Consider the following 40,378-nt stretch of genomic DNA (forward strand, 5'->3'; position numbering starts at 1 on the left):
CTTCCCTCCCTCGTCCGCCCCCTTCCCTCTCCCTCTTCTCCCTCCCTCTTCTCCCTCTGCGAACCGGAGTTGTACTCGTGATCGTCATCACCACCCCGACCGGCGGCATCGGCCGACAGGTCCTCGACAACGTCCTGGACTCCCTCGACGCCCGCGGGGGCGGGACCGCGGTCCGCGTGATCGCCCGGGACCCCGGCCGCCTCACCGCCCGGGCCCGCGAGCGGGCGGAGGTCCTCCAGGGCTCGCACGCCGACGCCGACGTCCTCGGAGCCGCCTGCGAGGGTGCCGACCAGGTGTTCTGGCTGGTCCCGCCGGATCCCCGCGCCGAAAGTGTGGACGCCCACTTCCGCGCCTTCTCGCTGCCGCTGTGCGAGGCCGTCGCGCGGCAGGGCGTCGCACGCGTCGTCGCCGTCTCCACCCTGGGCCGCGGCGTCGCCGAGAACGCCGGCCAGGTCTCCGCCTCGCTCGCCATGGACGACCGGATCGCCGCCACCGGCGTGCACTACCGGGCGCTGTGTCCGCCCTTCCTGATGGAGAACCTGCTCGGCCAGGCGAAGGCCCTGCGCTCCACGGGGGAGCTTCGCATGGCCTACCCCGCGGACCGCGTGCTGCGGACCTGCGCCACCGCCGACATCGCCGTGACGGCGGCCCGGCTGTTGCTCGACGCCTCCTGGACCGGCCGCGCCGACGTCCCGTTCGTGGCCCCCGACGACCTGACCCCCGAGGGCATGGCGGAGGTCCTGTCCGGCGTACTGGAGCGGCCGGTGCGCGTGCGGGAGTCCACACCCGAGGAGTACCGGGTCTCCCTCCTCGGCTTCGGTGCGAGCGAGGACGTCGCCCGGAGCTACGCCGACATGGCCTCGGCGATGAGTACCCAGGGCTTCTACGGCGAGACCGAGCCCGGCACCCCCGACACCGCGCCCACCGGCTTCCGCCGCTGGTGCGAGGAGGTCCTGCGGCCGGCCGCGCTCTCCTGACCCGCGGGCCCCGTCACCGCTCCAGCAGCATCCGCTGCAGCTCCCGCGCGGCGCGCGGCGGGGCCACGTCGCTGCGGTGGGCCAGGGCGATGGTGCGGTGCAGGCCGGGGCGGGCCAAGGGGGTCACCCGCAGTCCGCGGCCGGAGCGGGCCGCCACCATCCGGGGGACGACCGCCATGCCCAGGCCCGCCCGTACGAAGCCCAGCACCGCGTCCATCTCCCCGCCCTCGACGGCGAAGTCCGGCTCGAACCCGGCCGAGCGGCACGCGGCCACCGTCAGCTCCCGCAGGTCGTAGCCGTGCCGGAACATCACCAGGCGCTCGCCCTCCAGGTCCGCGACGCGCACGGCCCGGCGTCCGCCGCCCGGCCGGGGCGACTCCGGGGACGACACCACCACCAGGTCCTCCCGCAGCAGCTCCACCGTGGTCAGCGCGGGCGACGCGGTGGGCAGCGGCAGCACCACCAGGGCGAGGTCGAGCGCGCCGCGCGCCAGCTCCCGCACCAGGTCGTGCGAGCCGCCCTCCTCGATCAGCAACCGGATGCCGGGGTAGCGGTCGTGGAAGGCGCGCAGCACGTCGGGCAGCAGGCCGGTGCACAGGCTCGGGGTGGCGCCCAGCCGGACCCGGCCGCGCCGCAGCTGCACCAGCTCGAGGACCTCGTGCCGGGCGGTGTCGGCGTCGGCGAGGATGCGCCGGGCCAGCGGCAGCAGCGCCTCCCCGGCGTCGGTGAGCGTGATGTTGCCGCGCGCCCGCAGGAACAGGTCAGCGCCCAGCTCCCGCTCCAGCGCCTTGACCTGCTGCGACAGCGACGGCTGCGCCACGTGGACCACCTCGGCGGCCCGGGTGAAGTGCCGGGTCTCGGCGACGGCCACGAAGTACTGGAGCTGCTGCAACTGCATGAGGCGAGCATAGGCGAACGATAGGCGCATCCTATGGAAACGAGGTGGACCATGTCTTGGACCGATTGCCCTCACGCCCCGTACCGTCCGTGACATGGCTCTGGCAACGCGGACGGACCGACGGACGTCCATGGCGCGCACCGTGTGGGACTCGACCGTCGGCAAGAAGACAGTGATGGCGGTCAGCGGTCTCGTCATGCTGCTCTACCTGGTCGCCCACATGATCGGGAACCTGAAGATCTTCTTCGGGACCGAGGAGTTCAACCACTACGCCCACTGGCTGCGCACGGTCGGCGAGCCGTTCATGCACTACGAGTGGACGCTCTGGCTGATCCGCGTCGTGCTCGTCGTCGCCGTCGTGGCCCACGCCGTCTCCGCGTACCAGCTCAGCCGCCGCGACATCAGGGCCCGGCCCAGCAAGTACGTGCACAAGAAGAGGCGCGCGAGTTACGCCACGCGCACCATGCGCTGGGGCGGGGTCATCCTCGGCCTGTTCATCGTGTGGCACGTCCTCGACCTGACCACGGGCACCGTGCACTCCGGCGGCTTCGAGTCCGGCAAGCCCTACCAGAACGTCGTGGACACCTTCTCCACCTGGTACGGCAACGTCATCTACCTCGTCGCGATGCTCGCCCTCGGCCTGCACATCCGGCACGGCTTCTGGAGCGCCGCCCAGACCCTCGGCGCCGGCAGCCGTACCCGCGACCGTGCCCTGAAGACGACCGCGAACATCCTCGCGCTGCTGCTCACGATCGGCTTCGTCGCCGTACCCGTGGGCGTCATGACCGGAGTGGTGAGCTGACATGACAACCTACGCCGACTACACGACCGGCGAGCCCGTCGCCGACACCAAAGCCCCCGCCGGGCCCGTGGCCGAGCGCTGGGACACGCGCCGTTTCGAGGCCAAGCTGGTCAACCCCGCCAACCGGCGCGGGAAGACCGTCATCGTCGTCGGCACCGGCCTCGCGGGCGGCTCCGCCGGCGCGACGCTGGCCGAACAGGGCTACCACGTCGTCCAGTTCTGCTACCAGGACTCCCCGCGCCGCGCCCACTCCATCGCCGCGCAGGGCGGCATCAACGCCGCGAAGAACTACCGCAACGACGGCGACTCCGTCCACCGCCTCTTCTACGACACCGTCAAGGGCGGCGACTTCCGCTCCCGCGAGTCCAACGTGCACCGGCTCACGCAGATCTCCGTCGAGATCATCGACCAGTGCGTGGCGCAGGGCGTGCCCTTCGCCCGCGAGTACGGCGGACTGCTCGACACCCGCTCCTTCGGCGGCGTCCAGGTCTCCCGCACCTTCTACGCCCGCGGCCAGACGGGCCAGCAGCTGCTGCTCGGCGCCTACCAGGCGCTCAGCCGGCAGGTCGCGGCCGGCAACGTCGAGATGCACCCGCGCACCGAGATGCTCGACCTGGTCGTCGTCGACGGCCGGGCCCGGGGCATCGTCGCCCGGGACCTGATCACCGGGAGGATCGACACGTACTTCGCCGACGCCGTGGTCCTGGCGAGCGGCGGCTACGGCAACGTCTTCTACCTCTCGACCAACGCCATGAACTCCAACGCGACCGCGATCTGGCGGGCGCACCGGCGCGGCGCGTACTTCGCCAACCCCTGCTTCACGCAGATCCACCCCACCTGCATCCCGCGCACCGGTGACCACCAGTCCAAGCTGACGCTGATGAGCGAGTCGCTGCGCAACGACGGCCGGATCTGGGTGCCGAAGGCCAAGGGCGACGACCGGCCGCCGAACAGGATCCCCGAGGACGAGCGCGACTACTACCTGGAGCGCATCTACCCGTCCTTCGGCAACCTCGTCCCCCGCGACATCGCCTCCCGGGCCGCGAAGAACGTCTGCGACGAGGGCAGGGGAGTGGGCCCCGGCGGCCAGGGGGTCTACCTGGACTTCGCCGACGCCGTCGAGCGCATGGGCCGGGAGGCCGTCGAGGCCAAGTACGGCAACCTCTTCGACATGTACCAGCGGATCACCGACGAGGACCCGTACCGGGTGCCGATGCGGATCTACCCCGCCGTGCACTACACGATGGGCGGACTGTGGGTCGACTACGACCTCCAGACCACCGTCCCCGGCCTGTTCGCGATCGGCGAGGCCAACTTCTCCGACCACGGCGCCAACCGGCTCGGCGCCTCCGCACTGATGCAGGGCCTGGCCGACGGCTACTTCGTGCTGCCGGCCACCATCAACGACTACCTCGCCCGCAACCCGCTCGGCGACGAGGTCGACGACGGCCACCCCGAGGTGCAGGAGGTGCTGGCCGAGACCGAGGACCGGCTCAACCTGCTCCTCTCCGTCGACGGCGACCGCACTCCGGACTCCTTCCACCGCGAACTGGGCGAAGTCATGTGGGAGTTCTGCGGCATGGCCCGCACCGACTCCGGCCTGCGCAAGGCCCTGGAGCGCATCCCGCAGATCCGCGAGGAGTTCTGGCGGCGCATCAAGGTCCCGGGCACCGGCGAGGAGTTCAACCAGTCCCTGGAGAAGGCCAACCGCATCGTCGACTACCTGGAGCTCGCCGAGCTGATGTGCCTCGACGCGCTGCACCGCGCCGAGTCCTGCGGCGGCCACTTCCGCGAGGAGTCCCAGACCCCGGACGGTGAAGCGGCCCGCAAGGACGACGAGTTCGGCTACGCGGCCGCCTGGGAGTTCACCGGCACCGGCGACGCCCCCACCCTGCACAAGGAAGACCTGGTCTTCGAGTACGTCCACCCCACCCAGCGGAGCTACGCATGAAGCTCACCCTGCGCGTCTGGCGGCAGCAGAGCGCCGACGCCGAAGGCGCCATGTCCACGTACGAGGTGGACGGGATCTCCCAGGACATGTCGTTCCTCGAGATGCTCGACACCCTCAACGAGGAACTCATCCTCAAGGGCGAGGACCCCGTCGCCTTCGACCACGACTGCCGCGAGGGCATCTGCGGCGCCTGCTCGCTGGTCATCAACGGCGACGCCCACGGCCCCGAGCGGACCACCACCTGCCAGCTGCACATGCGGTCCTTCCGGGACGGCGACACCATCGACATCGAGCCGTGGCGGGCCTCCGCCTTCCCGGTCGTGAAGGACCTGGTCGTCGACCGCTCGGCCTTCGACCGGATCATCGAGGCGGGCGGCTACATCACCGCGCCGACCGGCGCCGCGCCGGAGGCGCACGCCACGCCGGTGCCGAAGCCCGACGCCGACCTCGCCTTCGAGCACGCGGAGTGCATCGGCTGCGGGGCCTGCGTCGCCGCCTGCCCGAACGGCGCGGCGATGCTCTTCACCTCCGCGAAGGTCAACCACCTGAACGTCCTGCCGCAGGGCGCGCCCGAGCGGGAGACCCGGGTGCTCGACATGGTCGGGCAGATGGACGCGGAGGGCTTCGGCGGCTGCACCCTGGCCGGCGAGTGCGCGACGGCGTGCCCCAAGGGCATCCCCCTGGTCTCCATCACCGGCATGAACAAGGAGTGGCTCCGCGCGACCCGCAGGGCGGCCAAGCGCTGACGCTCCACCAGACGTTCGCCGACAGGTGCGGACGGACGGGGCCGGGAGAGGTGCTCATCCCGGCCCCGTTTCGCTGTGCAGGCGACCGGCATTCAGGAAGCGCACATCCGCTTTCCCGGCAGTCGTCATGTGCAGTACAGCCGGCGTCGGAAGAACTGGGGCGGACCCGTCCCCGGCCCAGGAGAGCACCCATGACCGGCGTACTGACCGCTGACCGCCCCCAGAAGCCCGCCGCGCCCCGCCGCTACACGATCGCCCTCGCCCGCGACGAGGAGGACGTACGGGCCGCGCAGCGGCTGCGCCACGACGTCTTCGCCGGGGAGATGGGCGCGCTGCTGGCGAGCCCGCACCCCGGGCACGACGTCGACCCCTTCGACGCGTACTGCGACCACCTGCTCGTGCGCGAGGAGACGACCGGCCAGGTCGTCGGAACCTACCGGCTGCTGCCGCCCGAGCGCGCGGCGGTCGCCGGGCGGCTCTACGCCGAGAACGAGTTCGACCTCACGCCCCTGGACGCCATCCGGCCCGGGCTCGTCGAGGTCGGCCGCTCCTGCGTGCACCCCGACCACCGCGACGGCGCCGTCATCGGGCTCATCTGGGCCGGCATCGCCCGCTACATGACCGACGGGGGCCACGAGTGGCTGGCCGGCTGCTGCTCGCTCCCGCTCGCCGACGGCGGAACCCTCGCCTCCGCCACCTGGGACCGGGTGCGGGCCAAGCACCTGGCGCCCGAGGAGTACCGGGTGCGGCCGCTGCTGCCGTGGGTCCCGCGCCCGGCGGCGCCCGCCGCGCGCACCGGACTGCCGGCGCTGCTGCGCGGCTACCTGCGGCTCGGCGCCTGGGTCTGCGGCGAGCCCGCGCACGACGTGGACTTCGGCGTCGCCGACCTGTACGTGCTGCTGCCGATGAGCCGGGTCGACCCGCGCTACCTGCGGCACTTCCTCTCGCTCGTCCCGGCGTGATGAGCGCCTGGCTGCCGACGGCGCCCTGCACGCCGGGGGCCTGCGTGGAAGCGTCCCGGCGCGCGGCGGCCGTACCGCGTGCCGTGCTGCGGCTCACGGCGGTCGCCGCGCTCCTCCTCGCCGGGATCGCGGTCGTGTGCGTGCCGTCCGGCCTGCGGCACAGGCTGCCCGCGGCCCTGGTCAGGCGCTGGTGCCGGTGGGTCGTGCGGGCGGCGGGCGTCCGGGTCCGTGTCACGGGGGCCGCCGCGTCCGAGGGCGGGCTGCTGCTCGTCGCCCCGCACGTCTCCTGGCTCGACATCCCGCTGCTGGCCGCCGTACGCCCCGCCAGGATGCTGGCCAAGAGCGAGGTCCGGCGCTGGCCGGTGGCGGGCGCGCCCGCCGCACGCGCCGGAGTGCTGTTCATCGAACGGGACCGGCTGCGGGCGCTGCCGGCCACGGTCGACGCGGTGGCGCGGGCGCTGCGCGCGGGCGCCGCGGTGGCCGTCTTCCCCGAGGGCAGCACCTGGTGCGGTCGTGCCCGGGGGCCCTTCCGCCGGGCGGTGTTCCAGGCCGCCCTGGACGCCGGGGCGCCGGTCCAGCCGGTCCGGATCCGCTACCGGTCCGGAGAGGGGGAGGTGAGCACGACCCCCGCCTTCGTCGGGCCGGACACGCTGCTCGCCTCCGTGTGGCGGGTGGTGTCGGCACGGGGGCTGACCGCCGAGGTCGACGTGTGTCCGGCCGTGCCGCCCGGCCGGCACGGCGACCGCCGAAGCCTCGCCGAGGCGGCCGAGCAGGCGGTCCACAGCGGCGTCCACGACGGTGTTCCCGGCCGGGGCCGGTCCGGTGTTCACGGCCGCTGTGGGGAAGCACCTTCGAAAAGTATGTGTGCTTTGTGAAGTTTGTTCCGTTTCCGCGCCGTCGGATGCGGACAACCGGAAGGCAGGCACTCGAAAGGAGGGTGATGGCAGATGATCACCCGTGAGGAGATCGCCAACGTCCTGGACCAACCGGTCTACGACGGGGACGGCAACAAGATCGGCGACGCGAAGCATGTCTTCTTCGACGACATGACCGGGCGCCCCGAGTGGGTGAGCGTCAAGACGGGAATGATCGGCTCCAGCGAGTCCTTCGTGCCCGTACGCGACGCCGCGATGGTGCAGGACCACCTCGAGGTTCCCTACGGCAAGGACCAGGTCAAGGGCGCGCCCAGTGTCGAGGTCGACGCGGGCGGCCATCTGTCGGAGAGCGAGGAGCACCGCCTCTACGACTACTACGGCATCAACTTCGACAGCGTGCTGTCCGAGGCCGAGCGGACGGACGACGGCCGCTGGGCCGCGGGTCCGGGCACGGCGGGTGCCGCGGGCGCGGCCGGTCTGGCCGGCACCGAACAGGCCGGTACGGCCCGCGGCACGACCGGTCGGCAGGACGCCCGGGACCGGGCGGACATGACCGACGAGAACGCCATGACCCGCTCCGAGGAGCAGATGCACATCGGCGTCGAACGGCGCGAGGCCGGCCGGGCCACGCTGCGCAAGTACGTGGTCACCGAGGACGTCCAGCAGACCGTTCCGGTGACCCACGAGGAAGTGCGGGTGGTGCGCGAGCCCATCACGGACGCCAACCGCGACGAGGCTCTGGCCGGCCCCGAGATCAGCGAGGCCGAGCACGAGGTCACGCTGTACGCGGAACGCCCCGTCGTGGAGACGGAGACGGTTCCGGTGGAGCGCGTCCGGATGACCACGGAGGAGCACACCGAGAACGAGACCGTACGCGGCCAGGTCCGCAAGGAACGGATCGAGGCCGAGACCGAGTCCTTCACCGAGGACGACGAGATGCGGCGGGGCCGCGAGTGACCGAACCCCTCCGTCGTCGTGGGACCACGCGCCGGTGAACCCCGTTCACCGGCGTGTCCCCGCGCCCAGCGCCCGGGCCAGATGGGGTGCGGTGGCGCTCCCGGCAGCCTCCGCCACCTCGGCCGGTGATCCCGCAGCGACGATCCGTCCGCCGGCGTCGCCGCCGCCCGGCCCGAGATCGATCACGTGGTCGGCGCCCGCCACCACGCTCATGTCGTGCTCGACCACGACCACCGTGTGACCGGCGTCGACCAGCTCGTGCAGCCGGCCCACGAGCACCTCCACGTCGGCCGGGTGCAGACCGGTCGTCGGCTCGTCGAGCAGGTACAGCGTGTGGCCCCGCCGCCCGCGCTGCAGCTCGCTCGCCAGCTTGATGCGCTGCGCCTCCCCGCCCGACAGCTCCGTGGCGGGCTGCCCGAGCCGCAGATAGCCCAGACCGACGTCCAGCAGCGCCGCCAGGCTGCGGGCCACCGCCGGCGTGTCCGCGAAGAACTCCGCCGCACCCTCCACGGTCAGGTCCAGCACCTCGGCGATGTTCCGCCCCCGGTACGCCACTTCGAGCGTCGCCGGGTTGTAGCGCGCCCCGCCGCAGTCGGGACACGGCGCGTACGTACTCGGCAGGAACAGCAGCTCGACGCTGACGAAACCCTCGCCCTGGCAGGTCTCGCAACGTCCTCCCGGCACGTTGAACGAGAACCGGCCCACGCCGTACCCCCGCTCGCGGGCCTGCCCGGTGGCGGCGAAGACCTTGCGCACGGTGTCGAACAGGCCCGTGTACGTGGCCAGGTTGGAGCGCGGGGTGCGGCCGATCGGCCGCTGGTCGACGCGGACCAGCCGGTCCACGCCCGGCAGTTCCCGCGTGATCCCGTCGACCAGCGTCGACTTCCCGGACCCGGACACGCCCGTGACGGCCGTGAGCACACCGAGCGGGAACCGGGCGGTGACCCCGCGCAGGTTGTGCCGTTCGACCGGGCCGACCGTGACGGTGCCCTTCGGCGGGCGCACCTCGCGGACCGGGGCGGGGGAGCGGTCGAAGAGGTGACGGGCGGTGGCGGACTCCGCGACGCCGGCCAGCCCGTCGACGGGACCGCTGTAGAGCACCCGCCCGCCGTGCTCGCCCGCCCGTGGACCGACGTCCACGATCCAGTCGGCCGCGCGCACCACGCCGAGGTGGTGCTCCACCACGAACACCGAGTTGCCCGCCGCCTTCAGCCGCTCCAGGACCGCCAGCAGGGCCTCCGTGTCCGCCGGATGCAGTCCCGCCGACGGCTCGTCCAGGACGTACACGACGCCGAACAGGCCGGACCGCAGCTGCGTCGCCAGCCGCAGCCGCTGCAGCTCGCCCGCCGACAGGGTGGGCGTGGCGCGGTCCAGGCTCAGATAGCCGAGCCCCAGCTCCAGGACCGGCGCGATCCGTGCCGTGAGGTCGCCGGTGAGCACCTCGGCCGTCTCGTCCCCGGCCGGCAGCAGTCCGGCGAGTTCGGTCAGCGGCAGCGCGGCCAGCTCGGCGATGGTGCGGCCGCCGACGGTCACCGCGAGGGCCTCCCGGCGCAGCCGCCCGCCGCCGCACAGCGGGCACGGGGCACTGGTCAGGAAGCCCTCCGCCCTCGCCCGCAGGGCCGGACTCTTCGAGTCGGAGAACGTCTTCAGCACGTACCGCCGGGCGCTCGTGTACGTGCCCCGGTACGGCCGCTGGATCCGGCCCGCCTCCCGCACCGGGTGGACCGTGACCACCGGCTGCTCGTCCGTGAACAGGATCCACTCCCGCTGCCCGGCGGGCAGCGCGCGCCAGGGCCGGTCCACGTCGTACCCCAGCGCGTCCAGGACGTCCCGCAGGTTCTTGCCCTGCCAGGCGCCCGGCCACGCGGCGATCGCGCCGTCCCTGATCGACAGGGAGGGGTCCGGGACCAGCAGTTCCTCGGTCGTCCGGTGCACGCGGCCCAGCCCGTGGCACTCGGGGCACGCCCCGGCCGCCGTGTTCGGTGAGAAGGCGTCGGAGTCGAGCCGCTCCGCGCCCGGCGGGTAGTCACCGGCCCGGGAGAAGAGCATCCGCAGGGAGTTGGAGAGACTGGTGACCGTGCCCACCGAGGAGCGGGACGTCGGCGCCGCGCGGCGCTGCTGGAGCGACACGGCGGGCGGCAGGCCGGTGATCCCGCCCACTTTCGGGGCGCCGACCTGGTGGATGAGCCGGCGCGCGTACGGCGCGACCGACTCGAAGTAGCGCCGCTGGGCCTCCGCGTAGACGGTCCCGAAGGCCAGCGAGGACTTGCCCGAGCCGGACACCCCCGTGAACACGGCGAGCACGTCCCGGGGGACGTCCACGTCCACACCCCGCAGATTGTGCTCACGGGCGTCGCGCACCCGGACGTACGGGTCGTGGGGGCTGTGCATCGAGAAGGGCTCCGTACGGATTCCGGCCGCCGCTGCGACCGTGGGGACGTGGGGTGTGGAGGGTGTGGGGTGCGTAAGGCGTCGAAGGCACCGAGGGCGCGGAGGGCAGGGGGACGGCGGGACAAACCCCGTGATTCTACGCCCGTACGGTGGACGTCCCCGCGCCGACGACGCGCGCGAGCCGCCGGTACGAGTCGAGCAGCGCCGCGCGGTCGTAGGTGCTGGTGGTGACGAGGACCTCCTGCGCGCCCGTGTCGCGCACGAGGGACTCCAGCGCGTCGGCGACCTGCTCCTCGGTCCCGGCGACGTGCCCGGCGAGGCCGGACTCGTACAGGCCGCGCTCCCTGACGGTCATCGTCCGGGCCTCGACCTCCTCGGCCGGGGGCAGGGGAGGGAAGGCGCCGCGCGTGCGGGCCTCCGCCATCGACCAGGCCTCCGGCACCAGCAGCCGCCGGGCGGCGTCGGGCGTGGCGGCCACCGCGACCGTGCCGGACACGACGACGTACGGCTCCGTACCCCACTCGGAGGGGCGGAACCCCTCGCGGTAGCGGTCGACGGCACGCCGCATGCGGTCGCGGTCGCGCAGGTCCCCGACGACCACCGGCAGCCCCGCGCGGGCGGCGACCGCCGCGCCCTCGCCCATGGCCAGCACGAACGGCGGGACGGTCAGCCCCTCCGAGGGGCGCGCGTGCACGCCCGTGGGAGAGGTGCCGCGGAACCAGCCGAGCAGCTCCGCGAGCTGGGCGTCGAAGTCGTCGGCGTCGTCCTTGTCCCGGCCCAGTGCCCGGCGCACGCCGTCGGTGAAGCCCACCGAGCGGCCGAGGCCCATGTCGATCCGGCCGGGGAAGAGCGACTCCAGCACGCCGAACTGCTCGGCGACGACCAGCGGCCGGTGGTTCGGCAGCATCACACCGCCGGTGCCCACGCGGATGCGGGTGGTGGCACCGGCCACGGCCGCCGCCAGCACGGTCGGCGCCGAGCCCGCCACTCCGGGCACACCGTGGTGCTCCGCCACCCAGAACCGGTGGTAGCCCAGCCGCTCCGCCTCCCGCGCCAGCTCCACGGTGTCGCGCAACGCCTCACCGGCGGTGCGGCCCGCCCGGATGCGCGAGCGGTCGAGAACGGAGAAGCGGGTGGTGGTGGTCGCTGAGGTCACACCCGGTTCAACGCTCGTACGCCGCCCAGATTCCCGGGCCGCGTCCTAGGGTGGCCGGGTGAGTGACAGCACCCGGACCCCGGTGGCCGTGTTCGACCTGGACAACACCCTCGCCGACACGGCGCACCGGCAGCGGTTCCTGGAGCGGCGGCCCCGTGACTGGGACGCCTTCTTCGCGGCCGCGCCGCACGATCCGCCGCTCGCTCCGGGGGTCGAGCTGGTGCGCGCGAGCGCCGCGGAGTGCGAGATCGTCTATCTGACCGGGCGGCCCGAGCGCTGCCGCCGCGACACGCTGGACTGGCTCGCCGCGCACGGTCTTCCGGACGGGCCGCTGCACATGAGGGGCAACGCCGACCGGCGGCCCGCCCGGCGCACCAAGCTGGAGATCCTGCGGCGGCTGTCCCGGACCCGTGAGGTGCGGGTCCTCGTCGACGACGACGAGCTGGTCTGCGACGACGCCGAACGGGCCGGCTTCCGTGTCGTGCGGGCCCGCTGGGCGGACCGGTCGGCCGAGCTGCGCGTGGCGCAGGAGCGCGAGGGGCGCACCTGAACGTCCGGTGAGTCCGGCACGTCGGTCCGGGTCGTCGGTCCGGGTCGTCGGTCCTCTGTGCGTCGGTCCTCTGCGCGTCGGTCCTCCGGCCGCAGGTCCGGCCCGTCAGTCCTGTCCGTCCAGGCGGAAGCCGACCTTCAGGCCGACCTGCCAGTGGGCGACCTCACCGTCCTCGATCTGGCCGCGCACCTGGGTCACCTCGAACCAGTCCAGGTTGCGCAAGGTCTGCGTGGCGCGGGTGATGCCGTTGCGGACCGCCTGGTCGACGCCGTCGGGCGAGGTGCCGACGATCTCGGTGACCCGGTAGGTGTGGTTCGACATGCGGGTGCTCCTTCCACGGTGGTGTGCCCTGCGTCACTCCACCGTGCCGCACGTCGCTGCGGACCGCGAGGCAACCCTTCGTCACCCCTTGACCTTCCTATTGGTACATACCAAAATCTCAGACACCCGTTCGAGCTATGGGCTCGTCCCCCCATGTCGGGTCTCCTTTCCGCGTGCGCAGGACATCCATCCCTGTCCGCTCCGCCCCTGTCCGTCCGTGAGACAGAAGGACCCCTTCGTGAGACGTCGCCTCCTCGCCCTTGTCTGTGTGTCCGCCTCCCTGGCCGGAGGCTGCGGCCTGATCCCGCAGGACGGCGGGGGCGAGCGGAGCACCGTGACCGTGTGGCTGATGAAGGACAGCGCCTCCCAGGACTTCCTGCGCCGCTTCACCGAGGGCTTCGAGCGCGAACACCCCGGCCTCGCCCTCGACATCCGCATCCAGGAGTGGACCGGCATCGGCGAGAAGGTGCAGGACGCGCTGAAGGGGGACGGCACGGACGGTCCCGACGTCATCGAGGTCGGCAACACCCAGGTCCCGCAGTACGCGGAGGGCGGCCAACTGCAGGACCTGACCCTGGAGTCGATGCGGGACTGGGGCATCCGCGACTGGCTGCCCGGCCTCGCCGAGCCCGGTCAGTACCTGTCCCAGCAGTTCGGCATCCCCTGGTACGCCGCCAACCGCGTCGTCATCTACCGCAAGGACCTCTTCGAACAGGCCGGCGCAGCCGAGCCGCCGCGCACCCGCGAGGAGTGGCTGAGCGCGACCGAGAAGCTCGACGCGGGCGGCAGCCAGGGCATCTACCTGGCCGGCCAGGACTGGTACACACTGGCCGGCTTCATCTGGGACGAAGGCGGAGAGCTGGCCACCCAGGACGGGGAGGGCGGCAGCTGGACCGGCGCGCTCCACTCCGAGGCGGCCCTGCGCGGCATGGACTTCTACCAGGAACTGCAGGCGCTGGGCGACGGACCGGCCGACGCCGACGAGGAACACCCGCCGCAGGCCGGTGTCTTCGCCAAGGGCGGGGTCGCGCAGATCGTCGCGGTGCCCGGTCTCGCTCAGTCCATCGTCCGCGAGAACCCCGGACTCAAGGGCAAAGTGGGTTTCTTCCCGGTGCCCGGCAAGAAGGCCGGCAAGCCCGGCGCCGTCTTCACCGGCGGCTCCGACCTGGTCGTCCCGAAGAACGCGGGCGAACGGGACGGCGCCCTGGCGGTGGTCGACGCGCTCGCCGGGGAGAAGTGGAACACCGACCTCGCCCGCACCATGAACTACGTCCCCAACAAGACGTCCCTCGCCAAGGCCGTCGCGGGAGAGGAGGGGGCCGCCGCCATGGCCGCGGGCGCGGCACAGGGCCGGGCGACCCCCGGCACGCCCCGCTGGGCCGCCGTCGAGGCGGACAACCCGATCAAGGAGTACATGACGAAGGTGCTCACCGGCGCGGACGCGAAGTCGGAGGCCCGCCGGGCCTCCGACCGCGTCACCGACCTCCTCGACGTCAACACCCGCTGAACCGCAGAGGGGAGCGGCGCACTCCGGCTCGGGGAAGGCTCAGCGCAGTACGCTCAGCGACAGGGCGAACCGGTCCGCACCGTCCGTCCACCAGTGCGCCAGCTCCAGCCCGGCCGCGGCCAGTTCGGCCCGCACACCCTCCCGCCGGAACTTCGCGGACACCTCGGTACGCAACTCCTCCCCGTCCGCGAAGTCCACGGCCAGGTCCAGCGCCTGGACCTTGACCGTCTGGGCGGTGCGCGCACGCAGCCGCATCTCGATCCACTCCCGTTCGGCGTTCCACAGCGCCACGTGCTCGAACGCCGCCGGCGCGAAGTCGGCCGCCAGCTCCCGGTTGACCACCGACAGCACGTTCTTGTTGAACTCTGCGGTCACCCCGGCCGCGTCGTCGTACGCCCGGACCAGCACCTCCTCGTCCTTGACCAGGTCCGTGCCGAGCAGCAGGGCGTCGCCCGGGGCGAGCAGGGCCCGCACGCCGGACAGGAACGCGGCGCGCTCCTCCGGAAGCAGGTTGCCGATCGTGCCGCCGAGGAACGCCACCAGGCGGGGGCCCGGCGTGTCGGGCAGCGTCAGCCCACCGGTGAAGTCGGCGATCAGGGCGTGCACCCGGAGACCGGGCCGCTCGGCCACGAGCGCCTGCCCGGCCCCGGTGAGGGCGCTCTCGCTCACGTCGACCGGCACGTAGGCCCGCAGCCCGGTCAGCGCGTCGAGCAGGACCCGGGTCTTCTCCGACGAGCCGGAGCCCAGTTCCACCAAGGTCTGCGCGCCGGTCGCGGCGGCGATGTCACCGGCCCGGCCGAGAAGGATCTCCCGCTCGGCCCGGGTCGGGTAGTACTCGGCCAGCGCGGTGATCTCCTCGAAGAGCTCGCTGCCCCGAGCGTCGTAGAACCACTTCGGCGGCAGCCACTTGGGCGTGCTCGTCAGCCCCGCCAGGACGTCGGCGCGCAGTGCGGCGTCCGTGGCGTCCTCGGGCAGCGTGCGGGTCAGTCGGAACCGGCTCACGTACGGGGCTCCTTCTCGGTGGCGGAGGCGTCTGCCGGGGCGGGATCGCCCGGGTCCTTGAGCGGGGTGAGCAGCACGTCGGTGCGGGTGGCGGTGAGGAGGGTGCGGTCGGGGACCTGCTGCCAGGCGGGGTCGTCGTCGTAGGGTTCGGAGGCGACGACCGTTCCGCGGTCACCGGGACGGGTCAGGTACCACAGGGTGTCGCCCCAGGTGGTGGCGGTGACCGTGGTGCCGTTGCCGAGCAGGAGGTTGAGCCGGGAGCCGGGGGCCGTGGCCGCGACCTCCAGCACCGTCTCGGCGAGCGCCCGGCCCTCGTCGTCCCCGGCGCGCAGCCGGGCCAGCACCAGCGCCCACACGAGAGCGGAGTCGTTGCGGGCCTCCAGCGCCAGCAGCTGTCCGGGCGACAGTGTCGCGGCCACCGGCGCCAGCGACCCGGGCCAGCCCCCGACGGCGCCGTTGTGGCTGAACAGCCAGGGCCCGGCGGCGAACGGGGCCGCCGCGGCCTCGGCGTCGGCGCCCGCGAGCGTCGCGTCCCGTACGGCCGCGAGCAGGGCGCCGGTGCGCACCACCCGGGCCAGGTCGGCGAAGGACTGGTCGGCCCAGATGGGCCCGGCCCTGCGGTAGCGGGCCGGGACGGGGTCGCCCTCGGCGTACCAGCCGACGCCGAACCCGTCGGCGTTGACCGTGCCGTACCGCTGGTACCGGGGGGCCCAGGACTGGCGGTACAGGGCGTGCGGCGGGGCCACGAGGAGCCCGCCGAGCGGCTCGGCGGGGCCCACGTAGGCGAGGTGACGGCACATCAGGCGGACTCCGCCGACCGGGCGGTGCGGAAGCCGGAGAAGATCTGCCGGCGGACCGGGTAGTCCCAGTTGCGGAACGTGCCGCGGCAGGCCACCGCGTCGACGGCGAAGGAACCGCCGCGCAGCACCTTGTGGTCGGGACCGAAGAACACTTCCGAGTACTCCCGGTACGGGAACGCCCTGAAGCCCGGGTACGGGGCGAAGTCGCTCGACGTCCACTCCCAGACGTCGCCGATCAACTGCCGTACGCCGAGCGGTGACTCACCGGCCGGGTAGCTGCCCGCGGGGGCCGGACGCAGGTGCCGCTGGCCGAGGTTGGCGTGTTCCGGGCCCGGATCGGCGTCGCCCCACGGGTAGCGCCTGGCGCCGCCGGTGACCGGGTCGTACCGGGCGGCCTTCTCCCACTCGGCCTCGGTGGGCAGCCGGCGCCCTGCCCAGCGGGCGTACGCGTCGGCCTCGTACCAGCACACGTGCAGCACCGGCTCGTCGGCCGGCACCGCTTCCGTGACACCGAAGCGGCGCCGCAGCCACTGTCCGCCGTCCCGGCGCCAGAACAGCGGGGCGGTGACGGAGTGCCGGCGGATGTGGTCCCAGCCGTCCGGCGTCCACCAGCGCGGGTCGTCGTAGCCGCCGTCGTCGACGAAGGCCAGGTAGGCGCCGTTGGTCACCGGGACGGTGTCGATGAAGTACGGCGCCACCTCGCGCCGGTGCGCGGGGCGTTCGTTGTCCAGGGCCCACGGCTCGGCCGAGGTGCCCATGGTGAACGGCCCGCCCGGCACCAGTACTTCGGCCGGTCCGGTGAACAGGGGGACGGGGTCGGGGTCGGGCGCGGTCAGGGCCTGCGGGCCACGGCGGAGCTGGTGGGTGATCAGCATGGTCTCGTCGTGCTGCTGCTCGTGCTGGGCGATCATGCCGAAGGCGAAGCCCGCCTCCGTGAGGCGGCTGCCGTCGAACGCGGTGGACTCCAGCACGTCCAGGGCCCGTCTGCGCACGTCCGCCGCGTACCGCCGGGCCTCGTCGGGCGCCAGCAGGGGCAGGCTCGGCCGCTCCGAGCGGGGGTGCTCGAAGGCGTCGTACAGGGTGTCGATCTCCGGGCGTATCGCCTCGTGCCCGGCGACCGCGCGCAGGAGCCACTGCTCCTCCTGGTTGCCGATGTGCGCCAGGTCCCACACCAGTGGAGACATCAGCGGCGACACCTGCGCGGTGAGGTCGGGGCCCTCCACGCAACTGGTCAGCAGCGTCGTGCGTTCCCGCGCGGTGAGCAGCGTGGCCAGCGCGCGCTCGCGCAGGGCGGTGGCGTCGGAGGCGGCGGGAGCGGTCCCGGCGGTGGCGGGCGCGGCCGCGGCGGTGCGGTCGGTGCCTTCGGTGCCTTCCGTCCGGTCGGGTTTCCCGGTGCGGTCGGTACGGGCGCTGTGGTCGGTGCGGTCGGTCATGAGTCGGTCTCCCTCCCGTGCGGGCCACGGCCGGTGCCGCCCGGCGTGTCCAGCAGATCGTCGGCGGGGCAGCGGCCCCGCAGGACGTAACGCTCCACGTACCCGGCGACGGAGTCCGTCACCTCGGCCGTCGCACCGAGCCGGGGCAGCGCGGCGAGCGCCGCCGTGAAGCAGGTGACGGCCGCCTCCCTCAGCTCGGGGTCGGTGAGGGCCTCCCGGGCCGCGGCCTCGTACAGCGGATTGTGCGGAGCCGGCCGGCCCAGGGTGCGCTCGGCGAGCGGCTTCACGGCCCGGTAGGCCGTCTCGGCGGCCTCCGGGTCGTCGAACAGGGCCGCCGTCACCGCCAGCGGCACGATCCAGCCGTCGTCCCCGGGCTGCGCGTCGATCATGCGCAGCTCCAGGTGCCCGCGCGGCCGCACGGGCGGGAAGAGCGTGGTGAGGTGGTAGTCGAGGTCCTCCCGGGTCGGCGGCCTCGGCGCCGGCTCCCGGGTCCACTCCCGCAGGGTCAGACCCTCGGGCACGTCCCAGGGCCCGCCGTCCCGGCGCACGCACATCACCTCGGCGTCCAGGACGTGCCGCGTCCAGGCGCCGCGCGGGTCGGAGTCGAGCGGAGGGCCGCCCGCCCGGCCGGGGCCGATCTGCGCCCACCGCAGCTGCCGGGTGGACCGCCAGCCGGTGGGCCGGCCGCCCGCCAGCGGGGAGTTGGCGAACGCGGCCAACAGGACCGCGCCCAGCTGGTGGGCCAGCCACCAGCGGCGCACATGACCGAGCGGGCCGGGCTCCTCGTGCCCGGCGTCCACGCACACCTGCACGGACGCGGAGGTGCACATCATGAAACGGCCGCCGGGGCCGGTACGGTCGAGACAGGCCTCCATGGCGTCGTAGCGCGGCTGCCGCAGGAAACGGCGCGGCTCCTGCCAGGGGTCGTGGCCGAGGCCGACCAGAGCGAGCCCGTCCTCGCGCAGCACCGCGCGGACGGCGTCGAGATCGGCACGGACGGTACGGACGCACTCCATGAGGGAGGCGGCGGGGAGCGAACTCAGCTCCAGCTGACCACCGGGTTCGACGGTCAGCGCCGACGTGAGGGGCACGGCCCGCAGGGCGGTGTAGAGCGCCCGGAGCCGTTCGGGTGACACGGGGAGCCGCGGCGCGCGCAGCTCGTGGACGAGCCATTCCACCTCGACGCCGAGGCGCCTGGGCGGACCGGTCTTGAAGCAGATGCCGTGGACCAGCGCCTCGACCTCGGCCTCACTGACCGCGGTGCGTGGCCGGAAACAGCCACCAACCGAATCGGACATGTCTGGATCCTCCTGAGATGCCATTCCATGTCGCCGGCCCCTGTACGGGGTGGATCCGGGCCGGCACACCGTCCCACCCAAGACCCTCGTGCCGCTCGGCACAAGGACGCAGAGAGGGACGTTCCGGCTCGGTAATGTCCGTGAACCGGCTGTTCCCGGGGGCTTTCCCCGGCGTCGGCCGACGGTAAAACTCCCTTGCGACGCATCACCAGCATCGCCCAGGATCCCCGTATGAGCACGACGGGGGAGAGCGCGCGGCACGCGGTCACGGCGGCCACGGGGGTGTCGCCGTGAGCGCGCGCCTGCGGGGCATCGCACAGCAGACCGAGCAGATCGTGGCGGCGGGTCGCTACCGCACACCGGACGGCCGCGAGGTGCCGGTCGGCGCCGCGGTCGAACGGGCGCGCGAGGGCACGCGGATGTACGGGCCGGGGCCCGTGGAGCCGGGCCCGTACACGGTGGCGCGGACCGTCTACGAGGTCACCGGCGAGAGCAGCCTGGAAGCCGCCCGCAGGCTCGGCGGCGAGGTCGCGGTGCTCAACTTCGCCTCCGCCCGCAATCCGGGCGGCGGCTACCTGAACGGCGCCCAGGCGCAGGAGGAGGCGCTCTGCCGGGCCTCCGCCCTCTACACCTGCCTGCTGCGGGCCCGCGAGTTCTACGACCACCACCGCGCCCACCGCGACCCGTTCTACACGGACCGCGTCATCCACTCGCCCGGTGTGCCCGTCTTCCGCGACGACCGCGGCCACCTGCTCGACGAGCCGTACACGGCCGGTTTCCTCACGTCCGCCGCGCCGAACGCGGGCGTTGTGCTCCGCACGGCCCCACAGCGCGCCGCCGGACTGCCCGCCGCGCTGACCGCGCGCGCCGAACGGGTGCTGGAGACGGCCGCCGCCCACGGGTACCGCCGGCTGGTGCTCGGCGCCTGGGGCTGCGGAGTGTTCCGCAACGACCCGGCACACGTCGCGGGCGCGTTCCGGACGTTGCTCGGGCACGGCGGACGCTTCGCCGGCGCCTTCGAGCGGGTGGCCTTCGGCATTCTCGACCGCACGCCCGGCGGCACGGTCCGGCAGGCGTTCGCCCGCGCCTTCCCGGAGAGCGGTTGAAGCGGCCCGGCGGCCGGCGGGCGGGGCCCGTCCCCGGCCGGGGCGGTCGGGCCGCCGGCCACCGCGGCCAGGGCCCCGGGCTTGCCGGTTGATTCCGGCCGTACCGGTCGGATCAAGCCGTACCGGTCAGGTCCAGCCGTAACCGGTCAGGTCCAGCCGTACCGCTCGCGCAGCCGCTGCCGTACGAGGTTGAACCGCATCCGGTCCAGGGCGCAGGCCTCGCGGCGCATGCCGGCGTCGTGCAGCCGCAGCACCCGGTCCACGTCGACCCACGAGTCGCGTCCGGAGCGGTCCCACGGGCCGTTCCCGATCGGCACCCACTCCCGGTCCCCGTCGTGGCGCCTGCTGGACAGCTGTACGGCCAGCACGGTGCCGCCCGACTCCCGGGCGACCACCAGCACGGGCCGGTCCTTGCCCCTGCCGTCCGCCTCCTCGTAGGGGACCCACGTCCAGACGATCTCGCCGGGGTCGGGGTCCCCGTCGTGCGCGGGGGAGTACTCGGTACGCACCCGGCCCACGTCCTTCGGGTCGGCCTCCGTGGTGGCGGTGGGGCCGTAACGGCCGGGGACGGCGTCACCGGTGTGGTCGGTGCTGTCGGTGTCGTCGGTAAAGGCGTTCACGGGCCGTACCGTACGGGACGGCCCCGCAGGCGCGTACGGCAACCCGTGCCGGGGCGGCGCCGCCCGCGATCGGATGGCAGGCTGATCACCGGGCCCCCGGATCCCGCCGGGGCGCGGCCACCCGTCCGCACGAGTCAGAAGGCGACGTCATGACCGACCAGCTCACCGTCAGCGTCCTGGGCACCGGCATCATGGGTGCCGCGATGGCCCGCAACCTCGCCCGCGCCGGGCTGGCCGTCCGGGTCTGGAACCGCAGCCGGGACAAGGCCGAGCCGCTGGCCGCCGACGGCGCACGGGTCGCCGCGGACCCGGAGGAGGCCGTACGGGACGCGGACGTCGTGCTCACCATGCTGTACGACGGTCCGGCCGCCCTCGACGTCATGCGCCGCGCAGCGCCCGGCCTGCGCCCCGGCACCGTGTGGGCGCAGTCCACCACCGCGGGCGTCGACGCGGTCGCCGACCTGGCCGCCTTCGCCGACGAGCACGGTCTCGTCTTCCTCGACGCGCCCGTCCTCGGCACCCGGCAGCCCGCGGAGACGGGGAGTCTGCTCGTGCTCGCCGCGGGGCCCGCCGACGTCCGGGACACGGTGGCGCCCGTGTTCGACGCCGTCGGCTCCCGCACGGTGTGGACCGGCGAGGACGGCGCGGCCGGCAGCGCGACCCGGCTGAAACTGGTCGCCAACAGCTGGGTCCTCGCCGTCACCAACGCGGCCGGCGAGACCCTAGCCCTGGCCAAGGCACTGGGCGTGGAGGCGGACGCCTTCTTCGACGCCATCTCCGGCGGGTCGCTCGACATGGGGTACCTGCGCGCCAAGGCGGGCCTGATCCGCGACGGCGCGCTGACGCCGGCGCAGTTCGCCGTCACCACCGCCGAGAAGGACGCCCGGCTGATCGTCGAGGCGGGCGAGGCCAACGGCGTACGCCTGGACGTGGCGGCCGCCGGTGCGGAACGCCTGGCGCGGGCCGCCGCCCAGGGGCACGGGGACGAGGACATGGCGGCGGCGTACTTCGCCAGTTTCGAGGAGAAGCAGTCGGGCTGACCCGGGCCCGCGCCCACCCCACAGGATCCGAGGCCCCCCTGACCAGCCGGACCAGCCCGACTGCCGGACCAGCCGGACTGCCGGACCAGCCGGACTGCCGGACCAGCCGGACAGCCGGAACAGACCCGCAAGAACCCGGAACAGACCCGCAAAAACAGCGAACACAGAAGGAGCACTCATGTCCAAGCCGCCGCTGCCCGCAGAGGCCGTCGAACTGCTGCGCCGCGCCAACCCGTGCGTCATGGCCACTCTCCGCTCGGACGGCGCCCCCGTCTCCACCGCGACCTGGTACCTGTGGGAGGACGACGGCCGGGTGCTGGTCAACCTCGACGCGGGCCGGGTGCGCCTGGGACACCTGCGCCGCGACCCGCGGGTCACCCTCACCGTCCTCGCGGACGACGACTGGTACACGCACGTCACGCTCATCGGCCGCGTCGCCGAGATGCGCGACGACGAGGACCTCGCCGGCATCGACCGCCTCTCCACGCAGTACACGGGCAAGCCGTACCCCAACCGGCAGCGTCCCCGGGTCAGCGCCTGGATCGAGGTGGAGCGCTGGCACGGCTGGGGTTCCATGAAGGACAGCGACCAGCCGTCCACCTGACGCACAGGCACGCGGCGGGCAAGGGTGTGCACACGCCCGCGCCCGCCGCGCGCGTGCGCTCAGACCCGTTCGTGCGGGGCCTGCGACACCGGGCCGGTGTGCGGCGCGGGGTCCCGGGGCGGCCGGCGGGACAGTCCGGCCGGCCACCAGAACCGGTGTCCGAGGTCCAGGGCGAGGGCGGGCACCAGCACCGTGCGGACCAGGAAGGTGTCCAGGAGGACGCCGATCCCGACCAGGACGCCCAGCTGCGCCATGGTCACCAGCGGCAGTACCGCGAAGACGGCGAAGGTCGCGGCGAGGACGACGCCCGCCGAGGTGATGACACCCCCGGTGCTGGTCAGTCCCTCCAGCACCCCGCGGGTGTGCCCGAGCCGCGCGGTCTCCTCACGCACCCGGTGCATGAGGAAGATGTTGTAGTCGATGCCCAGGGCCACCAGGAACACGAAGCCCATCAGCGGGATCGACCAGTCGACGCCCGCGAAGCCCAGCACGTGCTCGAAGAGCAGGTGGGAGGCGCCCAGCGCCCCGAGGTACGACAGCACCACGGTGGCCAGCAGGAGCAGGGGCGCGACCAGGGCGCGCAACAGCCACACCAGAACGGCCAGGACGACCAGGAGCACGACCGGGACGACCGTGGTGAGGTCGCTGCGCGCGGCCCGCTGCGTGTCCAGGGTCTGTGCGGTGGTGCCGCCGACGAGGGCGTCCGCGCCGGCCACCTCGTGCACGGCGTCCCGCAGTCCATCGACCGTGTCCTTGGCGCGCTCGCTGTCCGGGGTGTCCTCCAGGACGACGGAGAGCAGGGTGCGCGCACCGTCCGGGGTGCGGTCGCCACCGGCCTCCACACGGGCCACGCCCGCCACGTCCGCCGCCGCCCGCCGCACGGCGTCGGAACGGTCGGTGGCGGTGACGATCTTCGCCGGGTCGGAGGCACCGGACGGGTAGTGGGCCGAGATCCGCTCCTGGGCGAGGACGGAGTCCGGCTTGTCCTGGAACATCTCCGCCCGGGTCAGACCCATGGAGGCGCCGGCCGTGCTCAGCGCGAGAACACCGGTCACGGCCACCGACATCAGCCAGGACCAGCGGGGGCGCCGCGCCACCGCGGACCCGATGCGCGACCACACGGTGCGCGGCGCACGGGCGGGTGTTCCCTCCCTGGGGACGAAGGGCCAGAACACCCAGCGGCCGACGAGTACGAGGAGGGCCGGCAGGACCGTGACCATCGCGAGGAAGGCGCAGACCACGCCCACGGCGCCCACCAGCCCGAGGGAACGCGAGGAGTTGATGTCGGCGAGGCCCAGGCAGGCCAGGCCCGCCGCGACGGTGCCCGCCGAGGCCAGCACCGCGGGCCCCGAACGCGCCAGCGCGATCCGCATCGCCTCGTGGCGGTCGGCGTGGCGGTGCAACTCCTCGCGGTAGCGGGCGATGAGCAGCAGCGCGTAGTCGGTACCGACACCGAAGACCAGCACCATCAGCACACCCGAACTCTGCGGGTCCACCGGCAGCCCGGCCCACCGGGCCAGCGCGTAGGTGCCGACCTGGGTGAGGACGGCCGCGAAGCCGACCGAGAGCAGCGGCAGCAGCCACAGGACCGGGCTGCGGTACGTGATGAGCAGCAGCACCGCCACGACCAGCCCCGTGGCGAGCATCAGTGTGCTGTCCAGGGTGTCGAAGACGGCGACCTGGTCGGTGAGGGAGCCGGCGGGTCCGCCCACGACCACGTCGACACCGGGCGCCGCTCCCGCGTCCAACGACTCCCGCAGTTCGTCGATCCTCCCGGTGATGTCGTCCTCGCCGTCCAACGGTACGACGGTCATCAGCGCCCGGCCGTCGTCGGACGGAAGCGGGGCCGAAACCTTCTCGCCCGCGGCTGCGTACCGGGCGAGCAGCGGACGGTCGGCCCGCGCCTGCGCGTCGGCCCCCGTGCCGGTGTACACGACGACGGCGGGCGTGACCGTGTCCGTACGGAACCTCTCCAGCTCGGTGTTGACCTGCGCGGACTCCGCGCCGCGCGGCAGGAAGGCGTTGGCGCCGGTGTCCTCGACGTCCGCCAGGCGGCCGGCCAGCGGGCCGAGGGCGACGGCCACCACCAGCCAGACCGCCAGGACGTACCACTTGCCGCGTCGCCCGCCGGGCGCACGGGTCACACGCCGCAACAGCGCACGCATGAGTAATCTCCTTCTTGGGGAAACGCACCCGCCGGTCGGCGACCGGCGCGGGGCGCACGGGACCCGCACCGCGGCGCCGAAGGTGTCGTGACCTGCCGCGGTGTGGGGACGGATGTGTGTCTCGGATGGGGACATCGGCCGATGTCCGGTGTGTTCCGCCGTGGTACGGCCGGGAGTTGCCGCTCCCGGCCGTACGTCTGCGGCCGCGCCTACTCGATCTCGCGCATCATCTTCTCCATCGAACCGACCGCCAGCCGGGTCTGGGTCAGCTCGTCCAGGGTCTGCCGCTGCTCCTCCGTCGTCCGGCGCTGCAACTCCACGGTGTCCTCAAGGAGTTGTGCGTACCGCGTGGCAAGCTCCTTGTACTGCTCCTCGCGCGCCGCCAGCATCCGGGCCCGCCAGGTGGCGGCGACCTGCCAGACGATCACGATCAGCAGACCGAAGAACCCGGCCGCGCCCACGGCGCCGACCAGAACACCCAGCTCCTCGGCTCCTGCGGCGTAAGTCACCACGTCCTCTTCCCCTTCACTTCGCTTCCTCTTTCGCGGCCCGGCCGGTGGCCCGGTCGGGTTCGGTGGTCTCGGTGAGCGTCGCGGCCGCCTGCGCGACGATCCGCGGGGTGAGCTCGTAGCAGAACGGGGTGACGTCGTAGTACTTCATCGACTTGCCGTCCTCTCCGACCTCGAGGGTGCCGACGACCAGCCCCGCGGCCTCCAGTCGCTGCAGGTGCATGTGCAGCAGTGGACGGCCCATGCCGATCAGCCGGGCCAGCGCGCTGACGTAGTTCCGGCTCTCCAGGAGCGCCGCGACGATCCGCATGCGGTGCGGATTGCCGAGCGCGGAGAGCACCCTGAGCAGCTCGTCGCCGGTCGGTGCCTCAGGAGGGACCTCGGGCATCGCTGCTCCTTCCCGTCGTACCTGTCAGTTCACGCTGACAGGGGCCGGCGGCACCTGTCAAAGATTTCTGACACATCTCGGGGGAAGAATCAGGGACCGATCAGGGACCGATCAGGGGCGGGATAAGGGACGGATGGGGGACGGACCAGGGGGCGCTCGGGGTGGGCGCCGGAGCGGGGCACGGCATAGCATCTGTCGTGCGGCATCGCGTGCCGGTCACCGTCCGGGTGAGGCATGGAGGCGCCGCGGAGATGCCCGTGGAGGCATTGACCCGTGTCAGTCCAGTTCAACCACACCATCGTTCTCTCCCGTGACCGGGAGGAGTCCGCCCGTTTCCTCGCCGGGATCCTCGGCCTCGAGGTCGGCGAACCGGCCGGAATGTTCCTGCCCGTGACGACCGCCAACGGCGTCACCCTCGATTTCGCCACCGTCGACATCGACATCCCCGTCCAGCACTACGCGTTCCTCGTCTCCGAGGACGAGTTCGACGAGGTCCTCGCCCGCCTCGTCGAAGGCGGGATCCCCGTCCAGGCCGATCCGCACGGGCGGCACCCCCGCCGGATCAACCGCAACGACGGCGGCCGGGGCGTGTACTTCACCGACCCGTCCGGGCACGGGATGGAAGCCTTCACCCGCCCCTACGGCAGCGATCCGGCCTCGCCCCTGAACGGCGTCACGGAGGAGGTGCCCGGGGCCCGCTGACCGGCGCAGGCCCGCCGGTCAGCCCGTCGGGCCCCTCGCAACACCCATGGGGCACGGGCAGGACCGGTCCTGCCCGTGCCCCATGCCACGCCGGTGCGCCGGTTACCGGGTCAGCAGCTTCCGCAGCGCCCCGGCGACCTCGTCAGGGGCCTCCTCCGCCATGAAGTGCCCGCAGTCGACGGTGTCGTGCCGCAGGTCGGGGGCCCAGGCCCGCCACAGCGCGGCGGCGTCGTAGCCGAGTGCCGCGCCCCAGTCCTGCTGGAGCACGGTCACCGGCATCCGCAGCCGGTTGCCCCGCTCCCGGTCGGCCAGGTCGTGGGCCACGTCGACGCCCGCCGAGGCCCGGTAGTCGGCCACGATCGAGGGCACCGCCTCCCGGCAGGCCCGGAGGTAGGCGGCGCGGACGTCGGCCGGCAGGGCGCCGGGGTCCCGGGCCCACAGATCGAGGAAGTGGCCGAAGAACGCGTCGGGCGCGGCGCCGATCAACTGCTCCGGCAGCCCCGGGGGCTGCGCCATCAGGTAGAGGTGGAAGCCCACCGCCGCCGTCGTGCCGTGCAGCACGTCCCACATGTCCAGGGTCGGCAGCACGTCCAGCGCGGCCAGGTGCGTCACCGCGTCCGGGTGGTCGAGTCCCGCCCGCACCGCGACCAGGGCGCCCCGGTCGTGCCCGGCCAGTGCGAACCGCTCGTGCCCGAGCGTCCGGGCGAGGGACACGACGTCGGCGGCCATGGCCCGCTTGGCGTAGGCGGTGCCGTCCGGGTCGGCCGGCTTGTCGCTGGCGCCGTAGCCGCGCAGGTCGGGGCAGATCACCGTGTGGTCGGCCGCCAGGTCCGCGGCGACGTGCCGCCACATCAGATGGGTCTGCGGGAAGCCGTGCAGCAGCACGACCGGGCTGCCCGAGCCGCCGACGGCCACGTGCAGGGCGATGCCGTCGGTGACCTGGACGCGGTCGTGAGTGAAACCCGGGAGGGTCGGTTCCATGGCTGATCCGTGCCTTTCTGAAGGATCTCGCGAGGTGGGGAACGCAGAGCGGGAGCGCGCAACCGCGGGACGCGGGGCGGGCCCGGTCCGGCCGGTCCGCTGCTCGCCACGCCGCCGTCGCCCACGAGCCTCGCCCGCCCGGATCAGCAGGGGATCAGCAGGGATCAGCCCGGACCAGCAGGGATCAGCCCGGACCAGCAAGGATCAGTCCGGACCGGCAAGGAACAGCACGCGTACCGTGGTGGCCCCGGGGAGTGCTGGCCCCGGGCGGTGCTGGTCAGGCCGGTGGTGACCCCGGCCGGTGGTGGATCGGAGAGCGGACGGAACATGGAAGCGGTCACGTTCGGCGTGCTCGGACCGGTCACCGCCGAGCACGGCGGTGACCCCCTCGCCCTGAAGGGCCCCCGGCACCGTGCTGTCCTGGCCCGGCTGGTCGTGGCCCGGCGCCGGGTCGTCCCGGTCGCCCGCCTGGTCGAGGACCTGTGGGAGGAACCGCCGCCGCGGGCCGTGGGAGCCTTGCGCACCTTCGTCGGAGACCTGCGCCGCGCCCTGGAACCCGACCGCCCGCCGCGCGCCCCGGCCGGACTGCTGGTCACCGAGGGCCCCGGCTACGCCCTGCGCGCCGCACCGGACGCCGTGGACGCGTGGCGCTTCGAGACGGCCGTCACCGAGGCGGCCCGGGGGCCGGCGTCCAGGGCCCCGGACCGGATCCGGGAGGCGCTGGGGGAGTGGCGCGGCCCCGCCTACGCGGAGTTCGGCGACGCCGGCTGGGCACGCGGCGAACGCTCCCGGCTCACGGAGCTGCGGCTGGCCGCCGTGGAACGCCGGGCGGAGCTGCTCGTCGACCTGGGCCGCGCCGCCGAGGCGGTCCCCGACCTGGACGCGCACCTCGCCGGGCACCCCTGGCGCGAGGAGGCCTGGCGACTGCTCGCCCTGGCGCTGTACCGGACCGGACGCCAGGCGGACGCCCTCGACGTGCTGCGCCGGGCCCGTGCCCTGCTGGCCGCGCACCTCGGTGTCGACCCGGGCCCCCGGCTGCGTCACCTGGAGGCCGGCATCCTCGCCCAGGACCCGGCACTCGACCCGCCGGGCGAACGGGCGGAGGCAGCCGCGCGGCTGTGGGCCCGGGCGACCGAGGCGTACGACCGCACGGTCGCCGCCGGTGCCCACGTCCGCCTGGAGTCGACCGTCGGCCTGCTGCGCTCCCTCGCCGTCACCGGCGGCAGCGGTCTTGAGGCGGCCCGGGAACACCGTACGGCGGTGGTCGCGGCGGCGGAGGAGACGGGCGACGCCGAACTGACGGCCCGGGTGATCGGCGCCTACGACGTCCCCGCCAACTGGACCCGCAGCGACGACCCCGAGACCGCCCGCCGGATCGTCGCGGCGGCCGAACGGACCCTGGCCGCCCTGCCGGACACCCCGGCCGCCGACGCGGCCCGCTGCCGTCTGCTCGCCACCGTCGCCCTGGAGTCCCGCGGCGTCCGGTCCCCGCGCGGCCCGCGGGCGGCGCGGGAGGCCGAACGGATCGCCCGCCGCCTGGACGACCCCGCGCTGCTCGCCTTCGCCCTCAACGGCGTCTTCATGCAGTCCTGCACCGCCGCCGGACTCGCTCCGCGGCGCGACGAGGTCGGTGCCGAAATCGTCGCGCTCGGCACCCGGCACGGCCTGGTCAGCCACACGGTGCTGGGCCGCCTGATCCGCCTCCAGGCCCGCTCGGCCCTCGGCGACTTCACCGCCGCCGACGCGCAGGCCGCGGCCGTGGACGAACTCGCCGAACGCCACGAACGGCCGCTGGTGGCCGTCTTCACCGACTGGTACCTGGCGCTGCGCTCCGCCGCCACCGGCAGCCCGTACGACAGCGCCGAGGCCGCGTACCGCCGCGCCGCCGAACGACTCGACGGGGCCGGGATGCCGGGCCTGGCGCGCGGACTGCTGCCGCTGGCCCTGCTCGGCCTGCGGCTGGCGCACGGCCGGCCGGCCGCCGTGGACCCGGGCGCGGACTGGGGGCCGTACCGGCCGTGGGCCGAGCCCTTCGCCCTCCTCGCCGGCGGCCGCGACGCCGACGCCCGTACGGCCCTCGGCGCCCTCGCCGAACCGCCGCCCGATCTGCTGTACGAGGCGCTGTGCTGCGCCGAGGCCGCCCTCGCCCTCGAACTGGGCGACCGGGCGGCACTGGAGCGGGCCCACGAACGGCTGCTGCCCGCGTCCGGCGAACTCGCGGGCGCGGGCAGCGGGCTGCTCACCTTCGGCCCGGTCGACGACTGGCTCGCGGCGATCAGCGGGGCCCTGCGCCGCTGAGCAGCGGGGGTGGGTGTGCAGACGGGCCCTGCGTGGGGGTGCCCGGTCGCGGGTCGCGGGTCGCGGGTCGCGGTGGGCGGGCGTTGCGAGATGCGTGCCGAACCCGGCAGGGCGGTGGCCGGCGCGGCGGCCCCTCGGCACGGGGGGCGTACGTCGGGCGTCCGGCCGAGCTCGTGTTCGGCTGACCGCGCCCCGGGCCGGCGGACCCCGCGGTGTGCCACGGAGCCCGTGGCACGCGAGGCCCCCCGCCCCCTCCGAGGGCGGGGGGCCGGAGGTTGTCCCGGGCCGTGACGGGTACCCGCAGGCGCATGAAGTGGCAGCAGGTGCAGGACGGTCCGTCAGCGGTCTACGTGGTGGTGCTCGACCCCGGCGAGGACCCCGTCGCCGAACTCACCGCCTTCGCCCGTGACCGGTCCCTCGGCGCGTCCCAGGTGACGGCCGTCGGGGCCTTCTCGCAGGCGGTCGTCGGCTGGTTCGACCGGCAGGCCAAGGACTACCGGCCCATCCCGGTGGAGCAGCAGTGCGAGGTGCTGTCGCTCCTCGGGGACATCGCCGTCGGCGACGACGGGCCCACCCCGCACCTGCACGCCGTACTCGGCCTGTCGGACGGCTCCACCCGCGGCGGCCACCTGCTGTCCGGCCGGGTCTGGCCGACGCTGGAGGTCGTGGTGCGGGACAGCCCGGCCGAGCTGGCGAAGACCCACCGCCCCGACATCGGCCTCGCCCTGATCGACCCGGGACGAGCGGGGCCCCGACACCTCCGGGAGGTACGACCATGACACGGCGCATCCGAGACGTGATGTCACCGGCGGCGGTGGCCGTCGAGCCCATGACGACGGTGACCCGGGCGGCCCGGCTGATGCGCGAGGAGAACGTCGGTGACGTCCTGGTGACCTACGACCGCGACCTGTTCGGCGTCCTCACCGACCGCGACATCGTCCTGCGCGGCATCGCCGACGGCCGGGACCCCGACGCCACCACGGTGGGCGCGGTGTGCACACCCCCGCCCGTCGTCACCCTCGACCCCGACGACAGCACCGACCGCGCCGCCGAGCTGATGCGGCAGCACGCCGTACGCCGCATCCCGGTGGTCGAGCACGGCGGCGTTCCGGTCGGCGTGGTCACCCTCGGCGACCTCGCCGCAGCCGACGACCCGCACTCCGCGCTCGCGGACATCGGGCGGGCCGCCCCCGACCGCTGACGCACCCCGCCCGCCAGGGAGGAACGGCATGAGCGACCGACGCCACCCCCGATGGGCCGGGGAACCGGCCCCGCGCGAACGGTCCGGCCTGATCGGCCGCCGCTTCCCGCGCACCGGCACCGAGCCCGTCACCGCGCAGAGCCCGCTGCGGCTCAGGCTGCTGCTGGCGGCCGTGTTCCTGCCGCTGTTCCTCGCCGGCGCGGCCTACTTCGGCGTGTGGGCGGCGGACACCGGCGCCGGCGACAGTCCCGGACGCGGCACGCTGGTGGCCGTCGCCGCCGTGTGCGCGGCGTTCGCCCTGCTGGCCCTCGCCGACCTGCTGGTCGTGACCGGACGCCTGCGCCGCGAACGCGGCACCCCGGCCCCGCACTGAGGCCCCGCAACCCCGGCAAGGTCCCAACGACACCCCTCAGGCGTCCGCGTCCGTCCGCAGCCTGGCTCCCTGTCGCAGCAGTTCCCGCTGGACCAGCCGGTACGGCAGACCGCGCGGACCGCGCCCGTGCCGGACGGTCAGTGCCGCGCACACCCCGGCCGCGTGGCCGGTCGCCATGGCGATGGGCATCACGCGGTACGAGGAGTGCGCGACGTGCGTCCCGGAGATGCAGCGCCCCGCGACCAGCAGCCGTTCGGTGTCCCGGGGCACCAGGCAGCGCAGCGGGATGTCGTAGAAACTGCCCTTCGGCACCCGCTTGAGGACGGTGCCCGAGCCCCGCGGATTGTGGATGTCGACCGGGTAGGCGCCGTGCGCGACCACGTCCGGGAAGGTGCGCGCCGCCAGGATGTCGTGCCCCGTCAGCCGGTAGTCGCCCTGCACCCGCCGGCTCTCCCGCACGCCGACGTGGATGCCGCTCTGCACCACGTACGACTCCTCGAAACCGGGCACCCGGGTGCGCAGGAAGCGGTCGATCTGCGCCAGCTGCCGCCGGGCCGTGTACTCGGCGCGGGTGAGGTCCCACACGTTGCTGCCGAGGACGCGGTTGACCCGGGTGCTGTTGACGGAGACCTCCCGCGGGTGCGGCGTCGCGAAGAACAGGATGTCCTCGCGCGGCAGCCGCAGTTCGCCCTCCGCCCTGGCCTCCTCGATCAGGTCCCACAGGCCGTGCACACCGCGCCACTGGTCGGGGTGCGCGCGCACGTAGTCGGCGAAGTCGGGCCGCGCGAAGTCAGCCACGCGGAACATCAGCGTCATGGGCTGCACCAGCCCGTCCTCGGGCCGCCCCACCTCGTACGGCGCCCCGCAGGCCGTCGCGACGTCGCCGTCGCCCGTGCCGTCCACCACCACCCCGGCGTCGATCACCACCGGCCCCGACTTCGTCTCGAACACCACCCGCCAGCCGTCGCCGTCGTCCAGCGGCAGCGCTCCGGAGGCGAAGGAGTGGAACAGCATCCGCACACCGGACTCGTCCATCATCTCGAGCAGCGAGAGCTTGAACAGCTCCGGGTCGAAGGGGACCGTGTAGCCGGTCTTCGGGGACGGCGGCAGGCAGCCGCCGCGCCCCATGAGCCGGTCGAGCAGCTGCCACAGCACGCCCGCGACCACCGGTTCGCCCTCGCCGTGGTCGGTGGGCAGCAGCCGGGACGTGTCCCCGGCCTCGGTGAACGCGGCCTGCTTGTGCTCGTTGTGGAACGACATCAGCGGCATCACCAGCGCCACGGTCGCGTTGCCGCCGAGGAACCCGTATCGCTCGACCAGCACGACGTCGGCCCCCGCGTCGGCCGCACCGACCGCGGCGGCGAACCCCGCGGGGCCGCCGCCCACCACCAGGACGTCGCACCGGCCGCCGTGCCGGGCGGGCCGCGGGGGCAGCGTGACCGAACGGGGCTCGCGGGGCTCTTCCAGGACCGGCATCGCTCTCCCAGGGGTCAGGCGTTCAGCGGCCGCGGTTCGGTCGGGCGGTCCCCCTCGCCCGTCGCCGGGGAGTCCCCCGCGCCCGGGCGCCCCGCTGCCGCGATGTCGTCCAGCAGCGCGCCGCAGCGCGCGCACGTGCCCAGGGCGGTCGCCGACAGCTCCCGGACCCTGGCGCGCAGATCGTCCCGGCGCTGCGGATACTCGTCCCACAGCCGGTCCACCTCCGCCAGCAGCAGTCCGGCCTGCTCGCGCGCCACCCCCACCAGCGCCGGGGCGCCCAGCCGCCGTGCGAAGTCGAAGACCTTGCCGGAGTACGGCAGCGGCAGCACCGGTACGCCGGTCAGCGCCGCGAAGATCACGAAGTGCAGCCGCATGCCGACGGCCACGTCCAGATGACGCATGAAGCCGAGGACCTGCCCCGGGCTGTAGTCGCCGTGCAGGATCCGGCCCTTGTGCGGCGCCGTCATGTGCGACAGCACCGCGTGCGCGTGGCGTACGTCGTGCCGCTCCATCGGCAGGAACACCACGTGCGCGTCCAGCCGGCGCACCAGGAAGTCCGCCACGTCGGCGAGCAGCGCGTGGTAGTCCCCCTCGTCGAGCTTCTCGGCCGCCCGCCCCGGCTCGCGCACCGACATCCCGACCAGCCGGGCGCCGGACGGGATGCCCTCGTCGCGCATCATGGCCGCGGTGAACGGCTCGGGGGCCAGCAGCAGCGCCGGGTCCGAGGTGACCGAGACCTCGCGTTCCAGACCCACCTCCTCCAGCACCAGCCGGGACTCCTCGTCCCGCACCACGACGTCGTCCATCTCCGCCAGCACCGTGCGCACCGCCTCGCGGTCCTCGGCCTCCGTCAGGGGCCCCGCGCCGACGGCGTAGGCGAACGTGGGCACGTTCCGCAGCTGCGCGGCGCGCACCAGCCGCAGGTAGCGCCGCGCCTCGCCGTCGTAGAGGATGCCCCCGCCGCCCAGCACCAGCAGGTCCAGTCCGGGCAGCGCGTCCAGCACGTGGTTGCGGGTGACCCCCTCCCACGCGACCACCTCGTCGGCGGCGCGGTGATGGGCGCGGGTGTGCTCCGCGTCCCGGCTCAGGACGACGAGGTGGGCGTCCGGCCTGCGCGCCCGCAGACAGCTGAGGACGCAGGTCAGGATCGCCTCGTCACCGATGTTGAAACCGCCGTAGGAACCCAGCACGCCGATGCGCGGGCCCGGACGGGCGGGGTGCGGATGCGAGGGCCGAGTGGTCATCCGGGGCTCCCGTCACGTCGTTGCGAGACCGGCGCGCGCCCTCTCGGCGCGCGGGCCGCGCAGGATGCCGGGTTGCCTGCGCCGGATCGCGGAAACACCCTGACCGAGAACCCGTACGCCGTCTTCCCGCCCGGTCCCACGAGGAGCCCCGGTGAACGTCTCCCTCAGCGCCTGGCTGCTGACCGTCGCGGGCCTGTGCGTCCTCGTCGCCGCCGACTTCTTCATCGGCCGCAGGCCGCACGACGTGTCGCTCCGGGAGGCCGGGACCTGGACCGCCGTCTGGGTGGTCCTGGCCTGTCTGTTCGGTGCCGGGCTGTTCCTGGCCGGCGGCGGCGCTCCGGCCGGCGAGTTCTTCGCCGGCTACGTCACGGAGAAGTCCCTCAGCGTGGACAACCTCTTCGTCTTCGTCCTGATCATGGCCAAGTTCGCGGTGCCCTCGCAGTACCAGCAGCGGGTGCTGATGGTCGGTGTCCTGGTGGCCCTGGTGCTGCGCGCCGCCTTCATCGCGGCCGGCGCGGCGATCATCTCCGCGTTCTCCTGGGTGTTCTACCTCTTCGGCGCCTTCCTCGTCTGGACCGCCTGGAAGCTGATCCAGGACGCCCGCAGGGGCGGGCACGACGAGGAGTACGAGGAGAGCAGGCTGCTGAAGTCGATCGAACGCCGCTTCGGCGTCGCCGACCGCTACCACGGCACGAGGCTGTGGGTGGAGGAGAACGGCAGGCGGGTCATGACCCCGATGCTGGTCGTGATGCTCGCCGTCGGCTTCACCGACATCCTGTTCGCCCTGGACTCGATCCCCGCCATCTACGGTCTGACCCAGGACCCGTACATCGTGTTCACGGCCAACGCCTTCGCCCTCATGGGGCTGCGGCAGCTGTACTTCCTCATCGGCGGTCTGCTGAAGCGGCTGGTCCACCTGTCCTACGGCCTGTCCGTGATCCTCGGCTTCATCGGCGTGAAACTGGTGCTGCACGCCCTGCACGAGTCCGGTGTGCACGTGCCCGAGATCGGCATCCCGTTCTCGCTCGGCTTCATCGTGCTGGTCCTCGCGGTCACCACGGCGACGAGTCTGTGGGCGTCCGGGCGGCGGGAGTGAACCTGACCCCGCTCCCGCCCCGCTCCGCCCTGCCCCGTGCGGCTACTCCACCAGCTCCTGGGTGCCCAGGACCGTGAGGAGGGCGAGCCGCTCGGCGTCCCCGGTGCCCGGCTCGGCCGTGTAGACCATGATCCGGAGGTCGTGACCCGCCACGTCGAGCACGTCGCAGTCCAGGGTCAAGGGCCCCACCCGAGGATGGTCGACGGTCTTGCGGGCCGCCTCGTGCCGGCCGACCGCGTCCGCCTCCCACAGCTCGGCGAAGCGCTCGCTGCGCGCCCGCAGCTCCCCGACCAGCCGGGCCAGCCCGCGGTCGGCGGGGTAGCGGGCACTGGTCGCCCGGAGGTCGGAGACGAGCGCCGCCTCGAACGCACGGCGTTCCCCGGGCGTGTACCGCGCCCGGCTGCCCGGTCCGACGAAGTTGCGCCACACCCCGTTGCGCTCCGGACCGCGCCACTGCGACGGGTCGCCCATCAGCGCCGCGTACGGCGGGTTGGCGAGCAGCAGCGTCCAGGACGCGTCGTACACCGCCACCGGTGTGCCGGCCAGCCGGTCGAGCAGCCGGTGGACGCTCGGCGGGATGTACGCCGGCACCGTGTCGGGACCCGGCGGTGCCAGCCCGGCCAGCCGGAACAGATGCGCCCGCTCCTCGGGGTCCAGCCTCAGCGCCCTGACCAGCGCCTCAACCACCTGCGCCGACGGGTGCGCCGCCCGGCCCTGTTCGAGGCGGGTGACGTAGTCGACCGAGACCCCGGCCAGCAGCGCCAGCTCCTCGCGCCGCAGCCCGGCGGCCCGCCGGTGCCCGCCCGCCGGCAGCCCGGCCGCCTCGGGGGAGACGCGGTCCCTGCGCAGGCGCAACGCGCGCCCGAACTCCGTCGCCGTCATGGTTCAAGTGAACACCGGGCGCGCTCCGTCTTCCTGGTACCCGTGGTCCCAGGAAGACGGGACGCCTGGCAGCCGGCACCGCACCGCCGCAGGCTGGAGCCATGACGAACACACTGATCACCGGGGCCAACAAGGGCCTCGGATTCGAAACGGCCCGCCGCCTCGTCGCCGCCGGCCACACCGTCTGGGCCGCCGCCCGCGACGCCGAGCGCGGCCGCCGGGCGGCCGGGGAACTGGGCGCGCGCCCCCTCGTCCTCGACGTCACCGACGACGCCTCCGTGGCCGCCGCGGTGAAGACGGTGGCCGCCGAGGGAGGCCTCGACGTGCTGGTCAACAACGCCGGCATCGAGCAGCGCGGCGCGGACAACTCCGTGACCGGCGCCGAGGGCACGACCGCCGACGTGCTGCGCGCCGTCTTCGAGACCAACGTCTTCGGGCTGGTGCGGGTGACCCACGCCTTCCTGCCGCTGCTGCGCGGCTCCGCCGCGCCGGTCGTGGTCAACGTCAGCAGCGGTCTGGCCTCGCTGACCGGGCTCACCTCTCCCGAGAGCCCCGGGTACGGCTACCCCGGCCTCGCCTACCCGGCGTCCAAGACCGCGGTCAACGCGCTGACCGTGCAGTACGCGAAGGCGTTCCCCGGGATGCGGATCAACGCCGTCGAGCCGGGCTTCACCGCGACCGACCTGAACGGCAACACCGGTACGCAGAGCGTGGCCGAGGGAGCCGAGGTGATCGTCCGGATGGCCCGGCTGGACGCGGACGGACCCACCGGGGGCTACTTCGACGCGTCGGGCCCGCTGCCCTGGTAGCCCGGGGCGGGCCGGTGCGGCCCGCCCCGGGGAAGGAACCGCCGGGGCGGGTCAGCAGCCGGCCGGGGACGGCCTGCCGCGCGAGACGACGCGCGTGCCGTCGCCGTCGACGACCCGGGCCTGGAGCGAGCCGCACGCACACCGGGTCCACAGGGTGCCGCCCGCCCCCGTGGGGTGTGCGGACAGCACCTGGAAGGGCTCGGCACCGTCGGGCCACCCGCAGTGCGGGCAGACGACACCGGTCGTGCTGGGCATGGCGACTCCTCGGGCGTGAGTGGTACGTCGGGCGTGAGCGGTATGTCGGGGGTACGTCGGACGGCTGGTACGGACGGTGTGTCGTCGTGGCGCCACAGACAGAGTGCGGCCGAGGATCCGTTCAAGTCCAGTTTGACTTTCCGGACTTCACCGTGAAGCGTGCGCTTCATGATTGATCTGCGCAGGCTGCACGTGCTCCGCGCCGTCTCCCACTACGGCACCGTCACCGCCGCGGCCCGTGCCCTGCACTTCACGCCCTCCGCCGCCTCCCAGCAGATCCGTCAGCTGGCCCGCGACCTGGGCGTCGACCTGCTGGAGCCGCAGGGGCGCGGAGTGCGCCTCACCCCGGCCGCCGAGAGCCTGCTCGCCCACGCCGACGCCATCGAAGCCCGCTGGGACGAGGCCGAACAGGACCTGCGGGCGGGGGAGGGGGACCCCGCCGGGCCGCTCAGGGCGACGGGGTTCCCGGTGGCTGTCGCGGTGCTCCTCGCACCGATGGCCGCGCGGCTGCGCGAGCGCCATCCGCGGCTGTCGGTGCGGATCCGGGAGGTGGAGGTGGCGGAGAGCTTCGACCTGCTCTTCGAGGGGGAGAGCGACCTGGCGGTGGTGGAGGCGACCCCCGCCAACCCGTCGTCGGCCGACGCGCGCTTCGACCAGCGGCCGTTGCTGGACGACCCGTTCGACCTGGTCGTGCCCGAGAGCCACCCGCTGGCCGGACGGGACGGCGCGAACCTCGCCGACGTCGCGCACGAGCCCTGGGTCGCGCCGGTGCAGCAGAGCCCCTGCCGGCCGCACGTGTTGTCGGCGTGCGGCGGCGCCGGCTTCACCCCCGACGTGGTCCACCACGCCTGCGACTGGAACGTCACCGCCCACCTGGTCGCCCACGGGCTCGGCGTCGCGCTGATCCCCCGGCTGGCCCAGCTGACCCCCGAGCTGCCGATCGTCCGGGTGCCCTGCGCCGACCGCCCCCACCGCAAGCTGCTGACCTGCACCCGCAGCGGCGCCCACCGGCGTCCGGCGGTCGCGGCGGCACTGGAGGAACTGCGCACACTGGCCGCGGCGGCGGTGGCCTGACGCGGCCGGCGCGCCGATGTGACCGGCGGTCCGGCGGTCCGACGGGGCGGCGGGGACGCGGGACGTGGGACGTGCCGGATGTGGGACGGGGCCGGAGCTCGTCCGAGCTCCGGCCCCGTCACCAGATACGTCCTGGTACGTCCTCGAGGCAGGTCCGCGTCAGGCGGCGACGGCCTCGTCGGCGTGGCCGTGCAGGCGCGTGACGACCTCGGCCAGCTGCGCGGCGACCTCGGTGTCGTCCGCCGGGTGGGTCTCGGCGAAGCGGGTCAGCGAGCCCGGGATGGACAGCTTGAGGTCCTCGATCACCTTGCCGCCGGCGATGCCCACGGCCTTGCGGGCCTCGTCCTGCGCCCAAACGCCGCCGTACTGGCCGAAGGCGGTGCCGACCACGGCGACCGGCTTGCCGGTGAAGGCGCCGTCGCCGTAGGGGCGGGACAGCCAGTCGATGGCGTTCTTCAGGACGGCCGGGATGGTGCCGTTGTACTCCGGCGAGAAGAGCAGGAACGCCTGAGCACCCTTCGCGGCCTCCCGCAGCTTGGCGGCGGCGGCCGGCACGTCGCCCTCGACGTCGATGTCCTCGTTGTAGAAGGGGATGTCGGCGAGCCCCTCGAACAGCTGTACCTCGGCACCCTCCGGCGCGAGCCTGGCCGCTGCTTCGGCGAGCTGGCGGTTGGTCGAACCGGCGCGAAGGCTGCCGACGAGCGCAAGGATGCGGACTGACATGAGTACTCCCAATGCAGGAACAGGTGGCCAAGCGGAAACAGCTGGTGAACGGCGGCGCCGAAACACTGCCGTTACGATCCGGACCGAGGTCCGTTTAATTTCTAACATCTCAAACGGACCGCGGTCCAGTTTCCTCCCGATGCTTTACGCTGGTTTCATGTCCGCCGCCCTGCCGCCCCTGCCGAGATCAGAAGAGGCCCTCGACACACCTGAATTGCTGCAGCTCGGTGCGGGGGCCGAGGTGGACGAGCCCTGCCTGCGCGCCGACGCCGCCCGCAACCGCGCGCGGCTGCTGGACGCCGCCGAGCGGCTGGTCGCCCAGCACGGCGCGGCCGCGCTCACCATGGAGGGCGTCGCCGTCGCGGCCTCGGTGGGCAAGGGCACGGTCTTCCGCCGCTTCGGCGACCGCACCGGGCTGCTCGCCGCGCTGCTGGACCACTCGGAGCGAAAGTTCCAGGCGGCGCTCCTGAGCGGCCCGCCGCCCCTGGGCCCCGGCGCGCCGCCCGTCGACCGGCTGCGGGCCTTCGGCTGCGCGATGCTGCGCCGCTCCATCGACGAACTCGACCTGCTCATGGCCGCGGAGCCCAGTGCCGAACGGCGTTACACCTTCCCGCCACGCCGCTTCCTGCGCTCCCACGTGGCGATGCTGCTGCGGGAGGCGGCGCCGGACGCCGACAGTGAACTGCTCTCCCACACGCTGATGGCCTACCTCGACGCCGCCCTGCTCCACCACCTCACCGAACAGTGCGGGCTGCCCCCGGAGCGGGTGCGGGCGGGCTGGCTGGACCTCGTGGCGCGGGTGACCCGCACCGCCGCCTGACCCGTCCCGCGGCCCACGCCGGCCTGCCGTCCGCTCGTCCCGCGGCCCACGCCGGTCCTGCCGCCCGCCCGGCCTGCTGCCTGGCCCACGCCACCCCCGCGTCGGCCCGAACTCTCCGGTGCCCGGGTGGTGTTGCCCCGCCCGTTGTCCCGTATCCGGCTTCTGCCAAGATGCCGTACGTCATGGTGCAGATACCGAATCCGTCCGACTCCGAGTCGCCGTTACCGCGCTCCGTGCCCACGAGCGCGGATGTGGCCCGCCTGGCCGGGGTCTCCCGCGCGACCGTCTCCTACGTCCTGAACAACACCGATGCCGTCCGGATCAGCGAACCCACCCGCCGGCGCGTCCGCGAGGCCGCCCGCGAACTCGGCTACGTGCCGCACGCCGCGGCCCGCTCCCTGCGCGCCGGGTACAGCCGGATGGTGCTGACCCCCGCGCCGCCCTTCCCCGCGGGCCCCCTCTACGCGCACTTCCTCAGCGAGCTCCAGTGGGCCCTGGGCCGTCTCGACTACACCGTGGTCCAGTACGGCTCCGTCGGCCTGCACGGCGACGAGGCCGCCCGCGCCTGGGCCGAGCTGCGCCCGGTCGCCGTCCTGTCCCCCGACGCGGACCTGGGACCGCAGGGGGTGGAGGTCCTCAAGCGCTCCGGCGCCCGGGCGGTCGTCACCCTCGGTCCCGAGGCCGTCGAGGGGGCACACGCGCTGCTCGTCGACCAGGAGCGTGTCGGCGACAGAGCGGTCCGCCACCTCTGCGAGCGGGGACGCCGCCGGATCGGCGTGATCGTGCCCGCGGAAGAGGGCCTCGACGTCTTCTCGGCGCCCCGCCTGGCCGGCGCCCGCCGTGCGGTGCGCGGCACCGGCGCCACCGTCACCGAACTGCCCCTGGCCCACGAGGAACAGGATGCCGCCCGGCTGGCCGCCCGCTGGCGGACCCTCGGCCTCGACGCCGTGTTCACGTACAACGACGAGTACGCGATGCTGCTGATGCGGGCACTGCAGGACGAGGGCCTCGACATTCCCGGGGACGCCGCCGTGATCGGCGCCGACGACCTGATGCTGGGCCGTCTGCTCAGGCCCCGGCTGAGCACCGTCCACCTGGAACTGCCCTCGGGCCGGGACCTCGCCGCACTCGTCGACCGCGCCGTGCACGACCCCGGCGGCGCGCCCGAGCGGCGCGAGGTGCTGGGCGCGGCGGTGGTCCACCGCGATTCGAGCTGACCCACCGGGGTCCGAGCTGACCCACCGGGATGCAGGCTGACGGGGCCCCCCCCCCCCGGGGGGGGGGGCCCCGCGCGGGGGGCGGCGGGGGGGGGCGGGGGGGGGGGCGGCGAGGGGGGGGGGGGGCCCGGCGGGGGGCCCCCCCGGGGCGGGGGGGGGGCGCGCGGCG

General features: G+C 73.9%; 40 protein-coding genes. 22 read left to right on the top strand and 18 right to left on the bottom strand.

Going from position 1 to position 40,378, the window contains the following annotated elements; all coding sequences use genetic code 11:
• Nucleotides 1-77 precede the first annotated feature (77 nt).
• Nucleotides 78-977, top strand: a complete 900-nt coding sequence (locus HZS56_RS25230) for an NAD(P)H-binding protein (protein ID WP_216723086.1) — start codon at nt 78-80, stop codon at nt 975-977.
• 13 nt (nt 978-990) lie between these two features.
• Here the strand turns inward: HZS56_RS25230 and HZS56_RS25235 are convergent, their stop codons facing one another.
• A complete protein-coding gene (locus HZS56_RS25235; protein ID WP_216723087.1) occupies nt 991-1,875 on the bottom strand; it encodes a LysR family transcriptional regulator in 885 nt (294 codons plus the stop codon).
• Between the two features lie 130 nt (nt 1,876-2,005).
• On the opposite strand from HZS56_RS25235, the gene HZS56_RS25240 reads away from it, so the two are divergent.
• From HZS56_RS25240 to HZS56_RS25265, 6 genes are all read left to right on the top strand, one after another.
• Nucleotides 2,006-2,677 carry a succinate dehydrogenase gene (locus tag HZS56_RS25240; RefSeq protein WP_216723123.1) on the top strand — a complete coding sequence of 224 codons (672 nt, stop codon included), beginning with the start codon at nt 2,006-2,008 and terminating at the stop codon, nt 2,675-2,677.
• A 1-nt stretch (nt 2,678) separates the two neighbouring features.
• Nucleotides 2,679-4,628, top strand: a complete 1,950-nt coding sequence (locus HZS56_RS25245) for a fumarate reductase/succinate dehydrogenase flavoprotein subunit (protein ID WP_216723088.1) — start codon at nt 2,679-2,681, stop codon at nt 4,626-4,628.
• Complete coding sequence (locus tag HZS56_RS25250; protein ID WP_216723089.1) at nt 4,625-5,374, top strand: succinate dehydrogenase/fumarate reductase iron-sulfur subunit; 750 nt, start codon at nt 4,625-4,627, stop codon at nt 5,372-5,374. The genes HZS56_RS25245 and HZS56_RS25250 overlap by 4 nt, the downstream gene beginning before the upstream one ends.
• 191 nt (nt 5,375-5,565) lie before the next feature.
• Entirely contained in the window at nt 5,566-6,336 is a 771-nt protein-coding gene (locus HZS56_RS25255; protein ID WP_216723090.1) for a GNAT family N-acetyltransferase, read from the top strand.
• The gene (locus tag HZS56_RS25260) at nt 6,336-7,211 is read left to right on the top strand and encodes a lysophospholipid acyltransferase family protein (RefSeq protein ID WP_216723091.1); all 876 of its coding nucleotides are present in this window, start codon (nt 6,336-6,338) and stop codon (nt 7,209-7,211) included. Before HZS56_RS25255 ends, HZS56_RS25260 begins: the two co-directional genes overlap by 1 nt.
• A gap of 72 nt (nt 7,212-7,283) precedes the next feature.
• A complete protein-coding gene (locus tag HZS56_RS25265) occupies nt 7,284-8,168 on the top strand; it encodes a DUF2382 domain-containing protein (protein ID WP_216723092.1) in 885 nt (294 codons plus the stop codon).
• 45 nt (nt 8,169-8,213) lie between these two features.
• On the opposite strand, the gene HZS56_RS25270 is transcribed toward HZS56_RS25265, so the two are convergent.
• Both HZS56_RS25270 and HZS56_RS25275 read right to left on the bottom strand, forming a co-directional pair.
• A complete protein-coding gene (locus HZS56_RS25270; protein ID WP_216723093.1) occupies nt 8,214-10,559 on the bottom strand; it encodes an ATP-binding cassette domain-containing protein in 2,346 nt (781 codons plus the stop codon).
• 136 nt (nt 10,560-10,695) lie between these two features.
• Nucleotides 10,696-11,715, bottom strand: coding sequence for an LLM class flavin-dependent oxidoreductase (locus HZS56_RS25275; RefSeq protein ID WP_216723094.1), 1,020 nt, complete (start codon nt 11,713-11,715; stop codon nt 10,696-10,698).
• A 58-nt stretch (nt 11,716-11,773) separates the two neighbouring features.
• On the opposite strand from HZS56_RS25275, the gene HZS56_RS25280 reads away from it, so the two are divergent.
• Nucleotides 11,774-12,265, top strand: a complete 492-nt coding sequence (locus HZS56_RS25280) for a phosphatase domain-containing protein (protein ID WP_216723095.1) — start codon at nt 11,774-11,776, stop codon at nt 12,263-12,265.
• A gap of 105 nt (nt 12,266-12,370) precedes the next feature.
• Here the strand turns inward: HZS56_RS25280 and HZS56_RS25285 are convergent, their stop codons facing one another.
• Complete coding sequence (locus HZS56_RS25285) at nt 12,371-12,586, bottom strand: dodecin (protein WP_216723096.1); 216 nt, start codon at nt 12,584-12,586, stop codon at nt 12,371-12,373.
• A 238-nt stretch (nt 12,587-12,824) separates the two neighbouring features.
• Here HZS56_RS25285 and HZS56_RS25290 point away from each other — a divergent pair, with 238 nt between their 5' ends.
• A complete protein-coding gene (locus HZS56_RS25290) occupies nt 12,825-14,093 on the top strand; it encodes an extracellular solute-binding protein (protein WP_216723097.1) in 1,269 nt (422 codons plus the stop codon).
• A 39-nt stretch (nt 14,094-14,132) separates the two neighbouring features.
• Here HZS56_RS25290 and egtD read toward each other — a convergent pair whose 3' ends face one another.
• Genes egtD through egtA form a run of 4 tightly spaced genes read right to left on the bottom strand, consistent with a single transcriptional unit; the run spans nt 14,133 to nt 18,626 of the window.
• A complete protein-coding gene (gene egtD / locus HZS56_RS25295; RefSeq protein ID WP_216723098.1) occupies nt 14,133-15,095 on the bottom strand; it encodes an L-histidine N(alpha)-methyltransferase in 963 nt (320 codons plus the stop codon).
• The gene (egtC, locus tag HZS56_RS25300) at nt 15,092-15,895 is read right to left on the bottom strand and encodes an ergothioneine biosynthesis protein EgtC (protein ID WP_216723099.1); all 804 of its coding nucleotides are present in this window, start codon (nt 15,893-15,895) and stop codon (nt 15,092-15,094) included. The genes egtD and egtC overlap by 4 nt, the downstream gene beginning before the upstream one ends.
• Complete coding sequence (egtB, locus tag HZS56_RS25305) at nt 15,895-17,328, bottom strand: ergothioneine biosynthesis protein EgtB (protein ID WP_253914839.1); 1,434 nt, start codon at nt 17,326-17,328, stop codon at nt 15,895-15,897. Before egtB ends, egtC begins: the two co-directional genes overlap by 1 nt.
• On the bottom strand, nt 17,325-18,626 hold the full coding sequence (gene egtA / locus HZS56_RS25310) for an ergothioneine biosynthesis glutamate--cysteine ligase EgtA (protein ID WP_216723100.1): 1,302 nt from the start codon (nt 18,624-18,626) through the stop codon (nt 17,325-17,327). The genes egtB and egtA overlap by 4 nt, the downstream gene beginning before the upstream one ends.
• Before the next feature lie 290 nt (nt 18,627-18,916).
• Here egtA and HZS56_RS25315 point away from each other — a divergent pair, with 290 nt between their 5' ends.
• Complete coding sequence (locus HZS56_RS25315; RefSeq protein ID WP_216723101.1) at nt 18,917-19,732, top strand: TIGR02452 family protein; 816 nt, start codon at nt 18,917-18,919, stop codon at nt 19,730-19,732.
• Nucleotides 19,733-19,878: 146 nt separating this feature from the next.
• Here the strand turns inward: HZS56_RS25315 and HZS56_RS25320 are convergent, their stop codons facing one another.
• On the bottom strand, nt 19,879-20,352 hold the full coding sequence (locus HZS56_RS25320; RefSeq protein WP_216723102.1) for a type II toxin-antitoxin system PemK/MazF family toxin: 474 nt from the start codon (nt 20,350-20,352) through the stop codon (nt 19,879-19,881).
• Nucleotides 20,353-20,501: 149 nt separating this feature from the next.
• On the opposite strand from HZS56_RS25320, the gene HZS56_RS25325 reads away from it, so the two are divergent.
• Together HZS56_RS25325 and HZS56_RS25330 are read left to right on the top strand one after the other, a co-directional pair.
• Nucleotides 20,502-21,392 carry an NAD(P)-dependent oxidoreductase gene (locus HZS56_RS25325; protein ID WP_216723103.1) on the top strand — a complete coding sequence of 297 codons (891 nt, stop codon included), beginning with the start codon at nt 20,502-20,504 and terminating at the stop codon, nt 21,390-21,392.
• A gap of 178 nt (nt 21,393-21,570) precedes the next feature.
• Nucleotides 21,571-21,996 carry a PPOX class F420-dependent oxidoreductase gene (locus HZS56_RS25330; RefSeq protein WP_216723104.1) on the top strand — a complete coding sequence of 142 codons (426 nt, stop codon included), beginning with the start codon at nt 21,571-21,573 and terminating at the stop codon, nt 21,994-21,996.
• A 59-nt stretch (nt 21,997-22,055) separates the two neighbouring features.
• Here the strand turns inward: HZS56_RS25330 and HZS56_RS25335 are convergent, their stop codons facing one another.
• The 3 genes from HZS56_RS25335 to HZS56_RS25345 all read right to left on the bottom strand — a co-directional run bounded on the left by HZS56_RS25335 (nt 22,056) and on the right by HZS56_RS25345 (nt 25,058).
• Nucleotides 22,056-24,161, bottom strand: a complete 2,106-nt coding sequence (locus HZS56_RS25335; RefSeq protein ID WP_216723105.1) for an MMPL family transporter — start codon at nt 24,159-24,161, stop codon at nt 22,056-22,058.
• A 209-nt stretch (nt 24,162-24,370) separates the two neighbouring features.
• Nucleotides 24,371-24,670, bottom strand: coding sequence for a hypothetical protein (locus HZS56_RS25340; protein ID WP_216723125.1), 300 nt, complete (start codon nt 24,668-24,670; stop codon nt 24,371-24,373).
• A 16-nt stretch (nt 24,671-24,686) separates the two neighbouring features.
• Complete coding sequence (locus HZS56_RS25345; protein ID WP_216723106.1) at nt 24,687-25,058, bottom strand: ArsR/SmtB family transcription factor; 372 nt, start codon at nt 25,056-25,058, stop codon at nt 24,687-24,689.
• Between the two features lie 273 nt (nt 25,059-25,331).
• On the opposite strand from HZS56_RS25345, the gene HZS56_RS25350 reads away from it, so the two are divergent.
• Nucleotides 25,332-25,760: a VOC family protein gene (locus HZS56_RS25350; protein ID WP_216723107.1), complete on the top strand. Its 429-nt coding sequence runs from the start codon at nt 25,332-25,334 to the stop codon at nt 25,758-25,760.
• Between the two features lie 102 nt (nt 25,761-25,862).
• Here HZS56_RS25350 and HZS56_RS25355 read toward each other — a convergent pair whose 3' ends face one another.
• The gene (locus HZS56_RS25355; RefSeq protein ID WP_216723108.1) at nt 25,863-26,741 is read right to left on the bottom strand and encodes an alpha/beta fold hydrolase; all 879 of its coding nucleotides are present in this window, start codon (nt 26,739-26,741) and stop codon (nt 25,863-25,865) included.
• A gap of 327 nt (nt 26,742-27,068) precedes the next feature.
• Here HZS56_RS25355 and HZS56_RS25360 point away from each other — a divergent pair, with 327 nt between their 5' ends.
• The 4 genes from HZS56_RS25360 (at nt 27,069) to HZS56_RS25375 (ending at nt 30,613) form a co-directional block, all read left to right on the top strand.
• Nucleotides 27,069-29,039 carry an AfsR/SARP family transcriptional regulator gene (locus HZS56_RS25360; protein ID WP_216723109.1) on the top strand — a complete coding sequence of 657 codons (1,971 nt, stop codon included), beginning with the start codon at nt 27,069-27,071 and terminating at the stop codon, nt 29,037-29,039.
• A 308-nt stretch (nt 29,040-29,347) separates the two neighbouring features.
• Nucleotides 29,348-29,818 carry a PPC domain-containing DNA-binding protein gene (locus HZS56_RS25365; protein WP_216723110.1) on the top strand — a complete coding sequence of 157 codons (471 nt, stop codon included), beginning with the start codon at nt 29,348-29,350 and terminating at the stop codon, nt 29,816-29,818.
• Nucleotides 29,815-30,240: a CBS domain-containing protein gene (locus HZS56_RS25370; protein WP_216723111.1), complete on the top strand. Its 426-nt coding sequence runs from the start codon at nt 29,815-29,817 to the stop codon at nt 30,238-30,240. Before HZS56_RS25365 ends, HZS56_RS25370 begins: the two co-directional genes overlap by 4 nt.
• Nucleotides 30,241-30,268: 28 nt before the next feature.
• Complete coding sequence (locus tag HZS56_RS25375; RefSeq protein ID WP_216723112.1) at nt 30,269-30,613, top strand: DUF6343 family protein; 345 nt, start codon at nt 30,269-30,271, stop codon at nt 30,611-30,613.
• A 36-nt stretch (nt 30,614-30,649) separates the two neighbouring features.
• Here HZS56_RS25375 and HZS56_RS25380 read toward each other — a convergent pair whose 3' ends face one another.
• Nucleotides 30,650-32,089 (bottom strand): FAD-dependent oxidoreductase, encoded by a 1,440-nt coding sequence (locus tag HZS56_RS25380; RefSeq protein WP_216723113.1) that lies wholly within the window; start codon nt 32,087-32,089, stop codon nt 30,650-30,652.
• 14 nt (nt 32,090-32,103) lie between these two features.
• Nucleotides 32,104-33,333 (bottom strand): polysaccharide pyruvyl transferase family protein, encoded by a 1,230-nt coding sequence (locus HZS56_RS25385; protein ID WP_216723114.1) that lies wholly within the window; start codon nt 33,331-33,333, stop codon nt 32,104-32,106.
• 151 nt (nt 33,334-33,484) lie between these two features.
• Between HZS56_RS25385 and HZS56_RS25390 the strand changes: the two genes are divergently transcribed.
• Complete coding sequence (locus tag HZS56_RS25390; protein WP_216723115.1) at nt 33,485-34,429, top strand: TerC family protein; 945 nt, start codon at nt 33,485-33,487, stop codon at nt 34,427-34,429.
• A gap of 42 nt (nt 34,430-34,471) precedes the next feature.
• On the opposite strand, the gene HZS56_RS25395 is transcribed toward HZS56_RS25390, so the two are convergent.
• Nucleotides 34,472-35,311: a helix-turn-helix transcriptional regulator gene (locus tag HZS56_RS25395; protein ID WP_216723116.1), complete on the bottom strand. Its 840-nt coding sequence runs from the start codon at nt 35,309-35,311 to the stop codon at nt 34,472-34,474.
• Between the two features lie 101 nt (nt 35,312-35,412).
• On the opposite strand from HZS56_RS25395, the gene HZS56_RS25400 reads away from it, so the two are divergent.
• Nucleotides 35,413-36,120, top strand: coding sequence for an SDR family NAD(P)-dependent oxidoreductase (locus HZS56_RS25400; protein WP_216723117.1), 708 nt, complete (start codon nt 35,413-35,415; stop codon nt 36,118-36,120).
• A gap of 51 nt (nt 36,121-36,171) precedes the next feature.
• Here the strand turns inward: HZS56_RS25400 and HZS56_RS25405 are convergent, their stop codons facing one another.
• Complete coding sequence (locus HZS56_RS25405) at nt 36,172-36,375, bottom strand: hypothetical protein (RefSeq protein ID WP_216723118.1); 204 nt, start codon at nt 36,373-36,375, stop codon at nt 36,172-36,174.
• 168 nt (nt 36,376-36,543) lie between these two features.
• On the opposite strand from HZS56_RS25405, the gene HZS56_RS25410 reads away from it, so the two are divergent.
• Nucleotides 36,544-37,449: a LysR family transcriptional regulator gene (locus HZS56_RS25410; protein WP_216723119.1), complete on the top strand. Its 906-nt coding sequence runs from the start codon at nt 36,544-36,546 to the stop codon at nt 37,447-37,449.
• 159 nt (nt 37,450-37,608) lie between these two features.
• Here HZS56_RS25410 and HZS56_RS25415 read toward each other — a convergent pair whose 3' ends face one another.
• Nucleotides 37,609-38,172, bottom strand: coding sequence for an NAD(P)H-dependent oxidoreductase (locus tag HZS56_RS25415; protein WP_216723120.1), 564 nt, complete (start codon nt 38,170-38,172; stop codon nt 37,609-37,611).
• 157 nt (nt 38,173-38,329) lie between these two features.
• Here HZS56_RS25415 and HZS56_RS25420 point away from each other — a divergent pair, with 157 nt between their 5' ends.
• Both HZS56_RS25420 and HZS56_RS25425 read left to right on the top strand, forming a co-directional pair.
• Nucleotides 38,330-38,992 carry a TetR family transcriptional regulator gene (locus HZS56_RS25420; protein WP_216723121.1) on the top strand — a complete coding sequence of 221 codons (663 nt, stop codon included), beginning with the start codon at nt 38,330-38,332 and terminating at the stop codon, nt 38,990-38,992.
• 182 nt (nt 38,993-39,174) lie between these two features.
• Nucleotides 39,175-40,209, top strand: a complete 1,035-nt coding sequence (locus HZS56_RS25425) for a LacI family DNA-binding transcriptional regulator (RefSeq protein WP_253914840.1) — start codon at nt 39,175-39,177, stop codon at nt 40,207-40,209.
• Nucleotides 40,210-40,378 lie beyond the last annotated feature (169 nt).

It is taken from the genome of Streptomyces mayonensis (assembly GCF_018982965.1).
GTDB lineage: Bacteria > Actinomycetota > Actinomycetes > Streptomycetales > Streptomycetaceae > Streptomyces > Streptomyces mayonensis.

Coding starts and splice junctions, on each gene's coding strand:
- HZS56_RS25235 (WP_216723087.1), bottom strand. CDS start 1,875: ATGCAGTTGCAGCAGCTCCAGTACTTCGTGGCCGTCGCCGAGACCCGG.
- HZS56_RS25240 (WP_216723123.1), top strand. CDS start 2,006: ATGGCGCGCACCGTGTGGGACTCGACCGTCGGCAAGAAGACAGTGATG.
- HZS56_RS25245 (WP_216723088.1), top strand. CDS start 2,679: ATGACAACCTACGCCGACTACACGACCGGCGAGCCCGTCGCCGACACC.
- HZS56_RS25250 (WP_216723089.1), top strand. CDS start 4,625: ATGAAGCTCACCCTGCGCGTCTGGCGGCAGCAGAGCGCCGACGCCGAA.
- HZS56_RS25255 (WP_216723090.1), top strand. CDS start 5,566: ATGACCGGCGTACTGACCGCTGACCGCCCCCAGAAGCCCGCCGCGCCC.
- HZS56_RS25260 (WP_216723091.1), top strand. CDS start 6,336: ATGAGCGCCTGGCTGCCGACGGCGCCCTGCACGCCGGGGGCCTGCGTG.
- HZS56_RS25265 (WP_216723092.1), top strand. CDS start 7,284: ATGATCACCCGTGAGGAGATCGCCAACGTCCTGGACCAACCGGTCTAC.
- HZS56_RS25270 (WP_216723093.1), bottom strand. CDS start 10,559: ATGCACAGCCCCCACGACCCGTACGTCCGGGTGCGCGACGCCCGTGAG.
- HZS56_RS25285 (WP_216723096.1), bottom strand. CDS start 12,586: ATGTCGAACCACACCTACCGGGTCACCGAGATCGTCGGCACCTCGCCC.
- egtC (WP_216723099.1), bottom strand. CDS start 15,895: ATGTGCCGTCACCTCGCCTACGTGGGCCCCGCCGAGCCGCTCGGCGGG.
- egtB (WP_253914839.1), bottom strand. CDS start 17,328: ATGACCGACCGCACCGACCACAGCGCCCGTACCGACCGCACCGGGAAA.
- egtA (WP_216723100.1), bottom strand. CDS start 18,626: ATGTCCGATTCGGTTGGTGGCTGTTTCCGGCCACGCACCGCGGTCAGT.
- HZS56_RS25325 (WP_216723103.1), top strand. CDS start 20,502: ATGACCGACCAGCTCACCGTCAGCGTCCTGGGCACCGGCATCATGGGT.
- HZS56_RS25330 (WP_216723104.1), top strand. CDS start 21,571: ATGTCCAAGCCGCCGCTGCCCGCAGAGGCCGTCGAACTGCTGCGCCGC.
- HZS56_RS25335 (WP_216723105.1), bottom strand. CDS start 24,161: ATGCGTGCGCTGTTGCGGCGTGTGACCCGTGCGCCCGGCGGGCGACGC.
- HZS56_RS25345 (WP_216723106.1), bottom strand. CDS start 25,058: ATGCCCGAGGTCCCTCCTGAGGCACCGACCGGCGACGAGCTGCTCAGG.
- HZS56_RS25355 (WP_216723108.1), bottom strand. CDS start 26,741: ATGGAACCGACCCTCCCGGGTTTCACTCACGACCGCGTCCAGGTCACC.
- HZS56_RS25360 (WP_216723109.1), top strand. CDS start 27,069: ATGGAAGCGGTCACGTTCGGCGTGCTCGGACCGGTCACCGCCGAGCAC.
- HZS56_RS25365 (WP_216723110.1), top strand. CDS start 29,348: ATGAAGTGGCAGCAGGTGCAGGACGGTCCGTCAGCGGTCTACGTGGTG.
- HZS56_RS25370 (WP_216723111.1), top strand. CDS start 29,815: ATGACACGGCGCATCCGAGACGTGATGTCACCGGCGGCGGTGGCCGTC.
- HZS56_RS25375 (WP_216723112.1), top strand. CDS start 30,269: ATGAGCGACCGACGCCACCCCCGATGGGCCGGGGAACCGGCCCCGCGC.
- HZS56_RS25380 (WP_216723113.1), bottom strand. CDS start 32,089: ATGCCGGTCCTGGAAGAGCCCCGCGAGCCCCGTTCGGTCACGCTGCCC.
- HZS56_RS25385 (WP_216723114.1), bottom strand. CDS start 33,333: ATGACCACTCGGCCCTCGCATCCGCACCCCGCCCGTCCGGGCCCGCGC.
- HZS56_RS25395 (WP_216723116.1), bottom strand. CDS start 35,311: ATGACGGCGACGGAGTTCGGGCGCGCGTTGCGCCTGCGCAGGGACCGC.
- HZS56_RS25400 (WP_216723117.1), top strand. CDS start 35,413: ATGACGAACACACTGATCACCGGGGCCAACAAGGGCCTCGGATTCGAA.
- HZS56_RS25405 (WP_216723118.1), bottom strand. CDS start 36,375: ATGCCCAGCACGACCGGTGTCGTCTGCCCGCACTGCGGGTGGCCCGAC.
- HZS56_RS25410 (WP_216723119.1), top strand. CDS start 36,544: ATGATTGATCTGCGCAGGCTGCACGTGCTCCGCGCCGTCTCCCACTAC.
- HZS56_RS25415 (WP_216723120.1), bottom strand. CDS start 38,172: ATGTCAGTCCGCATCCTTGCGCTCGTCGGCAGCCTTCGCGCCGGTTCG.
- HZS56_RS25420 (WP_216723121.1), top strand. CDS start 38,330: ATGTCCGCCGCCCTGCCGCCCCTGCCGAGATCAGAAGAGGCCCTCGAC.
- HZS56_RS25425 (WP_253914840.1), top strand. CDS start 39,175: ATGGTGCAGATACCGAATCCGTCCGACTCCGAGTCGCCGTTACCGCGC.